This window comes from Pedosphaera parvula Ellin514, from assembly GCF_000172555.1.
Classification (GTDB): domain Bacteria; phylum Verrucomicrobiota; class Verrucomicrobiia; order Limisphaerales; family Pedosphaeraceae; genus Pedosphaera.
The window spans coordinates 57,672-106,380 of record NZ_ABOX02000023.1; the positions used below are offsets into that span (position 1 = coordinate 57,672).

The 48,709-nt window shown below is 51.4% G+C and carries 53 protein-coding genes and 2 tRNA genes (1 of these 55 running past the window's edge); 23 read left to right on the forward strand and 32 right to left on the reverse strand.

Features of this window, described 5'->3' with window-relative positions:
* Positions 1–87: the 5' portion of a Gfo/Idh/MocA family protein gene (locus CFLAV_RS17650; RefSeq protein WP_007416148.1), read on the reverse strand. The gene continues 1,185 nt to the left of window position 1, outside the view; only the first 87 of its 1,272 coding nucleotides appear in the window; the start codon lies at positions 85–87; its stop codon lies beyond the left edge, outside the window.
* A gap of 28 nt (positions 88–115) precedes the next feature.
* Positions 116–1,429 (reverse strand): 3-keto-disaccharide hydrolase, encoded by a 1,314-nt coding sequence (locus tag CFLAV_RS36150; RefSeq protein ID WP_202796914.1) that lies wholly within the window; start codon positions 1,427–1,429, stop codon positions 116–118.
* Between the two features lie 115 nt (positions 1,430–1,544).
* Between CFLAV_RS36150 and CFLAV_RS35560 the strand changes: the two genes are divergently transcribed.
* Positions 1,545–1,721: a hypothetical protein gene (locus CFLAV_RS35560; protein WP_007416150.1), complete on the forward strand. Its 177-nt coding sequence runs from the start codon at positions 1,545–1,547 to the stop codon at positions 1,719–1,721.
* Between the two features lie 49 nt (positions 1,722–1,770).
* Here the strand turns inward: CFLAV_RS35560 and CFLAV_RS35565 are convergent, their stop codons facing one another.
* Complete coding sequence (locus CFLAV_RS35565) at positions 1,771–1,944, reverse strand: hypothetical protein (protein WP_007416151.1); 174 nt, start codon at positions 1,942–1,944, stop codon at positions 1,771–1,773.
* A 173-nt stretch (positions 1,945–2,117) separates the two neighbouring features.
* On the opposite strand from CFLAV_RS35565, the gene CFLAV_RS17660 reads away from it, so the two are divergent.
* The 5 genes from CFLAV_RS17660 (at position 2,118) to CFLAV_RS35570 (ending at position 4,407) form a co-directional block, all read left to right on the forward strand.
* Positions 2,118–2,756 (forward strand): peptidylprolyl isomerase, encoded by a 639-nt coding sequence (locus CFLAV_RS17660; protein WP_007416152.1) that lies wholly within the window; start codon positions 2,118–2,120, stop codon positions 2,754–2,756.
* Between the two features lie 26 nt (positions 2,757–2,782).
* On the forward strand, positions 2,783–3,307 hold the full coding sequence (locus CFLAV_RS17665; RefSeq protein WP_007416153.1) for a peptidylprolyl isomerase: 525 nt from the start codon (positions 2,783–2,785) through the stop codon (positions 3,305–3,307).
* A 48-nt stretch (positions 3,308–3,355) separates the two neighbouring features.
* A complete protein-coding gene (locus CFLAV_RS17670) occupies positions 3,356–3,553 on the forward strand; it encodes a hypothetical protein (RefSeq protein ID WP_007416154.1) in 198 nt (65 codons plus the stop codon).
* Between the two features lie 4 nt (positions 3,554–3,557).
* Positions 3,558–4,118, forward strand: coding sequence for an NUDIX hydrolase (locus tag CFLAV_RS17675; protein WP_007416155.1), 561 nt, complete (start codon positions 3,558–3,560; stop codon positions 4,116–4,118).
* Positions 4,119–4,248: 130 nt separating this feature from the next.
* The gene (locus CFLAV_RS35570; RefSeq protein WP_007416156.1) at positions 4,249–4,407 is read left to right on the forward strand and encodes a hypothetical protein; all 159 of its coding nucleotides are present in this window, start codon (positions 4,249–4,251) and stop codon (positions 4,405–4,407) included.
* 53 nt (positions 4,408–4,460) lie between these two features.
* On the opposite strand, the gene CFLAV_RS17680 is transcribed toward CFLAV_RS35570, so the two are convergent.
* Positions 4,461–4,739 carry a hypothetical protein gene (locus CFLAV_RS17680; RefSeq protein ID WP_007416157.1) on the reverse strand — a complete coding sequence of 93 codons (279 nt, stop codon included), beginning with the start codon at positions 4,737–4,739 and terminating at the stop codon, positions 4,461–4,463.
* A 727-nt stretch (positions 4,740–5,466) separates the two neighbouring features.
* Between CFLAV_RS17680 and CFLAV_RS17690 the strand changes: the two genes are divergently transcribed.
* Together CFLAV_RS17690 and CFLAV_RS17695 are read left to right on the forward strand one after the other, a co-directional pair.
* Entirely contained in the window at positions 5,467–7,161 is a 1,695-nt protein-coding gene (locus tag CFLAV_RS17690) for a hypothetical protein (protein WP_007416158.1), read from the forward strand.
* The gene (locus CFLAV_RS17695) at positions 7,158–8,594 is read left to right on the forward strand and encodes a hypothetical protein (RefSeq protein ID WP_007416159.1); all 1,437 of its coding nucleotides are present in this window, start codon (positions 7,158–7,160) and stop codon (positions 8,592–8,594) included. The genes CFLAV_RS17690 and CFLAV_RS17695 overlap by 4 nt, the downstream gene beginning before the upstream one ends.
* Positions 8,595–9,141: 547 nt before the next feature.
* On the opposite strand, the gene CFLAV_RS17700 is transcribed toward CFLAV_RS17695, so the two are convergent.
* Positions 9,142–9,615 (reverse strand): tetratricopeptide repeat protein, encoded by a 474-nt coding sequence (locus CFLAV_RS17700; protein ID WP_007416160.1) that lies wholly within the window; start codon positions 9,613–9,615, stop codon positions 9,142–9,144.
* Positions 9,616–9,739: 124 nt separating this feature from the next.
* Between CFLAV_RS17700 and CFLAV_RS17705 the strand changes: the two genes are divergently transcribed.
* The 3 genes from CFLAV_RS17705 to CFLAV_RS17715 all read left to right on the forward strand — a co-directional run bounded on the left by CFLAV_RS17705 (position 9,740) and on the right by CFLAV_RS17715 (position 13,530).
* Entirely contained in the window at positions 9,740–10,537 is a 798-nt protein-coding gene (locus tag CFLAV_RS17705) for an HAD family hydrolase (RefSeq protein WP_007416161.1), read from the forward strand.
* Between the two features lie 226 nt (positions 10,538–10,763).
* Entirely contained in the window at positions 10,764–12,587 is a 1,824-nt protein-coding gene (locus tag CFLAV_RS17710; protein WP_007416162.1) for a 2-oxoacid:acceptor oxidoreductase subunit alpha, read from the forward strand.
* Positions 12,588–12,615: 28 nt separating this feature from the next.
* The gene (locus CFLAV_RS17715) at positions 12,616–13,530 is read left to right on the forward strand and encodes a thiamine pyrophosphate-dependent enzyme (RefSeq protein ID WP_007416163.1); all 915 of its coding nucleotides are present in this window, start codon (positions 12,616–12,618) and stop codon (positions 13,528–13,530) included.
* 101 nt (positions 13,531–13,631) lie between these two features.
* On the opposite strand, the gene CFLAV_RS17720 is transcribed toward CFLAV_RS17715, so the two are convergent.
* From CFLAV_RS17720 to CFLAV_RS17735, 4 genes are all read right to left on the reverse strand, one after another.
* Positions 13,632–13,961 carry a DUF5056 domain-containing protein gene (locus CFLAV_RS17720; RefSeq protein ID WP_007416164.1) on the reverse strand — a complete coding sequence of 110 codons (330 nt, stop codon included), beginning with the start codon at positions 13,959–13,961 and terminating at the stop codon, positions 13,632–13,634.
* Positions 13,948–14,502, reverse strand: coding sequence for an RNA polymerase sigma factor (locus CFLAV_RS17725; protein ID WP_007416165.1), 555 nt, complete (start codon positions 14,500–14,502; stop codon positions 13,948–13,950). Before CFLAV_RS17725 ends, CFLAV_RS17720 begins: the two co-directional genes overlap by 14 nt.
* 6 nt (positions 14,503–14,508) lie before the next feature.
* Positions 14,509–15,114 carry a DUF6249 domain-containing protein gene (locus CFLAV_RS17730; RefSeq protein ID WP_007416166.1) on the reverse strand — a complete coding sequence of 202 codons (606 nt, stop codon included), beginning with the start codon at positions 15,112–15,114 and terminating at the stop codon, positions 14,509–14,511.
* 72 nt (positions 15,115–15,186) lie between these two features.
* The gene (locus tag CFLAV_RS17735) at positions 15,187–15,639 is read right to left on the reverse strand and encodes a hypothetical protein (protein WP_007416167.1); all 453 of its coding nucleotides are present in this window, start codon (positions 15,637–15,639) and stop codon (positions 15,187–15,189) included.
* 195 nt (positions 15,640–15,834) lie between these two features.
* Here CFLAV_RS17735 and CFLAV_RS17740 point away from each other — a divergent pair, with 195 nt between their 5' ends.
* Complete coding sequence (locus CFLAV_RS17740; RefSeq protein ID WP_007416168.1) at positions 15,835–17,289, forward strand: MFS transporter; 1,455 nt, start codon at positions 15,835–15,837, stop codon at positions 17,287–17,289.
* 12 nt (positions 17,290–17,301) lie between these two features.
* Here CFLAV_RS17740 and CFLAV_RS17745 read toward each other — a convergent pair whose 3' ends face one another.
* Genes CFLAV_RS17745 through CFLAV_RS17760 form a run of 4 tightly spaced genes read right to left on the reverse strand, consistent with a single transcriptional unit; the run spans position 17,302 to position 19,030 of the window.
* A complete protein-coding gene (locus CFLAV_RS17745) occupies positions 17,302–17,790 on the reverse strand; it encodes a methylated-DNA--[protein]-cysteine S-methyltransferase (RefSeq protein ID WP_007416169.1) in 489 nt (162 codons plus the stop codon).
* A gap of 8 nt (positions 17,791–17,798) precedes the next feature.
* On the reverse strand, positions 17,799–18,335 hold the full coding sequence (locus CFLAV_RS17750; protein ID WP_007416170.1) for a hypothetical protein: 537 nt from the start codon (positions 18,333–18,335) through the stop codon (positions 17,799–17,801).
* A gap of 10 nt (positions 18,336–18,345) precedes the next feature.
* Complete coding sequence (locus tag CFLAV_RS17755; protein WP_040549278.1) at positions 18,346–18,567, reverse strand: hypothetical protein; 222 nt, start codon at positions 18,565–18,567, stop codon at positions 18,346–18,348.
* Between the two features lie 10 nt (positions 18,568–18,577).
* Positions 18,578–19,030 carry a hypothetical protein gene (locus CFLAV_RS17760; RefSeq protein WP_007416172.1) on the reverse strand — a complete coding sequence of 151 codons (453 nt, stop codon included), beginning with the start codon at positions 19,028–19,030 and terminating at the stop codon, positions 18,578–18,580.
* A 235-nt stretch (positions 19,031–19,265) separates the two neighbouring features.
* Here CFLAV_RS17760 and CFLAV_RS17765 point away from each other — a divergent pair, with 235 nt between their 5' ends.
* From CFLAV_RS17765 to CFLAV_RS17780, 4 genes are all read left to right on the forward strand, one after another.
* Entirely contained in the window at positions 19,266–19,949 is a 684-nt protein-coding gene (locus CFLAV_RS17765) for a glutathione S-transferase family protein (protein ID WP_007416173.1), read from the forward strand.
* On the forward strand, positions 19,930–21,243 hold the full coding sequence (locus CFLAV_RS17770) for a PhoH family protein (protein ID WP_007416174.1): 1,314 nt from the start codon (positions 19,930–19,932) through the stop codon (positions 21,241–21,243). Before CFLAV_RS17765 ends, CFLAV_RS17770 begins: the two co-directional genes overlap by 20 nt.
* Positions 21,244–21,337: 94 nt before the next feature.
* Positions 21,338–21,871, forward strand: coding sequence for a DUF4149 domain-containing protein (locus CFLAV_RS17775; RefSeq protein WP_150107474.1), 534 nt, complete (start codon positions 21,338–21,340; stop codon positions 21,869–21,871).
* A 69-nt stretch (positions 21,872–21,940) separates the two neighbouring features.
* Positions 21,941–22,252, forward strand: a complete 312-nt coding sequence (locus CFLAV_RS17780; protein WP_007416176.1) for a PUR family DNA/RNA-binding protein — start codon at positions 21,941–21,943, stop codon at positions 22,250–22,252.
* A 124-nt stretch (positions 22,253–22,376) separates the two neighbouring features.
* Here CFLAV_RS17780 and rsfS read toward each other — a convergent pair whose 3' ends face one another.
* Together rsfS and nadD are read right to left on the reverse strand one after the other, a co-directional pair.
* Complete coding sequence (gene rsfS, locus CFLAV_RS17785; RefSeq protein ID WP_007416177.1) at positions 22,377–22,754, reverse strand: ribosome silencing factor; 378 nt, start codon at positions 22,752–22,754, stop codon at positions 22,377–22,379.
* Between the two features lie 105 nt (positions 22,755–22,859).
* Positions 22,860–23,444: a nicotinate (nicotinamide) nucleotide adenylyltransferase gene (gene nadD / locus CFLAV_RS17790; RefSeq protein ID WP_007416178.1), complete on the reverse strand. Its 585-nt coding sequence runs from the start codon at positions 23,442–23,444 to the stop codon at positions 22,860–22,862.
* Between the two features lie 116 nt (positions 23,445–23,560).
* Here nadD and CFLAV_RS17795 point away from each other — a divergent pair, with 116 nt between their 5' ends.
* Positions 23,561–24,313 (forward strand): platelet-activating factor acetylhydrolase IB subunit, encoded by a 753-nt coding sequence (locus CFLAV_RS17795; RefSeq protein WP_007416179.1) that lies wholly within the window; start codon positions 23,561–23,563, stop codon positions 24,311–24,313.
* A gap of 48 nt (positions 24,314–24,361) precedes the next feature.
* Here the strand turns inward: CFLAV_RS17795 and CFLAV_RS17800 are convergent, their stop codons facing one another.
* Both CFLAV_RS17800 and CFLAV_RS17805 read right to left on the reverse strand, forming a co-directional pair.
* Positions 24,362–26,770: a carbon starvation CstA family protein gene (locus tag CFLAV_RS17800; protein ID WP_007416180.1), complete on the reverse strand. Its 2,409-nt coding sequence runs from the start codon at positions 26,768–26,770 to the stop codon at positions 24,362–24,364.
* A gap of 58 nt (positions 26,771–26,828) precedes the next feature.
* Entirely contained in the window at positions 26,829–27,281 is a 453-nt protein-coding gene (locus tag CFLAV_RS17805; RefSeq protein ID WP_007416181.1) for a GNAT family N-acetyltransferase, read from the reverse strand.
* Between the two features lie 79 nt (positions 27,282–27,360).
* Between CFLAV_RS17805 and CFLAV_RS17810 the strand changes: the two genes are divergently transcribed.
* Together CFLAV_RS17810 and CFLAV_RS32585 are read left to right on the forward strand one after the other, a co-directional pair.
* Positions 27,361–27,642: a Smr/MutS family protein gene (locus tag CFLAV_RS17810; protein ID WP_040549279.1), complete on the forward strand. Its 282-nt coding sequence runs from the start codon at positions 27,361–27,363 to the stop codon at positions 27,640–27,642.
* A 118-nt stretch (positions 27,643–27,760) separates the two neighbouring features.
* Positions 27,761–28,948 carry a CHRD domain-containing protein gene (locus CFLAV_RS32585; RefSeq protein ID WP_007416183.1) on the forward strand — a complete coding sequence of 396 codons (1,188 nt, stop codon included), beginning with the start codon at positions 27,761–27,763 and terminating at the stop codon, positions 28,946–28,948.
* Positions 28,949–29,019: 71 nt separating this feature from the next.
* Here the strand turns inward: CFLAV_RS32585 and CFLAV_RS17820 are convergent, their stop codons facing one another.
* Both CFLAV_RS17820 and CFLAV_RS17825 read right to left on the reverse strand, forming a co-directional pair.
* Positions 29,020–29,718: an O-methyltransferase gene (locus CFLAV_RS17820; protein WP_007416184.1), complete on the reverse strand. Its 699-nt coding sequence runs from the start codon at positions 29,716–29,718 to the stop codon at positions 29,020–29,022.
* 1 nt (position 29,719) lies between these two features.
* On the reverse strand, positions 29,720–30,280 hold the full coding sequence (locus tag CFLAV_RS17825) for a DNA-3-methyladenine glycosylase I (protein WP_040549280.1): 561 nt from the start codon (positions 30,278–30,280) through the stop codon (positions 29,720–29,722).
* Positions 30,281–30,385: 105 nt separating this feature from the next.
* Between CFLAV_RS17825 and CFLAV_RS17830 the strand changes: the two genes are divergently transcribed.
* Positions 30,386–32,062 carry an amidase gene (locus CFLAV_RS17830; protein WP_007416186.1) on the forward strand — a complete coding sequence of 559 codons (1,677 nt, stop codon included), beginning with the start codon at positions 30,386–30,388 and terminating at the stop codon, positions 32,060–32,062.
* On the opposite strand, the gene CFLAV_RS17835 is transcribed toward CFLAV_RS17830, so the two are convergent.
* From CFLAV_RS17835 to CFLAV_RS17850, 4 genes are all read right to left on the reverse strand, one after another.
* Positions 32,048–33,109, reverse strand: a complete 1,062-nt coding sequence (locus CFLAV_RS17835) for a PA0069 family radical SAM protein (RefSeq protein ID WP_007416187.1) — start codon at positions 33,107–33,109, stop codon at positions 32,048–32,050. The two genes, CFLAV_RS17830 and CFLAV_RS17835, sit on opposite strands and share 15 nt — an antisense overlap.
* 88 nt (positions 33,110–33,197) lie before the next feature.
* Positions 33,198–35,462: an ATP-binding protein gene (locus CFLAV_RS32590; RefSeq protein ID WP_007416188.1), complete on the reverse strand. Its 2,265-nt coding sequence runs from the start codon at positions 35,460–35,462 to the stop codon at positions 33,198–33,200.
* Between the two features lie 5 nt (positions 35,463–35,467).
* Positions 35,468–36,160: a carboxypeptidase regulatory-like domain-containing protein gene (locus tag CFLAV_RS32595; protein WP_007416189.1), complete on the reverse strand. Its 693-nt coding sequence runs from the start codon at positions 36,158–36,160 to the stop codon at positions 35,468–35,470.
* A 2-nt stretch (positions 36,161–36,162) separates the two neighbouring features.
* Positions 36,163–37,506, reverse strand: a complete 1,344-nt coding sequence (locus tag CFLAV_RS17850; RefSeq protein ID WP_007416190.1) for a hypothetical protein — start codon at positions 37,504–37,506, stop codon at positions 36,163–36,165.
* A gap of 385 nt (positions 37,507–37,891) precedes the next feature.
* On the opposite strand from CFLAV_RS17850, the gene CFLAV_RS17860 reads away from it, so the two are divergent.
* Together CFLAV_RS17860 and CFLAV_RS36970 are read left to right on the forward strand one after the other, a co-directional pair.
* Positions 37,892–38,278, forward strand: coding sequence for a Dabb family protein (locus CFLAV_RS17860; RefSeq protein ID WP_007416191.1), 387 nt, complete (start codon positions 37,892–37,894; stop codon positions 38,276–38,278).
* Positions 38,279–38,433: 155 nt separating this feature from the next.
* Positions 38,434–38,568, forward strand: coding sequence for a hypothetical protein (locus tag CFLAV_RS36970; RefSeq protein ID WP_272941486.1), 135 nt, complete (start codon positions 38,434–38,436; stop codon positions 38,566–38,568).
* 189 nt (positions 38,569–38,757) lie between these two features.
* On the opposite strand, the gene CFLAV_RS17865 is transcribed toward CFLAV_RS36970, so the two are convergent.
* The 5 genes from CFLAV_RS17865 to CFLAV_RS17885 form a co-directional block, all read right to left on the reverse strand.
* A tRNA-Leu gene (locus CFLAV_RS17865) sits at positions 38,758–38,841 on the reverse strand.
* A 163-nt stretch (positions 38,842–39,004) separates the two neighbouring features.
* Entirely contained in the window at positions 39,005–39,400 is a 396-nt protein-coding gene (locus tag CFLAV_RS32600; protein WP_007416192.1) for a type IV pilin protein, read from the reverse strand.
* A gap of 381 nt (positions 39,401–39,781) precedes the next feature.
* A complete protein-coding gene (locus CFLAV_RS17875) occupies positions 39,782–41,269 on the reverse strand; it encodes a sulfatase (protein WP_150107476.1) in 1,488 nt (495 codons plus the stop codon).
* Positions 41,270–41,280: 11 nt separating this feature from the next.
* Positions 41,281–42,747 carry a sulfatase family protein gene (locus tag CFLAV_RS17880; protein WP_237712416.1) on the reverse strand — a complete coding sequence of 489 codons (1,467 nt, stop codon included), beginning with the start codon at positions 42,745–42,747 and terminating at the stop codon, positions 41,281–41,283.
* A 501-nt stretch (positions 42,748–43,248) separates the two neighbouring features.
* Positions 43,249–43,323, reverse strand: a tRNA-Val gene (locus tag CFLAV_RS17885).
* A 113-nt stretch (positions 43,324–43,436) separates the two neighbouring features.
* On the opposite strand from CFLAV_RS17885, the gene purH reads away from it, so the two are divergent.
* Positions 43,437–44,990, forward strand: coding sequence for a bifunctional phosphoribosylaminoimidazolecarboxamide formyltransferase/IMP cyclohydrolase (gene purH, locus CFLAV_RS17890; RefSeq protein ID WP_007416195.1), 1,554 nt, complete (start codon positions 43,437–43,439; stop codon positions 44,988–44,990).
* Here the strand turns inward: purH and CFLAV_RS17895 are convergent.
* From CFLAV_RS17895 to CFLAV_RS17910, 4 genes are all read right to left on the reverse strand, one after another.
* Entirely contained in the window at positions 44,984–45,376 is a 393-nt protein-coding gene (locus CFLAV_RS17895; RefSeq protein ID WP_007416196.1) for an FHA domain-containing protein, read from the reverse strand. The genes purH and CFLAV_RS17895 overlap by 7 nt on opposite strands.
* Positions 45,376–46,026: a polysaccharide biosynthesis/export family protein gene (locus CFLAV_RS32605; protein WP_050785838.1), complete on the reverse strand. Its 651-nt coding sequence runs from the start codon at positions 46,024–46,026 to the stop codon at positions 45,376–45,378. Before CFLAV_RS32605 ends, CFLAV_RS17895 begins: the two co-directional genes overlap by 1 nt.
* A 32-nt stretch (positions 46,027–46,058) precedes the next feature.
* Positions 46,059–48,218: a GumC family protein gene (locus CFLAV_RS17905; protein WP_007416198.1), complete on the reverse strand. Its 2,160-nt coding sequence runs from the start codon at positions 48,216–48,218 to the stop codon at positions 46,059–46,061.
* 64 nt (positions 48,219–48,282) lie between these two features.
* Positions 48,283–48,709, reverse strand: a 427-nt coding sequence (locus CFLAV_RS17910) for an outer membrane beta-barrel protein (protein ID WP_007416199.1), incomplete at its 5' end; no start/stop codon positions are given.

Here is a 48,709-nt window from a genome sequence, read left to right on the forward strand (position 1 = left end):
AGAGGTTTTCGTCCCCAGCAACCATGCTCCGGCAGTGATGACGGCTGAACGCTTGATGAACTGCCTACGATCCATTATTTGCTTCATATCGTTTGTGAAGTTTTGAGACGAGGGTTTATTTCACCGGAATTTCCCGCACATAAACGTTTTTAAACCATAGCGGGCCGCCATGGTTCTGCAACTCAAGCTGCCCCATCGGATAGATCGGTTTGTCACGTTCCCAATAGTTTTCCAGCGTGGTGTCGCGCACCACCAACTCACCATTCAAAAATACATGAACCTTTTCCCCTACCATTACGATACGGAACCGGTTCCATTCGCCCACCGGCTTGTCAGCAAACTTCAACGGATGCCTGGGGTTCTTTTGATTGTTGTACAAACCGCCTGAGCCATCAACGGGATTAAACTGCCCCGGGCTGTGCGGTTCCCAGATTTGCACCTGTGGACTGCCGCGCAAATAAATGCCACTGTCGCCCTTTGCAGGAATCTTCCAGTCGACCAGCATTTCGAAATTTCCGTAATCCTTCTTCGTGCAAAGGCTGTCTCCCTTGCCATCAAACACGATTTCACCACCTTCCGCCTTCCAATGTGCACGCATGCGTTCATCCGCCTTTAACTGCCCAGCGGCCAGTTCTTCAGGAGACATTTTCGCGCGCTTGGGCGGATCACCCACCAGGCCTTTCCAACCGGTCATATCTTCTCCATTAAACAAGGCTACGAAACCTTTGGGCGCAGTATTTTCCTTCTCCTGGGAAGGCAGGTCCTTCACTTGGATATTTCGAAATTCAAACAGGCTGTGGTGACCAAGAAAACCCAGATGCCCCCGTTCACGAAACATGCCCGGATGCTGGCCGATGACTTCCGGATCGCTGACGTCGTTCAAATCGCCGTCTAGAATTACCCTGCCATTCAGCACCACTTTATAATGACGCCCGATGACCGAAAGTTCCTCCGTGTTCCACTCGTCGAGCTTGGCCTGGCTGTCATGCGAAGGAATCAACCCATACACCGATCCATTGTGTTGCCACGGCTTGATGTCCTTGTGAATGGGAGCACCATCATCCAGCAACTGTACCTCAACCCCGACATAGGTAAGGTTCTCATTTTCATTTGGCGCACGCACGGCCACGCCGTTGTTCCCGCCCGGATGCACCTTAAACTCGAACCTCATCACAAAGTCCGAGTATTCCTTTTCCGTGATTAAATTACCGCTGCTATGGGCTGGGCAGACATGGTTCCATCCTTCACACATATTCGCCGCCTTTCTCCCTATGTAGGTCCAGCCATTCAATGTCTGCCCGTCGAAGATGCTGGTAAAACCAGCTTCGGGCTCGGCCGCAAGACACGAGGTGACGAGGGATACAGCGGATGCCGCGGCAAGAATGCTTTTGCCCGAAAACGGCAGTCGCCCGAAGAGGCGGTCTTTCATAATCATATTCGAAATTTGATTTGCACCTGAGATTTTGAGATTTACTGTCTGCTGTCAAGCCGCTGGTTTAACTACGGTCTTACCCGGCTTCGGTAAAACACGGTGAATAGACGTCATGAAGCGCCTAAAAATTCTAATTGCACGGCTGCGCTTGAATATTTGGGTAATTCTACGCGGAAACACTCACAGCAAGGTAATCCTCCGCGATGCCAATGGAGAAGTGCTTTGCATCAAAACCGTCACCAAGGATGGTCGCGAGGCAAAAACATTTTACGCTCGCGATGCCGACTGAACTTTGAAAAACCGCCCCGGCGGATGAAACAGATGTGCTTTAGCCCTGCTTATTCAAGCTTATTCGCCGAGATCCCCTCCGTGCACCACGCGAGGAAAAACAGGACAAAGAAGGTCGCGCCGAGTGCACGACTAACTCCGGAGAGGGCGGGACTTCCGACATCAGCCAATCCCAAAACCAGCCCAACGATACAGAGCAACAACAGCATGGTAGATAATTTCATAGCATTTCCTCTGCTTGTGTGCCTGCGGTGGTTGAAATATTTATATCCGCCCCGCTCTCTGATAGCCAATTGATTCTGGGCCTATTTTTTCAGCCCGCGCCGGGCTCCCTGAAAATCCGCGCGTGACTTTGCCGGGATTTCATGGAAGGTTTTCCCCGAAATTACAAACAACTATGAAGAAATCACTTATTCTGACTTGTTTACTGACCTTGGCCATGGGCCTCGTGACCGCACGTGCGGAGGACGCCAAGGAATCCAAGAAGGACGAACCTAAAACAGAAGAAAAGAAAGAGGAGAAAAAATCGGCCGCAACCAATGAAGTTGCCGTCATCAAAACGACTGCGGGCGATATGGTGATTCAATTTTGGCCCGACGTCGCGCCAAAAACGGTCGAGAATTTTAAGAAACTTGCCAGGGAAGGTTTTTACGACGGCACCGCCTTCCATCGCGTCATCAAAGGTTTTATGATCCAGGGCGGCGATCCGCTTACCAAGGATGCCAGCAAGGAAGATGCCTGGGGCACCGGCGATCCCGGCTACAAAATCAAGGCTGAGTTCAACGACCGTCCCCATGAACGCGGTGTCATCTCCATGGCCCGCTCGGCCGATCCCGACTCCGCTGGCAGCCAGTTCTTCATCTGCCATGGCAGTCCTCGCTTCTTGGATCATCAATACACTGCCTTTGGCAAATTGATTAAAGGCGACGATGTCCTGGAAAAAATTGCCACCACTCCAACCCATCCTCCAGACCGCCCCGACAAGCGTCAAGGTATCATCAGCGTAAAAATTGTTCCGGCCGATTCTATAAAGTAGTTTAACCCTCAACCAACAAAGATATTGTGAGCAATACCAACGAAGTAGCCGTCATCAAAACCTCCGCTGGCGAATTGGTCGTGGAGTTTTGGCCGGATGTCGCGCCGAAAACGGTCGAGAATTTCAAGGCTCTCGCGAACAAAGGATTCTACGACGGCACCGCCTTTCACCGCATCGTCAAAGGCTTTATGATCCAGGGCGGCGACCCGCTCACCAAGGACGCGAGCAAGGAATCCATGTGGGGCACCGGCGGCCCGGGTCACAAAGTCCAGGCTGAATTCAACGAGCGCCCACACGTGCGTGGGGTTCTCTCGATGGCCCGCTCTTCGGACCCCAACTCAGCCGGCAGCCAATTCTTCGTCTGCCTCGCGGATGCCCGTTTCCTGGACCGCCAATACACTGCCTTCGGCAAGTTGCTCAAAGGTGATGATGTGCTCGGGAAAATTGGTGACACTCCCACCACCATGAGTAACGGCGGTGAACGCAGCAAACCGCTCTCCCGTGTCGGAGTCGAAAGCGTTAAAATCGTCCCTGCTGATTCCATTAAGTAATTCTTCCAAGGCGCGAACGGATTTAAACTCGTTCGCGCTTTTTTATTTATGGTCGACCTCAACCAACTCGCCGCCGCACTTGTAGGCCTCGGTTGTCCACAGGAGAAGTCGCTGGAAATGGCTTCGCAACTCGACAAACGAGCCAGGCAGTTGGCCGAACAAAAGGGCAAGACCTATGGGGAAGCCATGACCCATCTTCTGACTCTGATGAAGCAGGGTTGGGCCGCGAAGGAAAAAGGATTATAACTGCATGATCAAACCATGGGAAAAGATCGGCTCAAAACCGGTCGGCAACTTTCGCATTTTTAATGTTCGTTCAGATAAAAAAATCTCTCCAAGAACCGGAAGCGAACATGACTTCTACATCATCGATAGCGCCAATTGGGTAAATGTCATCGCCACCACGCCAGATCAGCAGCTGGTCATGGTGGAACAGTTTCGCCATGGCACCAACACGGTCGAACTGGAAATTCCCGGCGGTATTATCGATCCCAGGGATCCGTCACCCACTGCAGCGGGGCTTCGTGAACTCCGTGAAGAAACCGGCTACGAGGGTGAGCAACCGGAAATCCTCGGCAGCATCTATCCCAATCCTGCCATCATGAGCAACACCTGCTACACCGTTTATGTCCGCAATTGTGTTTGCAAACATGCTTGTGAGTGGGACCACGGCGAAGATATTCTCACCCGCCTCATTCCGCTGGCAGACATTCCAAAACTCGTAGCCTCCGGCGAAATCCGTCACTCCCTGGTGACCGTCGCCCTCTATCATTTCGATCTCTGGCAACGCGGAATCGGCCATAAGGCCTGACCTGCTCGTTTTTGTCACATTTCTGGACATCTGGCTTGGGTCAGCAATCTCGAGAGTTCCTGAAAGGTTCAAAACCCTCGGGATTTCAACCCATATTCAGACTGGTCTGAATTATGCTAAATCTGATTGCATGAAATCCCTCCGCGAAAGCGTCCAGTTCAGGCTGGCATCAGCATCGTTTCCCACCACTCATGCGCCCCACTCCAGGATGGAACCAGTGGGAATGATCTTCGCCGGTTTCCTGCTGGCAACCACCACCATGTTTATCTACCTGCTGTTGCGGCCATAAGTTAACGACACCGCAGAAACGAATTCCCGACTCGCCGGGCATCCCCTCCACGGTCATTGCCCCTGACGAATCTTCTCCTTCTTCTCCTCCCGTTCAGCTTCCAACGATTTGCGATTGCTCACCAACTGCCGTTCCAACTGCTGCATTGCTTCAAAATCCATTTTCTCCGCTGCTTTGTTCAACTCTTCCTTAACCAAAAGTTCACGTTCCGCAACCTTCGCCGCATAAATGGAATCGATTTCGGCCAATTGCTTCTTTTGCTCATTCGTCATCTTTTTGCTGGGCGCTGTCTTATTCAGCCGCTCCATCGCCAGTTCGTACGCAGATTTCATAATCAAATTGTTTTTCTCTAAATTATCAATTTATCAGCTCTCGTTTCTTAGCACAGCACTAACCATAACATCAACTCGTGCCACCGACCGAAGCGCGAATTTTTTTAACCGACGGTTACCGACCTTTCCTTTTCGCGGAGTCATTCCATTCGAAACTCAAAATTTGCATTCGCAATTTTTTCAGCCTTCATCCACGTTCCGAACCCATCAGCACAGCTCAAACGCCCAAGTTCTCATAACCAGTGACTCCTCTGAACTTAAAGCCATATCAAATGCAACCCTGATTGATTGCATTCAGATTAAAGACCTTCTTTGGATGCACTTTTATTTAAGCGAGGTATTTTGAGTATCTCACTATTACTTTGTCAATATACATTGCTTAATATGATAGTCTTTTATCTTCCTTTGCATTACCCAGCCTCCTTGGTCACCGCACTTCCGGATTCCTGCAATTTGCATGGTAAACCGCCTCCATTACTTGCAATTTTGCATGCCTGCAGGGCACGTCTCGATCGGCCATTTCCCAAATCTCCACTCTCACCCAAATGCATTTGCCCGTTTTTCACCATTAAAACCTTACCTCTTCCCAACTCAACTTGAACATCCCCTGCCTTACCACCGTCTATATCCCCATGCAATTTCTGGCATACTTTTTGCCTCTATCTGGCGGAAACGTGTCTCCTGGAGTGGCGAAATCTCCGGAAACATGTAGTGTAAGCGATCATTCATGATGAACCGTTGGCTGCTTTTTTTCTCATGTGCCATCCTGGGTTTGGTGATGCTTCTCTGCGGCCTGCTGGTGCCCATCCACCTGCGCGCCGTTGATGCAAGCGTCCTCCAAAGCGCCGGCAGGAAATCCCCGACTTTGGTGGATCAAGGCCTCACGTTCGCCGGCCAATATAAACTCGGTTCTGCTCAACTCCTCTTTCACGCGGCGCAAAACCAATCCCTCCCCAATCGCGAAAAACTCGGTTCTGCCATCGCCAATTTAACCACTCTGCAACCCAACCTCGCCGTCTGGGGTGCCTCCGAACCCCGACTCGAAAACCTGCTCCGTGCTGGTCCTGCATCGTTCACCGAAACCATCCTCCGCCTGGATAACCGCGAAAAGGCGCTTCAATTTCTCCAAGCCTCCCCGCGTCCTTCCGTCCAGGAATTGCTGCGCTGCCGCTCGTTGACCAACACAGTTATTTTCCCGGCCTCCACCTCCAGTGCCGGCCAGGCCTTCGATGCCGCCCTCACCATATGCGGCCTTCTATTGGAACAAGGTCAAATGAACAAGGGGTTGAGTGACACCATCCTCGCTGAGGCCTCCGCCGCAAACAGTGGCCAAAGCCCCCAGCCCCTGGAACAAAACCTCATGGATCTCATGTCCCTGGGTCAGCGCTTCAACTGGGGACAGTTCGCTTCCTTCGTCGGCCCCATCAGCGATGCCGAAACCCTCCATCTTCTTGCCAATCAGGTTCGCAATGCCAACAGCCAGTTGCCCACCCTCTTCTCAGCCGTGCAACTCTCCGGGAATCCTGCTGACGTTGCCAAATATCTGCTAAACTTTGGCCAAACAGGCCTTCAAGATCTCGGCGCCAGTCTGCGTTTTAATGCCAACGGTGTGAAGGAATTGCTCAAGCGCGATCAACGTCTTTACAATTCCAACCCGCTGCACCGCCTGGTGGAGTACGACCCCTTTGCCTCGTTCTTCTATTTTGCTGCCGATTACTGCTGGCTCATGCCCACCTTTTCGCTGGTAATGAAGTGGTGCTTCTATCTGTGCGGAGGATTCCTGCTCGCCATCGCTGTTCACTTCCTCAAGCCAGTTCCATCCGGCTTGGAAAAACCACTGCACGTTCGCGGCATTCATGTTGCGCGAGAAATTCTGTTCGCACTCGGTTTTCTGCTCGTGATCATCCTCCTGACGGAGCCGTTTCTCTCTCAGGAAAGCCAGAAGGCCGCCCCTCCCTTTAAACTCCACCTGCCCACCGTGGGCAGCGTGGCTGCTGCTGTAAAAACCCATGCCTACACTCCTATTATGAACCCAACCAGTCTGTTGACCCTCCTGCTGTTCTTCGTACTGCAGGGCCTCATCTACGTCGCCTGCCTCGTGAAGCTCGCGGAAATCCGCCGTCAGCAAGTGCCGCCACGCACCAAGCTGAAATTGCTCGAAAACGAGGAACACCTGTTCGACGCCGGCCTTTACCTCGGCTTTGCGGGCACCATCGTTTCGCTCATCCTTGTCTCGTTGGGCATCAGCAAGTTTAGTCTCATGGCCGCTTACTCATCCACGTCGTTCGGCATCGTCTTCGTCTCGATCTTCAAGATCTTCCACTTGCGTCACGCGCGCCGGACGCTGTTGCTGGAAGCTGAAGCCACACAGGTCGAACCCGTCCGCCAAACCGCTACCCCATCGCTGGTCGTGCCGTCATGAACCGGAGCATTCTCATCGTCATCTGCGACTTTTTGCTGGTCAGCCTGCTCGTCTTTTCCACGCCGGACATGAGCAAGGTGAATAGCGAGAATTCCGAGCAGAGCGCGCCGGTCACTCCGGCAACCACCCAGGTGGACAGCAAACAGGATCTTGGCATTGTCATGCGCCAGGCCCTCGATGAAGAACGCAAGAATCGCGATCTCCTGGTCCAGGAACTCAAGTCCACACGCGATACTGTGGCGCAAAAAGAAGCGTTGGTGAATGAGCGTGACCAGCAGGTAAAATCCTTCCAGCAATCGCTCCAGACCCGCGAGCAGGAGGCAAAACAGCTCCAGGATCAGCAGACAAAATTGCGGCAGCAATTTGCCACCGCACAATCGAATATCCAGACTCTCAACTCAAAACTGCAGTCCAATACGGTCGAAAATTTACTCTCAAAAGAAGCCCTGGCCGCCATGCAGGCAGATGCAAATAAGCAGATTCAGGACGCCGCCGCTCTCCAGGCTCAACTCGCGCAATTGCAAAAGAGCAACCAGATGGTCTTGACGGAAAAGCAACAGTTGGCCAATCAGCTTCAGGTGGCTGAAGCCGAGAAACGTTCCGCCACCCAACAGGTCGCCTTCATGCAGGATCAGGTAAAGGCCGAGCGTGAGGAGAAGGCTAAATTAGCCGATAACGTCAAGGTTCTCGCCAACAAATCAGTTGAGTTGGCCCACGAAATCCGCGATAACCGCCCCCTCGCCCCAAACACCATCTATAACCAGTTTGTCAGCAACCGGGTAACTGCTGCCTTCTACGCTTTCAAACCCGGTTTCATCGTCGACGCCAATCGACGCCGCGAAACCGACACGGTCCTGGTCACCAATGGCACCAACACTTATGCATTGTGTCATGTGCAGGATACCCCGCTCGTCTTTAGGGCTGACGCCACGGATTGGCAATCGCTCACTGGAACCTTTCTGCACAACGGCGCAGTTGCCCCGATCAGTTCCTTGTCCTTCTCCTTGGAAGATCCCCGCATCGTTTTGATACCCGTCAGGGATGCCGAAGCCCGGCAACTCGGCTGCAAGATTTATCACCTCTCCTCGGACCCATTTAAATTTCAGGACGCTGTCGTCGTCGGCACGCGTGACAATTATTATGGAGAATGCAAATTCCAAATGGACCTCTCCATGCCGGATTACGTCAAGATGGATCACAGCTCCCTAAAGGGACTCTTCGGCAAATTCAACCCGTCCCGCGGTGACTTGGTATTCAGCAAAAACGGTGAACTGTTGGGCGTCATGGCCAACAACACCTACTGTACGATGTTGAAGAGTTTCAGCCCGATCACCACGCTAGAGTTCAGCGAAAACATGAAGAGCCAACGAGTCGGCGACACCCTCGCCCGCCTCTACGGCCTAGTCCTCAATATGCCGCTGAAGTTGCAGTAAACACACGGGCATCCACTGGTCATATTGACGCACTCATTGCCAATGCATCAATCCGTGTGCGCCAGCCTCGTGGTAGGGCGGACCACTCCGCTGGGCGCCGCACTGACATAGCCAGCGACTTCACCCATTCCATTTGCTTCCCTCGCGTACGTGACCAACGATTCCAATCCTCCGCGCGAGCAATCAATTAATGGTGGAATGAGCAACGGTGTTAGTTTGCAAGAGTAAAATTTGGATTTTTAAGGAGGCGGTTCATGGGTAGTGTCCTAATTTGAGTGAAGAAGGTTGGGAACAAAATTGTGAATCTGAATTATACACGCCGCTAAAATTGCCACGACAATATATAGAACGAAAAGCCAAACCTTTAGCTGAGTTTTCTTTTCAAGTTTCATTTCTTCCCTTTCACCAAAAAGACATTCAAGTTTACCGCGTTTTCCTCTAGACCCATCATACTCTGATGACTCATTCCATCATTCCTTAATCCCCTTCCCATTCGTGCCTATTCGTGAAAATTCGTGGTTAAACCGCCTTTTTAGTGGAAGAAAAATCACTGCTTCTCCCCACCACCACCAATCGGCTTGTTCTTCTTCCACGGCATCTCAGGAAACTTCTCCCCCTCACCAATCTTCACCGGCGGCGCTTTCGGCTTGGCCAGTTCCAATTCCGGATCACCCGCTGGCGCTGTCGCTCCCGGAGCCGCCATGTTCCCTTTCCAGGAAGCAATGCGTGCCTGCAAACCATGATGTTCGGCAGTCTTTTTATCCCCCGATTTCATGTAGAAGAGCGACAAATTGGTATGCACCAACTGCTCATTCGGCTTCATTTTCTCCGCCTTGTGACCTTCTTCAATGGCTTTGGCATAGTCTTCCTTGCGATAATAAGCCATTCCCAATGAGAGCTGTGCGTCAAAAAAATTCGGGTCTTCAGCCAGTATCGCCTGAAACTTGGCAATCGCCCCGTCATAATCCGCCATGCTGAAATCATACATGGCATCGTCGTATCGCTCTTGGAGTACAGACATATTATTTTTTTGACCAAGTCACCCTATCGCAGCATTTTAGTCGCCGCAAGCGTTGTCCGTAACGCATGTTCCGTCCAGGTTTCCGGCACGCAACACGCAATACGCAACACGTTTTCGAATAATAATGAATTTACCGATTAAAATCATCTCCACCGACTTCGACGGAACCTTGTTCGCGGAATTTGAGAACCCGCCCATTCCGAAACACCTGCTAAAAATGATCGCCGACCTCCAGGCCCGGGGCGCAAAGTGGGTCATCAACACCGGTCGCGATATGTCCAGCCTGATGGAAGCTCTCGCCCGCTCGCACGTGGAGGAAAAGCCCGACTATCTGGTCCTGGTGGAACGTGAAATCCACTGCCACAAGGAAATGCAATATGTTGGCCTCGACGATTGGAATTCGACCTGCCACCGCGAACATGCCGAGCTTTTCGTGCGCGTTCGCCAGGATCTGCCACGCCTGGTAAGTTGGGTCGAATCCCAATACAAAGCCACTATTTACGAAGATCCCTACTCTCCGTTTTGCTTGATCGCGCAAAATAATGGTGATGCCGATGCGATCCACGCCTACATGGAGGATTACTGCAAGGAAGTCCCCAACCTTCAAGTTGTTCGGAATGACGTCTATGCTCGTTTTGCCCACACCAGCTACAACAAAGGCACTGCCCTCGCAGAACTCGGACGCCGCTTAGGCATTGCAGCGGAACACATTTTCGCGGCCGGCGATCATCTCAACGACATTCCCATGTTGCACCAACGTTATGCGCGTTATCTCACCGCACCCGCAAACGCGATACCAGTGGTCAAGGAACTCGTGCGTTCGCAAAACGGTTTTGTGAGCGAGCTCTTTCAAGGCCACGGAATCGCTGAAGGGTTGAAATTCCACCTCGAAAAAAGTGGGGTGAATCACTACCAATTTTAATACATAGGGCCAGAAAAATTAGCAGGCCTAATCATCAAATTTTTGTTACGAATGATGCATAAAGTTGGCTTTATGTAAACTACTGATAATAAGCCACATACTCATCCAATTTACCATTGCATGAGTGGGTGCTCGCTGGTAGTGTAATAGTGCATTGATGCCGCGTTGCTGCTAAGCCGCAGCGGCAATTTTGCCTAACACTTTAGACAATTTAATTGAACTTTTCATGAGCGAAGCAACTTTGCCGACCCAGTCTCAGGGCGGCGCACCCAAGGTCTCCAAGATATCCGAGGCGGTCATCCGCATCGCAGGCAATTCCCAGGACGGTATTCAAGCCATTGGCGGCTTCCTGGCCCGTCTCGCCGGTCGTAGCGAACAGGAAGTCATGACCTTCATGACCATTCCTGCAACAATCTCCGGCGGTCCTTCTATTTTCCAGGTCCGCATCGGCTCCGGCGAAGTGCTCAGCTCTGGTGATGACGCAGATGTGCTCCTCGCTTTCTACCAACACTCCTACGAAGGCCACATTGGTTCGCTCAAAAAAGGCGGTATCGTTCTTTACGATTCTGATCACGTGGAAGCCAAACCCGAACTTCAGGCGGACTATCACCACGTCGGCGTTCCCATCTCCGGTCTGACTGTTGAAGCCATCGGCGGCACTGCCAAGGACAAAGGTAAAAACATTTTCGCTCTCGGTTTGATCGCCAAGATGTTCGACCTGAATGTTCCCAAGCTCGAGAAACTGGTTGGCGAACGTTTCACCGGCAAGGACCCGAGCATTCTCAATAATGCTCTCGCCGCTTTCCACGCCGGCTATAGCCATTCTCTGGGCAATGTCATCGAGACTTTCAAGTTTGTTGACGCCGCCAAGAAAAATGGTCATCAGGTGGTCATGAACGGTAACGAAGCCATCGGCTTCGGCCTCATCGCCGCCGGTGTTCGCTTCGGCGCTGGTTATCCCATCACTCCCTGGTCCGACATCATGGAACTCCTGCGTCGCGAGTTGCCCAAATACGGCGGCACTTTCGTGCAGTGCGAAGATGAAATCGCCTCCATCTCAATGGCTATCGGCGGCAGTTATGGCGGCCGTGTCGCAGTCACTGGTTCCAGCGGTCCTGGCATCTCGCTTAAGACTGAAGCGCTCGGCTGGGCGGTCATGGCTGAAATTCCCTTGATTGTTGTCGATATCCAACGCGGCGGCCCTTCCACGGGCATGCCAACGAACGTCGAACAGTCCGACTTGAACATCGCCTGTTTCGGCGGTCACGGTGATTCTCCCCGCGTAGTCATCGCTCCGGCCAACGTTGAAGATTGTTTCTACATGGCAATCGAAGCCGTGAATATCGCCCGTAAATACAATGTTCCGGTCATCTTGATTTCGGATCAAGCCATCGCCACCCGTATCGAAGCTTTTGAAGAACCGAATCTCGAGAAGGTTTGCCAGGACATCACCCCTGATCTGACCCCGGTCGCCGATCATAAGCCTTACGATCTTTCAACTGCCGACGGCGTCACTGCTCGCGTAGTGCCTGGCACTCGCATCGAGAGTGGCAAATATCCCATCGCCACCGGTCTTGAGCACGACGAAATGGGCCATCCCACCGGTTCGCCCAAACTGCACACCCAGATGACGGCCAAGCGCCGCAAGAAACTCCAGGCTCTCGGTGCTTCACTGCCCATCCCGAAACTCCATGGCCCTTCGGAAGGCAATGTCCTCCTGGTTGGCTGGGGTTCCACCGAAGGTCCAATCAAGGAAGCCGTCGACCGCGCCCGCGCGGCCGGTGACAGCGTTTCTTCGATTCATATCCGCCACATCAATCCATTGCCTCCCGGCTTGGAAAACATCTTCGCCGGCTTCAATCACGTGCTCGTGGTCGAAATGAACGATGAAGGTCTCTACGGCTACGGTCAGCTCGGCGGTTTGCTCCGCGCCCGCTACGGTGATTCAAAGATTCGCGGCCTGAACAAGACCGACGGCTTGACCTTCAAGGTCAAGGAAATCGTTGAAAAGGCTCGCGCCACTGTCGCGACCGGTATGCGCAAAATGTAATTCAACCCATTTCAATATATTATTTAATATGAGTTCCACCATTTCTGCCGTTCCCGCTCCCGCAAGCGAAGAGCGTAAAGGCCTTACTAAAAAGGAAATCTCAGCCGATCATCCTACGTGGTGCCCCGGTTGCGGTGACTTCTCCGTCCTCGCTCTCTATTTCAAACTCATTGAAAAGCGCAAGCTCTGGCACGAAAAGATCACTACGGTAGCCGGCATCGGTTGCTCCAGCCGTTTCCCCTACTTCGTCCAGGCACATGGCGTCCATTACATTCATGGTCGCGCCCTTCCCTTCGCCAGCGGGATCTCGCTGAGCCGCCCTGATCTCCACCTATTTGTGTTTGGTGGCGACGGCGACGCGTTCTCCATCGGCGGCAACCATTTCAATCACACCGCTCGTAAGAACATCAAGCTGACTTACGTCGTTATGGACAACTGGGTTTACGGCCTGACCAAAAAGCAGACCTCGCCCACCTCGCCCATTGGCTTCAAGAGCAAGACCGACTTGACTGGTGCCTTGGATCAGCCGATTAACCCGATGAAGCAGGCCATCGCAGCCGGCGCCACCTTCGTCGCCCGCACGACTCACACCAACCCGAATCACGTGTTGCAGATGATGGAAGCCGCCATGGACCATGATGGCTTCAGCTTCATCGAATGCTTGAGCGAATGCGTGGAATTCTATGAAGGCGCTTTTGATTCCTCCAATCCGCGCAAGGGTGGTGTCTTCAACACCGTTCCTGCAGACCATGACGTGACCGACGAAATCGCTGCCTATAAGCTCGCTGGCGAACCATTCCCCGGCCACTTCGGCATTTTCTACAAGAATACCCGTCCGACCAAGAATGCGAACGAACAGAAGATCATCGCTGCCGCTCGCGAAAAGGTAAATGGCCTCAAGGATCACCAGATCCTGCAAAAGACTTTCGATCGCTTGAAATAAGTGATCCCCTGAAATGTCAAAGCCCCAACGCAAGTTGGGGCTTTTTTATTTTATAGCGACTATTACACACACTCTTATGACTGGGACCAGCAACTCGTAAATTATCCTTCCTCGTTAAACCCGCTCACAACCCCCCAGATGATTGCAATCGCTACCACCACCAACGGCAACAACCCAAGCAATGTGGTTAAAAGCGGGAATCCCGGACCCGATTGATCGCCAGTTAAAATCTCCGTCCCGCGCAGGAACCAGGCTGCCAAAACAAGTCCGAGCAATGCTGAACCGGAAAGCAAAATGACGCGAAACGTGAGGACGCGTTTGCGCTTCGGCAGGGACATCATCACCCGCGCAGTAAACCCGCAATCCTCGACGTAGGTCTCCTGCTCTTTGAGCAACAAATCCAATGGATCATCTGTATCAGGCGGATTCATAATTTTGATATTCCAACATCAGTCGCTTCCGCAGCTTTTCCTTTCCTCTCAGCACATTGGTTTTAACCGTTCCCAATGGACATTCCAAAACCTGCGCTGCCTCTTCATGCGTAAGACCGTTCTGACAACAAAGCACAACCGCAGCTCGCTCCGCCGAATTTAACAGCTTCATCGCCTCCGTCAAATCCATGCGCAGATTGCTGCTTCTGACTGAACTCTCCAGCATCGGCTCCATCGGCACGTCCGCCACCTCTTCCAAAGCCAGCTCTTTATTCCGCCGCGCCTCCATGCGGAACTCGTTATAGGCAATGCCAAACAACCACGTGGAAAAACGCGCGTCCCCACGAAAACCGCTCAACTTTTGCCACGCCTTCACAAATGCCTGCTGTGCCATGTCATCCGCCAGATGCGAATCACCCCTCGCCATGCGCGTGAGAAAGGCACGCACCGGCGATTGATAACGACGCACCAATTCGCCGAAGGCATTCTGATCCCCCAGCGAAATGGCGCGTGCAATAAGATCGGCGTCTGAAAAGGACACAAGGACCTATGACTCGATCGATTCCTTATTCTTCCGCTCCATCCTGGACACCATCAAAAAAGCTACCCCCAGAAAAAGAGGAACAAATCCCACCACACCCATTTCTGATGGCCCGTGATCGCCAAACATCGCCAGGCATATCAATCCAAACCCAACACCAATCAGTATCCATCCTTTTCGAAAGTCGTTTTGAATGCGCTGTGGCACTTTCCGTTCAGGTTTCGTCAACAATTCCGGCGGAATCGCAACTCCCTTCTCCACCATCATCCGTACGGTTTGATGGAGCATCTGATTCCGGCGATGCAGAAAGGAGAAAAAGATGGCGCAAACACCCACTATCGATGCAAAAACGACCGTCACGATTACAATTGGCACCAATATCAGCTTAAGTTCGTAGGTGATTAAGGGACGAACAACATAAGTCGGCCTGGTCTCATGAATCTGCCGGTCTTCCTGGGATCTGGGATTCTGGAGCGGTTGTGGCGCGGGCGGCACGACCACGGCGTTATTCGAGCTGTTCTCGTCTGAGTCATTGGTTTCGGCACATAACGGAACAACCGTTCCAGCCCAGATCAACAGCGCCATTGCCAGCATTTTTCCGATATATTTCATAGGTCTTGAGTTCTTGTTCATTTATCTCACAAGTTGGATGTGTTGAGCAGCATCTTTGGATTCAACTATCTATTAATTATTTGGCCGGGAGTGTGCGAAAACGCGCAAGACTCTTTCGTCCTGAAACTTGGTGTTCTGGGTGCTGACGTACCGTTCCGGGTGAATTTTTCGATCATTGGCAAATTTCGAGAACAAGTTTTCGGCCACAGCCCTCGTATCATCGTCCATTTCTCCGAGCAGTGAGTGAACCCTTATTATTTTGTCGTCGAAGCGCAACTGCAATACTTCTCGCAGTGAATTGATATCCCCCGTGTCAGCCCGGCATAACAGCGCATGGATTTGTTCTGCTTCCATGATATGGTTGAGCAGTTTTTCGTTGGTGGCGCGTTCAGCCACCAGTTCCATTTGTTCGCAGTAAGCTCGAAAGGCTATGGCTGCCATCGCACATACTGTCGACAGCATAACCACGAGCAAAATCTTCCGGATTGTTCCGCCCCAACACCTGAGGTCTGTTTTGTTTTTCATATATTCCATTTCCTTTGTGCAGATGAGATGCCGCCAATCCCGGAAATGGATTCAAAAAATTAGTTTCAGTCAGAATTGATAATGCTCTCGACTCTGGACTCGTAGAACAATGGAGAATCCCTTTGACGCCATAATAGCCTCTGCCTACCATGTAAAGATTAGCAGACCGCTTACTGCATTGATTAGAAGTAATTCATGAACCCAACTGCCGCCGGCGCCACCAGCATCAACTATCCTCCAGGTTTCCGTGCGCGCCGCGGTTTGAACTGGGGATTTCTTGGCCTGCTCTATACCTCTTTCTACATGTGCCGTTACAATCTATCGATTGCCAACGGCTCGATCAGCAAGGAATTCGGTTTCACCAAAGGCGAGTTTGGCCTCATAATTACCACTGCTCTCCTTGCCTATGCCTTCGGCCAGATTATCAACGGTTTATTGACCGATCGCATCGGCGGAAAACGCGCCATGATTATCGGTGCATCTGGCACCATTGTGATGAACATTCTTTTCGGCGCTGCCTCCTTCGCTGGAGTGTTGCATCCGGAACTCAGCGACGCCGCTCATCCAAATGGCCAATGGATGGCGCATTTCAATCTCTTCCACACCGAAATATTTTTTCGCCTTTTAATGCTTTTCGTGGCGATTCGCGGCATCGACGGCTATATGCAGGCATATGGCGCACCGGGAATGATCAAGATCAACACTGCATGGTTCAGCCGTCTCGAACGAGGCAGATTTGCCGGCATATTCGGCTTCATGATTAATCTGGGCCGCTTCGGCATCTTCAATCTTGGTCCTGCTTTGTTGGCCGGCTTCACCTTTCTCGGAATGTGGCAGGTGCATCCCTTGCACTGGCGCTGGCTGTTTTGGATCCCTTCAGCCATGTGCGCAATCGTCGCCATCGGCATGGCTCTGACGGTCAAGGAAACCCCGGAAGCTGCCGGCTTTCATGACACTCACGCAGCCGAGCCAGCCCCAACCGCGGCGGAAGCAAATCTCCGCTTTGGGCAGGTTCTCCTGAAAATCGTCAGCAACCCGACCATCTGGATTGTAGCTCTGGCCTATGCCTGCACCGGAGCAGTTCGCCAGGCCGTCGATCAATGGTTTCCCCGCTACATGCAGGATATGTATCAAATGGATCTAAAATCGGCCTCCTTCCAATGGCTTGGCTTTCTCATCCCCTTTGTCGCCTCGGCCGGGTCGCTGAGCTCAGGATATATTTCAGATGTTCTGTTCAAAGGCCACCGTGCTCCCGTGGCAGCCGGACTCTATTTTCTCGAGACGACGATCATTTTGCTGGCCGCCCAGTTCCACTCCGCAAATGCAGCGGTGGTTTTCCTCGTGCTGATTTCCCTTACCGCCAACTCCACTCATTCCATCCTCGGAACGGCTGCCGCCATGGATATCGGTGGCAGAAAAATGGCAGGCTTCGCCTCAGGTGTAATCGACTCCTTTCAATATTTCGGTGGCAGTCTGGCAGGAATCGCCCTGGGCAGGTTGCTGGATAACAGCCTTGGAAATTATTTTTACTTCATGGCTCCCTTCGGAGTTATTGGTGGACTCCTCATGATCTTTGCCTGGGGTAAAATGACTCCTAAAGCTACAACTAAACCAACTCCCTCACCGCTGCCAGTAGCCACGGCCAAGTAAAATACTTTCGTTCTATTGAAAGTATTGCGCCCGCTCGCGCCCCAACAATCTGCGCTTCCAATCCATCCCCCCGGAGAAACCTCCGATCCTGTGATGGGCAGCCAGCACTCTATGGCATGGGATAAGGACGGGTATCGGATTCGCTCCACAAGCTCCACCTACTGCGCGCACAGCTTTGGGTCTCCCGATTATGGCGGCAATTTCTCCATAGCTCCTGGTCTGGCCTGTTTTGATTTGCCGCATCGCTTGCCAGACACTCTGTTGAAATTCTGTTCCCACAGCCAGGTCCATGGGAGGCAATTTTTCTGGCACCCTTCCGTGTAAGACCTCCTTCAAGGCTTTCGCTGTAATATCATGCCACTCGCTCACCCGCACGGCAGATGCCGCCTCTGAAACAAACTGTTCCCTCGACGTTTCAGGAAAATTTAATCGAGCCAATCCCTGCTCGGAATAAGTCGCAACAAAGTCCCCATCTTCGGTATGAATCACCAGGCTTTCCATGAACCGCCTCAATGATTCTTCACAAACATGACGATAATTCCCAGCAGACCGAGGAACAGCAGGATAAAAAAGAATAGAAACCGATTCCGCGCCACGCGCTTCTCATACCGCATCGGCCTCAATCCTTGAATGCTGCCTGCGGCCAGATAGCTGACCAGCTTGGGATTGGCTGTCGATGGTCCGCGAAAGTGATTCTTTATCCGCCGCAGTAGCGCTGCGAGATCATACTTGCGAACCCCCAGCTCATTATAATGTTCGGATGTGGTTTCCGGCTCCCCTTGGGACTTGAGCCGGTTTTGATTCACCTCTTCAAACACCGGTTCACCGGGTGTTGGCTGAGGGGCTCCGGGTTTGGCAATCGAAGCGGATGATTGATCTGCGGGTCCGGCAGCAGAACGGGTTTTCGAAGTTGATTCTTCCAGCTCTTCACTTTTCTCCACGTGGGTGCTGAGCCGCTTGATTTGAGATTCAAGGGCAGCAATCTGCTCATTCAGCGCCCGTGCGCGTTCATTGATGGGATCAGCTTTTTTCTTGAACCATCCCATGGGGAAAATCTTAATGATGTTGTGACAAAATCACCAGCAGAGCGGCGAACGCCAGGGAAGCCACAAGGGCCAGTGGCCAGGTAAGCGCCAATCCCAACTTGCAAAGTTGAACAAAACTTTGATTGGCAAATAATGATTTCGCCTGACTCCGTCCACCGCCGGATTCAGCGCCTTCTTCCATCGCCTTGCCTGAAAGGATGGAAAACTTTAACCGTGCAGCGTTCCACTCCATGCGGGCATTTTCAATGGTTGTCAGCGCCCGGGTCAGTTCCACACTGAAGTTCTCCTTGTTCCAGGTTTCTTCGTGGAGAAACTCTACTTTCAGCAACGCATCCTTCAGGTCGGCCCAGGGTCTTGGACATTTGCTCGGCATCACGTCTGGCATTGAATTCAGCCTCTTCCAACAGGCCCACGCCACGGGTCAGGTTTTGAACCATTTCTTCCCGGCCATTCTGGTATTCCGACTGGCGTCGGCGCGTTTCCTCCAAAGCCGCCCGCTCGCGTTCGAGCTGCTCCTGGACTCGCTTGAGCTCCGCCAGTTTCTGCTGGGTTTCCCCGACTTTGGAATCCACTTCCTCACGCGTAGGAGGACGATTTGCCCCACCCCAGGCACCGGCACCCGCATTCTGCGGAGTCTGGGGCCCGGATTGGTAATCGTTATCCACAAAATCTGTCGCATCAAAGTCCGAGGACATGACGCAACTTTAGACTTTGACATCCAGACTGTAAAGCAGTCTATTCTCCGAAACGGCCCGCATTTCGGCGCTTTTTATCGGATTCCCTGATCATGCAAAAAACCGGGTGAAAAAATACTTTTTCCAGCCCGGGAATTCCACTTGTCAGCCACTTTGGCTGGATTTAACCTAATCTCGTGCCCGTTAAATCGCCCTGCTCTAATGACCCCTCAAGCCAGATTGGAAATCATTTACCATGGTTGAATTAATTCAGTTTCCCTGGAGCCCTTTTTGCATAGTCCAAAGGCGAATCCTGGAATATTCTGGAGTCTCTTTCAAAATCACCAATATCCCCAGTTCAGACCGCTCAATGGTTTGGCGTTTGACCAGGGAGCGCTACTACGGTGTTCCTGTCATTCGCGATGGTCGCAATATCGTTTTCGAAACCGACAATAATTCCCAGGTCATTGGCAAGTATTTGGATGACCGGTTCAGACTCGGCCTTTTCCCGCATGAATTGGAGGGACTGCAATACCTCATTTGGCGCAATATTGAAGATGAGATCGAAGATTTGACTTTCCGGCTCAACGACATCTACTGGAAGGAGATGGTGCCAGCGAAGGAACAGGTTGCGTTTTTACGTCATAAGGAACGCAAGTTTGGTCGTGGCTGTATCGACCAGTGGCATTCCCAGCAGAAGGCATTCATAGCCGAGCTGACTCATCGACTGCTTCCCTATGACCAGATGCTCATGGACAAGCCATTCCTGCTGGGTGAGCAACCTCGCTTCGTCGACTTTGACCTTTACGGCATGCTGGGCAATTTTCTTTATTCGGGACACTACCGACTGCCGGCATGTCATGCCCGTCTAAAGAAATGGTACCAGCGCATTGAAAACATTAAATTCGAAAAATCCTCACGTGAAAAATTACGTTCTTGATACCAATGTCCTTCTCCATGATCCAAACAGCCTGCTAAACTTCGAGGATAACAATGTCCTCATTCCCATCGAAGTCATTGAGGAAATTGATCGCTTCAAACGTGAATCTTCCGAGTTAGGTCAAAACGCCCGCACAGTCTCGCGTTCCCTCGACAGCTTGCGCGAACAGGGCAGCCTGAACGAAGGAGTTGAACTCGAAAATGGCGGATGCCTTCGCATCATATTTCAAAAGAAGCTAAAGAGCGACACCACCCAGGCTATCTTCACAGACAACACGGTCGACAATCGCATTTTAAGCCAGGCCCTGGCTATTCAGAAAGCTCATCCCAAATCCCACACGATCCTGGTCAGCAAAGACATCAATCTTCGCATCAAGGCAGATGCTTTGGGCCTTCAGGCTGAGGATTACGAAACCGATCGCATCCAGATCAAAGACCTTTACACCGGGATGTTGGAGATGATGGTCAGCGCAGAAAAAATGGCCGCGTTTCGCACCAACGGAGAATTGGAATTGAATGGTGGCAACACCTACTTCCCCAATGAGTATTGCACGCTCATGGAGGAAACAAATCCCAAACGCACGGCTTTGACCAAGGTGGATCCAACGGGCAAAAAACTCGTTCCCATCATCGACAACCGTGAAGGAGTCTGGGGCATCAAACCGCGCAATCGCGAACAGCATTTTGCTTTTGACGCTCTGCTGGATGATCGCATCAAATTGGTCACCTTGATGGGTAAGGCAGGCACGGGCAAAACTCTTATGGCCATGGCTGCCGGTTTGAAAAAAACCGTATTGGATCGTGAGTTTCGCCGGCTGGTGGTTGCCCGCCCCACCATTTCTATGGGCAAGGAACTTGGATTTTTGCCAGGCTCGTTGGAGGAAAAATTGGCGCCTTGGATGCAGCCAATTCATGATGCCCTGGAGATGCTCAGTGACTTGAACATGGGCCAGGAAAGCCGTCGCAGCAATGATCTCATGCGCTCCGGCAGCATCGTGGTGGAAGCCTTAAGCTACATCCGGGGCCGCAGCATCGCCCACCAGTTCATGGTCATTGATGAAGCCCAAAACCTGACTCCGCTTGAAGTGAAGACCATCATCACCCGCGTCGGGCACGGAACAAAGATTATCTTTACCGGCGATCCTTATCAGATCGATAACCCTTACGTGGACTCCTCCTCGAACGGGTTCAACTATATCATCAGTAAGTTCCGCTCTCAGGCGATAGCTGCCCATATCGAACTACAAAAGGGCGAACGCTCGGAATTGGCTGAATTGGCCGCCAATCTCTTGTAACTGTCCTCAATCAGGCAAATCCAGCGCCGTTTCAACTAAATCTTGTGTTGAAACGGCGCTTGGCAGAAGCCCTAATGTTCTCTATACTGTTTAAGTGACTGGCTTCTTGAGAGTTATGGGAGTCGTGAACGCCGCGATCTGGTTTGGCGCGGCAATCTTCTTCACCGCAGTGATCGGACCCGCAGTTTTTTCCCAGGAAACGCACAAACTTTTTGGAGAAACCGCCTTTCCTTACTATGCGGGCGGAATTGCCATGATCATGATCCGGCGCTATTTCCTGCTCCAAATAATCTGTGCCGCAGTTGCTCTTTTGCATTTCCTCCTCGAGAAGATTTCGTTTCAAAGGAAGTTGACCCGATTCACCCTCATTCTGCTCCTAAGTCTTTTCGGACTTGGCTTGATCGGTAGATTTGGATTTTACCCCAAAATGGAGGCTCTGCGGCAAACAATGTATTTCGGCCAGACGGCCGAACAGAAAGAGAAAGCCCGCTCCACTTTTGGTGCCTGGCACGGCTTTTCCCAGGTCGTGAACCTGGTCATGATCGGCGGGCTCTTCATCTATCTCATACAGCTCAATAAACCAGTGGAATCGGTTCGTTACGGCGGGGTTACAAAGTTCCGAGGTTGACAAATCCGGAACGTGTCCGACCTTGTAAAGGAGAGGAATGCCCTGGGTGGGCATCTAAAGAAAAAGCGTATGATTTCAAATGACCGTCCGTCACCTTACGGGAATCGTTCTTACGGGTCTTTTCCGCCAAAGCCACCTGTTAACGAGGAGACAATCAAGACGGATAAAATTCAAATTGAGCGCAAAACATTTGTGTTTACGCTGAAGGAGAATCCACGCGGCCGTTTTCTCCGCATTACTGAAGATGTTGGCGGCAGACGCGATACGATCATTATTCCAGCTCCAGGTCTGGAGGACTTCAAGAGGCTGCTCGATGATATGGTAAAGGCTTCAGGCGATAGTCCACCCAAAGCTGAAGAGGAAGGAACTCAACCAGAATAATGGATTGAGTTCTTTGCAGGCATCTACACCAAAAAGCAAATAATCGATAAGGTTCACCGCTTTTTCAAAAAAGCGTCAGTCAGCCGTTATTTTTAAATGCGTCTGGACGTAAAACTTGGTCACACTAACCAGCTTCAGACACTGCCGCCTTGGCCTTACGACGGGGCTTAATTTTTGGCGCATCGCCCCAGAGTCCTTCGAGATTATATTTTTCTCGAACGTCTGACTTCATGACATGCACGATCACGTCAAAATAATCCAATACAACCCATGCCGTTTGCAGCGTGCCATCCACGGCTCTTGGCCTCAGATTGTGTTCTGTATGTAGCCTTTCCGTGATTTCATCCATGATCGCACGCAAATGCGGCTCACTGGTTCCCGAAGCCACTACGAAATAGTCCGTGACCGTGGAAAGCGCCCGCACATCCATGATCACAATGTTCTCCGCTTTACGGTTATCAGCCAATTCCCGGCAAAGTAATGCCAACTTTTTCGAATCCATCTAACGGAACAATGGCTCATCTTGGCGGAGAAGTCATCTCATAAATAGTTGCCAATCGACAGCCGGTAATAAGGGATGCTTTTACGCCGCCTCTGCCCAAGGCGCTCACAGATAAAGCTTATAATTGCGTATGGCCTCCGCCACAGCCGGAGCGACAAGATTATCTATCGACAAGCCCATTCTCACCCGTTCACGGATCTGGGAGGCCGATACGCCCAAAGGAAAACCTTGTAACGAATGTCCCCGAAACTCTCCGGGGAACACTGCTTCAGGTTGGCCAGGCCGTGGAATGACAATGAACTTCAGTAACCGCGCCAGTTCCTCCGACTCTCTCCATTTATGCAACGAAGACACGTGATCGGCTCCAATGAGGTAATACAACTCCGCATCCCCAAACCGCCCGACATAATTCCTGACCGTATCAATCGTGTAGGAAACTCCACCCCGCGCGATCTCCTGCTCATCTATTTCGTAGTTGCTTTTGCCAGCCAACGCCAGACGCAGCAAGCGGAGTCGTTCAGCGGCTGGCGTAGGTGCCATGCCCGGCTTGAACGGGGATTGCGCAGCGGGAATAAAAAACAACCGTTCCAACCCCATCTCTTCACAGGCAGCCTGCGCCACCAGCAGATGGCCTAGGTGCACCGGATCAAAAGACCCGCCGTAAAGACCTATTTTCTTCTTCGTGCTCACACCGAAGCAAGGTTCAAAGCCCGAACGCCATCGGTCAAGCTCAACTTCATCTGAATAAAATCCTCAGTTTAAAAGAAATCCTTGCCACAATTCACTTTTCCTCTTTTTCTTAAATCATGAAATTTCGCACAATTCTTTATTCCCTCCTCCTTTGTTCAGCCACAACCATCTCCTTCGCCCAAACGTCCACTAACAAGCCGGACGCTAAACCTTCAGTTGCCGCCGAATCACCAATTATCCCCGTACCTCGCGAGGGCAAACCCTTTCAGCGCTATCAGGCCTTAAACGAGCGCGTGAAAACAAACCAGGGCGACCTGGACGTGCTCTTCGTCGGCGATTCCATCACCCAAGGATGGGAAGGTAACGGCAAAACAGTCTGGCAGAAATATTACGGCTCCCATAAAGCGGTGAACATCGGCATCGGTGGTGACCGCACCGAGCACGTCCTCTGGCGCCTGGAACATGGCAATGCCGATGGCATGAAGCCAAAAGTCACCGTGTTGATGATCGGTACCAACAACTCCGGCAAAGGACGCAACACTCCTTCAGAAATTGTTGAAGGCGTTACCGCGGTGGTTCACAAACTCCAGGAAAAATTTCCAGAAACTAAAATTCTGTTGCTTGGCATTTTCCCTCGTGGAAAAGACTTTAATGAACAACGCGGAGACATCAACCAGGTAAATCAGGCCATCCACAAACTTGAAGACAACCAAAAGGTGTTCTTCCTCGACTTCGGCCAGGTCTTCATCAATGCCGATGGCTCCATCTCCAAGGACATCATGCCCGACTACCTTCACCCCAACCAAAAAGGTTACGAACTCTGGGCCGAAGCCATGGAGCCAAAGCTGAAGGAACTTCTGGCGAAATAAATCCGTTCAGGCTTGTTCCACTACCGCTTGCTGCTGTTCCCAGCTCGATCAGCAGCAGCGGTTGATCCCATCAAAACGCTTCTCGGTGACTTCCACGTAAAGTTGCTCCGGTGTCTTCTGGCCGCAAATCTCAGTTCCTCCCGCGAGCAAATCCACCCGCACCTTGCCTTCTCTAGGCGACACGCAATTACAGGCTGCCGCCTGTTTCTGAGCGCGTTCTAAATGCGCCTCACCTGACAACTCCTTCAGCAAGGCAAAGCCCAAAGTAATCAGTCCAACAAGGTGCAACGGCTTCGCTTCTACAATTGAATAATCCGGCAACCAGACGGGCTCGCTCTCTCGCAAAGTCGCCAGCTTCTTTCGCGCCAGTAGCAACACCCATTCGCGCACGCTTAACACCACAATCAAAGTGACCAGTAACAGAAATATCGCCACCACCACTGTATCGACAATCTGGTTCACCCGCTCGATCCGATTATTCCGCACGGCCTGCTCCGCCTTCTTGATTGCCTCAGCATCTCCGCTGTTCTGCAACGCACTGGCCGCCGCCTGTAACGCCGGCAACTTCCCGTCCAGCTCAGTCGCAATCTGCAAAAATCCTATGCGCGGAAAATTCGGGCGATCCTCGTGATGCAATATCTTCTGATAACCCGCCGTCATCGTCACTGCCAGCAACCAGATTAATGGCACCAATGTCGCCAGCGCCAAAACCGGCCTGCCAGCGTCGGAGGTTAAACCTTCACCGCTGGACTTGGTTGCTGGTTGCAATTGCATCTTCAGAATAATCGTTGTCGCCAGGCATAGCGCTATCGCGGCCAGTAGCTGGTTCGCGATCCCGAACAATGGCCATAACGCCTTCACGCCACCGTTCGGATCCAACACTCCCTGAATCAGAAAATAGCCCCAGCCCGCAACCATCAAAATACTCGCCACTACATTGGCAGCCACGCTCTTCGTATCGCCCAAAGGTTTCCACAAGCCCCCCAACATGTCCTGCAATAAGTAACGTCCCACTCGCGTTCCGGCATCAAGGGTTGTCAAAATAAACAACGCTTCAAACATCACCGCGAAGTGATACCAAAGATCCAGCCACCTGCCGTGCGTCACTTTCGAAAGTATCTGCGACATCCCCACCGCCAGCGTCGAGGCTCCGCCCGTGCGACCAAACAGCGTCTTCTCCCCGCTCTGAACGGCTAGTTCCTGCATGTGATCCACTGTAACTGGAAAACCCCACGCACTTACTTTTGCCACCGTGGCTTCAGCGGGTCCTGGCACATTCATGCTCAGGTAAACGCCAGGATCCAGTGTGCATGCCGCCACCAGCGCCATGATCGCCACCAGCGATTCCAGACACATTGCGCCATAACCAATCGGCCGTGCATAACCTTCCCGCGTGATGATTTTCGGCGTGGTCCCACTCGCGATCAATGTATGGAAACCACTGATCGCCCCACAGGCAATCGTAATGAAACAAAATGGAAAAATCTTGCCAGGCACCACTGGTCCTGACCCATCCACAAAGTGCGTAAGCGCCGGCATATGCAATTTGGGCAACACCAAAAAAATTCCCACCACCAACGCAAAAATCGTCCCCAACTTCATGAACGTGCTTAAATAATCGCGCGGCGCCAACAGCAGCCAGACGGGCAACACACTCGCCGCCAGACCATAAATAAGAATCGTCCACGCCAGATTCATGGCGCTCATGGTAAACACCGAACTCCAATACGCATCTCCGTGCACAAACCGTCCACCCCAAACCGCCAGCAAAAGCAAAGCGACACCAAACACTGATGCCTCCATCACCTTCCCCACCCGCACGAAGCGCATGTATCCGCCCATGAACATTGCAATTGGAATGGTGGCTCCCACCGTGAATACACCCCACGGACTTTCCGCCAGCGTCCTCACCACCACCAATGCCAGCACGGCCAGCAAAATAATCATGATTGCCAGAATCGCGATCATCGCGACGTATCCCGCCGCGGAGTTCAACTCCTCCTTCACCATTTGTCCAAGCGATTTCCCATTGCGCCGCATGGAACTGAACAGAATAACGAAATCCTGCACCGCCCCTCCCAGCACGACACCAATCAAAATCCACAATGTCCCGGGCAGATACCCGAACTGCGCTGCCAATACCGGCCCGACCAATGGCCCCGGTCCAGAGATCGCCGCAAAATGATGGCCAAAGACAATCCACTTGTTGGTCTTCACGAAATCCTTGCCGTCATCATGCACCTCACAAGGCGTTGCCCGCCGGTCATTCAACATCAAAACACTCGCCGCGATCCATTTGGAATAAAACCGGTAACCAATCGCATAAGTGCAAACCGCAGCAATGAGGATGTAAATCGAATTGAGCGCTTCCCCGCGATGGAACGCCAAAGTCGCATAGGCCCATCCTCCAGCAATCGCCAGGATGAGCCAAAACAATGTAGTGGCCAGTTTCTTCATCGATCAAATGTGTAGCATTAGACTTTTAACCAGAATCAGGGCCTCCCGACTAGGGAATTTAGCGAATCGCCTTCTCAAAAATTCGATAGTGCGTCTCCTCCATCCCGAGCTTGGAGTACGCCCGGTGCGCCCTGCTGTTCTCCTTTTCCACATACAACCGCAACGAACACACCTCTCCTGATTCCTTCGCCAACCGCTCCACGTGCTCAAATAGCGCTTTGAACACTCCCTGGCCCCGAAACTCTTCCTTCACGAAAACACTCTGTATCCACCAGATATTTCCATTGCGCCAATCGCTCCATTCGTAAGTGACCAATGTTTGCCCAACGACTCCCGCTCCCGTCTCTTCGGCAACGAAGTAAACCCCTTTGGCCGCAGCTTTCAGCAACGCCCCCACCCCTTTCCGCACGGTCTCCGGTGCGAGCTTCAGGTGCTCAGATTCCCATGCCAGCCGCAGGTTAAAATCAGCAACCACCTCTGCATCACTCAAATTGGCTGTGCGAATGTTCATAGCCATATTTTGATGATTTAATGGAAACGTTTAAAGCACGAAAACTTGTTTAGTCCCCAGCCATTCACCATATTTGATCATGGACGAAAACGAACCTGTCCAACTGCCGATCGACGGAGTTTTGGATCTGCACACCTTTCGACCGCGCGAGATCAAAGACCTTGTTCTTGACTACCTCGCCGCCTGTCAGGAGCGTGGCATTCTGCAAGTCCGCATCATTCATGGCAAAGGCAGCGGCAACCTCCGTCGCACGGTTCACTCCATTCTTGGCAAACATCCTGAAGTCATTTCCTATTCGCTCGATCATCCACAATTTGGTGGCTGGGGAGCAACCATCCTGACGCTACGAAAAAAAGCCTGAGACGTTTGGAGCCGGTTTTCCACGTTTTAAGTACGTAGGTATTCACCCCATACTGGAAATGCCCGGTTTATGGAAACACTTTGCCGTCGTTGAAAACCCTAACTAAAACGTACGGATTATGAAACAAGCGGCTACTCTGCTCCTACTCACCTCCTCGGTACTCATCTCTCATGCCGATATCGTAAAATTCACTTTGGGACCAAACGGCCTGAATCCTTCTAATGCAGTTCCAGCAGTAACCAACAGCACGGGTGCCGGGGACAAAATCTCTGGAGGCATCTGCTTTGATACCACAGCCGCCACTCTGAAATTTAATTTCGGCTATGGTTCCGCTGCGGGATTCAGTGATCTTACTGGCCCGGCTTCCTCCGTCCACATTCATGGACCTGCTTCCGCATTTGAAAACGCCGGTGTTCAATTTGACCTGACGCCCTTTTTGTTCCCGTCTATAGATCCTTCCAAAGGCGGCACAGTTTACGGCTCCTTGGGTATGAACTCCGAACAATCGTCCAATCTTCTCGCGGGACTTGATTATATCGAGATTCATACCACGGCAAATCCTGACGGAGAACTCCGTGCTCAGTTGATACCAGCCTTGGTCAGCAACACAGCCCCTGTGCTGCTCTGTCCCGGGGATGCCACGGTCGAATGCAACGGCCAACCGATCAACCTGACAGCTCATGTATCCGACGCTGAGGGAGATGCTTTGCAGGTGATTTGGAGCCTGAATGGTTCGCCCGTTCAAACCAACAACATCGCGGCCGGTGGCACGACCAATGGAGTCGACGTAGTCCTGGCAGCCAGCTTCGATCTGGGCACCAACATGGTTGGAATTGCCGTCTCCGATACTGCCGGTAATTCCACCTCCTGCTCCAGCACTATTGTAGTGCAGGATACCACACCTCCTGTAATCAGTGGATGCACCGTGAGTCCCAAGGTGCTCTGGCCGCCCAATCACAAGCTGATCCCTATCGACATCAAGATCCGTGCGCTCGATACCTGCGGCTCCGCCACTTGGAAAATCATTTCTGTCGAGAGCAATGAACCAGTGGGAAGCGGCAATGATGATACAAAAAAGAACGATCCGAAGGGCAAAGACAATGGCAAGGGCGGCAATGGCAGCGGCAATACCGCGCCGGACTGGATCATCACCGGTGATCATTGCGTTCAATTGCGTGCGGAACGCTCTGGAAAAGGCAAGGGCCGGATATACTCAGTTACCGTCCAGGCAACCGATGCAGCCGGTAATACTTCGGCCCCAAAAGTGTTGACGGTAACCGTGCCTCACTCGCAGAATGGCAAGTAATCAATCTCAGTAGTCGGAATCCATAACGAACGAGGGACCTGCAAAGGTCCCTTTTTCCTGTACCGACTTCGCTAACCCAATACGCGGCACATATGCACGCCGTCCCCAATGGAAAGCAGCACTGATTGCACTCGTTTGTCTTTGGCCAGCTTGCGGTTCAACTTATCAATCGCCTTCCCGTTCGGATGTTTGATGCGTCGCTTGGTCCCCAGCCTTCCGCCCCAGAGCATGTTATCAAATAATATCAACCCGCCGGAACGCATTCTGGGAAGCACTAATTCGTAATAAGTGTCATAACCCGGCTTGTCTGCATCGAAGAAAGCGAAGTCGAATTTGATCCCCGGCTCTAATTTCTTTAACGAATCAGCCCCAGGTCCCAGTCTCAGTTCAATTTTTTTATCCACGCCGGCTTTCTTCCAATACTTGCGGGCAACATTGGTCCACTCCTCGCTGGCATCCAGGCAGAGCAATTTGCCGCGCTCCGGCAAACCGCGCGCAATGCAGATGGAGCTGTAACCTGTGAAGGTCCCTATCTCGATGGCGTGTTTGGCGCCAATCGCGGCCACCAACATGGTCATGAAACTTCCCTGATCTCGTCCAATGGACATATGGGAATCTGCCTCAAATTTCTTTTGCGTTTCCGCCCGCAATGCATTCAACACGGCGTCCCCCTCCCGACTGCGCGCGTCAATCAGGTAGGTATAAAGCTTCTCGTTGAGCGGAACGTACTTCAATCCTTTGGTCCTACGATGCTTAAGGTGTGGCTTCATGTTATTTGCGCTTCTTGAATTTAAAACAATCTGTCGTGTGATCATTCACCATCCCGGTCGCCTGCATAAAGGCATAACAAATGGTGGACCCGACGAATTTAAACCCTCGCTTCAGCAAATCCTTGCTCATCGCGTCCGATTCCGCCGTTCGGGCTGGAATCTCCTTCGTTGTGGGCCACGCGTTGAGTATCGGTTTGCCTCCCACGAATTGCCAGATGTACTTATCAAAGGAGCCAAATTCCTTTTGCACGGCGAGAAATGCCTTTGCATTGGTGATGGTGGACGCAATTTTCAGCCGGTTACGAACAATGCCCGGATCAGCCAAAAGCTGCTCTACCTTTCGTTCCTCATACTTTGCAACCAATAGAGGATCGAACTGATCGAAGACTTTTCGATAATGCTCACGCTTCTGTAAAATAGTGTTCCAACTGAGACCCGCCTGCGCCCCTTCCAGCACGATGAACTCAAATAATTTCCTGTCATCATGCTCCGGCACGCCCCATTCCTCGTCATGATAGCAGACCATCAATTCACTTTTTGCCCAAGCACATCTCGTTTTCATCAATCTCGGCAGGATTGCACCACGAACGAATTAAATTGGGAACACTTTAATTTGAGCAAATTTCCCATTGCCAGTTTCACCCCCGTTTGTCCCAATAGCAGCCATATGCGTCAACTGATGCCACTCATCCTCCTAAGTATCCTCTGCGGCGCGACTTCGTCATTCGCCGATGCAGATACCAACTCCATTACCGTGGAAACCGTTACTCAGGCGGCCAGGTTGACTGGCTTGCAGTTCTCAGATGCCAAATATCGACTCATGCTTCCCGGACTCCGGGACCAGGTTGCCTCGTATGAGGTGCTGCGAAAATTTCCCCTCTCCAACGCCGTTCCTTCGGCAATGTTGTTCAACCCAATTCCAGTCGGCGCAAAATTTGATGTGCACCGCAAAAAATTCAAGCCAGCCTCGCCGGGAAAGGTGCAGCTGCCGAAAAACATGGATGAACTGGCTTATTATTCCATTGGTGAACTGGGTGCATTGATTAAATCCCGCCAGATAACCTCTGTTCAACTCACGAGCTTCTTCCTGGAGCGATTGAAACGCTACGGCCCCAAGCTGGAATGCATCGTCACGCTTACCGAAAGCCTGGCCCTGCAGCAAGCGCGGCAGGCTGACAAGGAAATTGCCGCCGGAAAATACCGCGGTCCGCTCCATGGCATTCCGTTCGGGGTAAAAGACCTGCTCACGACCAAAGGTATTCCCACCACGTGGGGAACTGCTCCATATAAGAACCAAATTATCGACGAGGACGCCACCGTTGTAAAACGACTTCAGGACGCCGGTGCCATTCTCGTCGCCAAACTCAGCATGGGTGAACTCGCGTGGGGTGAAGTTTGGTATGGCGGCATGACACGCAACCCTTGGAATCTTAAAGACGGCTCCAGCGGTTCCTCTGCTGGTCCGGCAGCCGCCACCTCCGCCGGTCTTGTTCCCTTCGCCATCGGTTCTGAAACGCATGGCTCCATCATCTCTCCTTGTGACCGTTGCGGCATCACAGGCCTGCGCCCCTCTTATGGTCGAATCAGCCGCACTGGGGCGATGGCCTTGACCTGGTCGATGGATAAACTTGGTCCCATTTGCCGCACAGTCGAAGATTGCGCCATTGTATTCAACACTATCTACGGCCCGGACGGCATCGACCAGACTCTGTGCGATCTTCCCTTCAATTATGAAGCCAAAGCCCGGTGGCAGAAACTTCGCATCGCCTACTTGAAGAAGGATTTTGAAAATGAAAAAGGCGAGCGTAAAGAAAATGATGCCGCGACTCTCGCGAAGCTTCGTTCGCTCGGGGCGACCCTCGTTCCTATCGAACTTCCAAAACTTCCGATTCACGACATCTCATTCGTCATCTCTGTGGAAGGGGCCGCCGCTTTTGATGATCTCACCATCAGCGGTCGCGATGATCTCATGAAACGTCAGGGTCAACATACATGGCCCAATGCTTTTCGTGAGGCACGTCTCTTCCCGGCAGTAGAGTACATCCAGGCTACTCGTGTCCGCTACCTCCTGATTCAGGAAACCGCTCGCGTTCTGAAGGACGTCGATGTTTTCGTTGCGCCTTCACTTGCCGGCGACAGCGAATTGCTCACCAATCTCACCGGTCATCCATGCGTCGTCGTGCCCAATGGCTTCTCCAAGGCTGGCACTCCTACGAGCATTTGTTTTATTGGCAATCTGTTCAAAGAAGCTGAAATTCTCGAAATTGCCAAAGCTTATCAGGATTCCACAGACTTCCATAAAAAACATCCCGACCTCGATAAGGAGCGTTTAGTCAAAGAGTGACAACTGATCCTTCTCGACGCGCCGAAACGCGGCCGTGGAAAGATCAGGTTGATTTCCTTCAATCCCCGCCTTGCGCCGCGCCACCGTGAAGAGCGCTTCAATCTGGTCGGCAAATAATCCCTCACCACGCATGCGTGACCCAAATTGCGAGTCATTGAGCTTACCCCCACGTAGGGCACGTATTCGATTCAAAACCTTTTCTTTGCGATCTGGAAAGTGGCGTTCCAGCCATTCTTCAAACAACGGTGCTACCGCCAGAGGCAGACGCAGGGTTACATAACCTGCAAATTTTGCCCCCACCTTGACCGCCGCGGAAATGATCGCAGGAATCTCGTGGTCGGTGAGTCCAGGAATGATGGGTGAAACCAGAATACCCGTGGGAATTCCCGCCTTGCTCAACGCCTCGATCGCAGCCAGCCTGCTGGCCGGAGGCGAGGTGCGTGGCTCCATCACTTTTCTGAGTTCTGTGTCTAATGATGTCACCGAGATAAAAACCACCGCCGCCTGATAACGTGCCATTTCCGATAACAAATCAATGTCGCGTGTCACCAAATGATTCTTGGTAATAATCGCCACCGGGTTGCGAAAATCCCGCAAGACCTCCAAACACTGGCGGGTTAGTTTCAAGCGACGCTCCACCGGTTGATAACAATCGGTCACACCGCTCATGGCCAATACTTTGGGCTGCCATTTTGGAGCAGCCAGTTCCGCCCTCAGCAGTTTGGCCGCATCCAGTTTCACCATGATGCGGGTTTCAAAATCAAGGCCGGCTGAAAACCCCAAATACTCATGCGTGGGCCGGGCATAACAATAAATGCACCCGTGCTCGCAACCACGATAAGCGTTCACGCTCGCTTCGAACCCCACATCCGGACTGTCGTTATTGGTAATGATCGTGCTGGAGGTATCCTTCAAAAACTGGGTTCTGGGTAAGGCATCCTCCTCCGGATTCCAATCTGCATCCCGTTCCAAATGGATTTTTTCAAACCGGTTGGCTGGATTACCGGCGGTGCCTCGGGAGGGTTTTGAATTGATGCTGCTATGCATTTCGGAAGAATCATAGCCTATCTTCCACTAAATGGAATCCGCCAACATTATTGTCCCAGGTTACCGACCTGTGCGCCTGAACAATGAATTATGCAGCCGTCAAGACCCTGGTGATGGCCGCGCGGAATTCCGCCAGGGTAAACGGCTTGGAAAGACATATTTTATCCCGGGATTTCAGGTATTCCTGGGCTTTCTCGTTTACCACATCACCGGTGATAAAAATCAATCTGCGAGACATCTCTGGATTCTTTTCGCGCAACTTTTCGTAAACCTCCTGGCCGTTCAACCCGGGCATTTTCCAGTCGCATAACGCCAGGTCGTAGCGGCAGTTGGCCATGCAAGACAAAGCCGTTTCGCCATCACGTGCCACATCCACCTGGTAACCATTGAGTGTCAATGCCTCTTTAATCATTTGCAAAATTGAATCCTCGTCATCAACAACCAGCACCCGCTTGCCTAAACCTTCCTTGGTTGGCTGCGTCTGTGGCAGAACCGCCACTGCTTCGGGCTTGGCCGCGAAATCCCGCGTAATGGGCAAATCAATGGTAAAGCTTGCGCCTTCACCGTGTTTGCTCTGCGGCGTGATGGTGCCTCCATGCTCCGTCACAATGCCATAGCAGATGCTTAAGCCCAGCCCTGTTCCCTTGCCAACCTCCTTGGTCGTAAAAAACGGAACAAACAGCTTCTTCAAATTGTCAGCGGAAATGCCCGGACCATTGTCTTGAAAGATAACTCGCACACGATCATCCACCACCTGGCTGGTGATGCAAATCCGGCCCCTGGTCTGACGCACCTCCATCGCCTGGCGCGCATTATTTATTATATTTAAAAATACTTGTTGCATCTGATGTTGATCTACGAGGGTTGGCGGGAGGTTCGGGTCCAATGCGGTGATCACCTCAATATTGCTGGTGCGCAGTTGATACTGCACAATCTCAATGGCCGATTCCAAAACCGTATTAACGCTCAACACCTTCCGCTCCGGCAGATGTTTACGGGCAAAGCTTAACAAACCGGCCACAATCTTTTGACAGCGCTTGGCGCTCTTGAAAATCATGTCGAGAAAGCGTCGATGCTGCTCCGGCAACTCGGATTGTTGAAGAATCTCGGCAAAACCCATCACCGACGTAAGCGGGTTATTCAGCTCGTGCGCCACACCCGCCACAAATTCGCCGATGCCTGAAAGCTTCTCACTTTGGATCAACTGGTTCTGAGTGGCTTTAAGGGTTTCCACGGTTTTTTCCAATTGTTCGCGTGATGTCTTCACGTTCTCAATCATTTGATTGAATACCGCAGCCAGTTCGCCATATTCATCCTTGGAAGTGACTTCCACGTGTTTTGAAAAATCTCCACGGCCCACCGCTTCAGCACTCGCACGCAACTGACGAAGGGGTTTCGTAACGGTCCGAATGCAGAGCCAAACCGCAAGGATTCCCACCAAAATGCCGACCAGACTGACAAACATCAGCAGGCTTTGCGTCGACTGAAGCGTTGCCAAAGATTGCTCGTAGGAAGAAAGCAGAATGTATCCAAGCTTCCCTCCTCCATTAATTGAACCGAAATGTCCGACTCTGCACAGGTAATGCTCATTATTTATGGCAATTTCCTTGGCCGATGATCCGGCCTCATCTGTGTCGTTGGACAATTGTTTAAATTTTGCAACCATGGATGGACTCAACTCCGATTTTGTGAGGCTGGAGGCGACGATCTGATCCTCCGCCAGAAAGACGATCTTGCTGCCGGTTAATTGCTCGACTTGAAGGGCCAGAGTATTCCCAATTTCAATGCCAAAGGTAATCGCGCCCACAGCATCACCTGCCCCTTTGGCTGGAATCGATACCACATCAAAGAAAGTTCCCCCGACACGGATCGTCTCCACAGCCGCCCCGCCGTCCAACGCCCGTTGTATGACCGCTCTGCTTGCAGCTTCGAATTCAGACAGGCCCAGTTTGGGATAGACGCTCGCCCCGCCATATCTTTTGCCGTCCTGAGTAGTACAAATGGCTATCTTCGCGTCCCCATCCTCCCGGATCAGATCATCCAATAAAACATTCAAGGTCTTGAGCGCCGCAGAGTCCTGGGAACTGATTCTGGCAACCACCGCCTTTACCCGTGGTTCTTTGACTACGTTGCGATAACGAGACAACAGGTTCGTAGCCAGAATGACCTGGGTATTGGTAAAGACTTTGCCGGCCGTGTCCAACTGCATGGCTGTTTGCGTGTGCAGTTGTGTTGTGATGTGGTGGTTGACAATCCACGTGGTGATGGCAATCAGCAGCACCATCACGGTAACCACCGGCACCAAAACTTTTGCCTGAAAACTGATTTGCGCCTTTAGCGACGGTATGCTCATGACTGCTAATACTTGGGTAAATTTTTAATTCCTAGGGTGAAGTCCAGCTTCACCTCTCCATTTTCGGGGACAGTGATCGTCTTATATTCCTTGGGCATGCGTTCATGCCAGGCAACCAGCTTATAGGTTCCAGCAGGGACATCGGTGATTCTATACGTCCCTTTTTCACTGGTTGCGAAGTAGGGATTTTCCAACACCAGCACCACACAACTCATGCTGGAATGGATGGAGCAGAACACATCCACCTGACCAACCGTGTCGAACAACACGTGCTTGCTCTCTCCCTTGCCATACAGATCAAGATCAAACGGCTTCGCCTCGGAATAGGAGAAGACATTATGCAGAATATCATCATTGTTGGGCCATTCCACGGTGGTATTCTTCACGATTGGAAGAACATGCGGCGCAAAGGTGGCCCCCTTCTGTGACACCCTCTTTTGAGTAACCACTTGCACCGGCTTGGAAGGGGCAGCTTGATTGGTGCCTACCAGCCCTTCAATGTAGATCACGAAATCTCTCATTCCCGCGTAATCAACTTTTTCAGCATGTTTCAAAGCGTGGCTGTCGTATTTGCCCCCTTGCATGCTTTGCCCGGCTTCCGCTCTCCCTTCAGCGTGCACGGTGCCGACGATTGTGCCTGCCTTCAAAGTCCCGGCCACAAATTCGCCAATTAAAAGAAAAAGGATAAAACGTTTCATGGTTAGAATCTGAATGCGGCCTCCAATGCGAAAACGTTTTCATGAGTTCGTTTCTCCCCGTCCAATTCCTTGCCTTGATTAAAGGAATATTCTCCTTTCGCTAAAAGGTTTGGACTAAAGTGATAACCCAACCCCAGGCTCAAACGCCAGTAATCCGTCGTCAGGCGCCCGAACATGAAGGTGCCCACGTCGCCATTGCCCACAATTGGAAATCCGCCGGTTGCAAACATCTGGCTGAAGCGAGCCGCACCGTAGAATTTGCGAGTGATGTCCTTAACACCCTCAACATAGTAGTAGTAAACATCACGATGATTTCGGCCGGCAGGATCATTGTCTGCATAGTTGAGGTAGCCTCCGGCCCCTCTGAGTTGAAGTCCTGAAAAGGTCATCACCACATCTCCCTCCGCCAGATTTGCATGGAAGCGCGTCGTTTGGGTTGAGCCAATCGACCGAATCCACCCATTGCCAAACCACATTTCTGAGAGCGAATCCTTGTTGGCGTCCAGATCACCGGTCCGCATGCCGCTCACGCTCACGTGCAGCCACCTGGCGGGATCGTATCCAAAGCGTCCAACCACGGCTTTGTCCGCATTGAAGTCACGGGTAGTTGCGATTCCTCCGTTCTGTACCGCGGCCACATAGCTGAACTTCCCCAAGCTCCCGTAAAGTTCCACCCCTTCATCCACCCCCCAAATGTCACTCAAGGAATGTGAAATGAGGGGATTATCAATGGCGTATCGATAAAGGTATTCCTCGCCAAAGGGAATGTAGAACCGCCCCAGTCTCAAATTGACCTGACGGTCCTGCCCCCAGATTTGGGACAAATTCTCCCAATCGAGATAAAGTTCTCCCACGCGCACATCCAGATCGTTCTCATCGCGGGCGGCAAGATTCAGCTCACCAAAGAAATAAACGTTGTTCCAAATGGGAGCGTCTACAAACAGTTTTGCTTCATCGATACGAAACTCGGCATTGGGAGTGGATCCATGGCTTTCCGAATGAAAAAAGGCCACCCCGCCTTCGCCCCCTATTTGCACTTTGCCAAAGTGAATGGACCCGCCGGATTGTGCAGGCGTATCACTTCCCTCTTTTTCTTTTAAATCAGTGATTTGACGATCGTGGGTCGCATTAACCTCCTGAATCTCCGCCACCTTGTGAGTGAGGGAATCAATCAATTGCTGCTGCTTGCGTAACTGCTCCTGTAAAGCCTCATTTTGCCTTTGTAACTGCAAAATCTGATCGCTTGTAACCGGTGCGTCGGCAGCTCCAATGCCCGTCCCCGAAACAAGAAAAAAACCTGTCATGCATCCCCAAAGGGCTGTTCGCATTCCAAGTTTTTCGGTCATGGAACAGCTCTAAAGCAACAAACGTGCCTGCTTGTTCTTTGACATCCCGGAATTCGAAAAAAATGCAACCACCCGCGGGCTCGCTGAAAATCTTGCACAAGCTGTCCAGCATTTGTCCACTCTCGTAGAGACCTACGACAGGATTCCGCGCTTCACAATGCTGAATACCCTGCTTGCCCAAAACTGGGACACTGCTCTCAACCTCAAAATTTGCATTACTGATAATTAATGAGTGCACAGTTTTTTTGCATGTCTCTTCAAAATGACATTGCCGAAGCACTCTTCAGTTCTCGATCTCGCATCCATTTCCAACCCGGGGTCGCCATCATCGAGCTTGCGCCGAGTCCCCGGAGGGAATATTTTCGGTCCGCCCTTGTTTCCAACTATGAATATTTTTACTCTCTGCTCTGTTGCCTTCCTCGGACTTGCCTTGACCGCGTTCGCCGCCGACGCTGCGCCACAAAAGGAAAAACTGCGCCACGTGGTTTCTTTCAAGTTCAAGGACACAACCACGAAGGAACAGATCAAACAAGTGGAGGATGCTTTTCGCGACTTGAAGAAAAAGATTCCTCACGTCCAATCAATCGAATGGGGCACCAATGTCAGTCCCGAAAAATTGGACAAAGGTTTTACTCATTGCTTTCTGGTCACCTTTGGCAGCGAAAAGGATCGCGACGCCTACCTCGTTCATCCTGAGCACAAAAAATTCGTCGAGTTTGCACTTCCGTTGATTGGCGATGCCTTCGTCCTGGACTTCTGGGCTAAGGACTAGCTTTCATTGCATCTGCCGCCTGTCTGAATGCTGCTTCCTTAGCTTCGGTGTTTTGATGCACTGGTTGATTACTCAACCCCATATCTCCTGCTCACAGGCAACATCGCCCGCAAAACAGATTCGGACGTTTTGGAAGGCGATTGTTTCTATACCGAATGCCGAAAGAAATTTCCGAATGGCAGGAGGGATTTTGGTTTGAGGCAAGGCGGAGGCCGCAGGCGCTATCCGTAGATAGCGACCAGGCCGACAACGCCGCCTCAAGCCAAAAGCACCCTGCTCTCAAGGACTAATGAATTTTCTCCTCCCCAAGGCCCTGGCTTTTTCAGTCTCCACTTTCATCAGGCTTATTGCCTCCTTTCATTCCGGTTCTTTTCCCCCATTCCGGAAATTAATTTTGGCATTCGGTATATCAGGTCATTCTCCCGCCTTGGAAGGATGGACCTGGCAGGTTAATGTTGAATTCTTTGGGCAGAAATTAATGGTGCGCGAGAGAGGACTTGAACCTCCACCCCTTACGGGACCAGATCCTAAGTCTGGCGTGTCTGCCATTTCACCACTCGCGCATCCTGCCGCAAAGATGCCAACTCCTTATCCACTCGGCAAGTCCAAGCTGCGGGTTCTTAACCGTTAATGCCTCTTATCTCGTATCTCTTATCTCACGCTTAAAAACAAAGGCTTGGGAATTTACTCCCAAGCCTTTGAACCCAAACCGCTGAAAGGAAAAGCCTATTGGATATTGTGACCGGTGCCGTCGCCCGGGCTGCCGGGCAGGATCTTGCAGGCCGGCGGGGTCTGCAGGTCGTTAAGCTCGTAGCTGGTGGCAAAGCTGTTGCCCGAGTCCGAAGGGCAAACCGGGGCCGTGCTGGCGGTGCCGCGTCCCAGGTAGGCCTGCACATTGGCCAGGTTCGGCGTGGCGTTGCCGGCCGCCTTGTTCTCCAAGGCCCACTGTTGCTTGGCGCCATCAATCTGCTTGAGATTGCTGATGCAGCTGGTTTGTTGCGCCTTCAGGCGGGCGCGCACAAAGTTGGGAATGGCAATGGTGGCCAGCAGCCCGATAATGGCCACCACAATCATGATCTCCACCAGCGTAAAACCGGAGGAACGAGAAATTTTTATCTTCATATTACGTTAGTTACAGTGTTTGCCACCGAGTGAACAAATACCTGATAATGGACACCTCGTAAGAGGAACTGTTCACAAAATCATGGTGAATTCGTGGTAGGAATGTAACAGAGCAGGCCTCAAAAGCAAATCGGCTTCATTACGGAGATTTAGGCCGTAAAATTACGGAGAATGGCTTTTAAATTAATGCACCACAATGGGTTCAAACCGATCATTCAAAACCTTCCAAATTCGCATAATTCTTGCGGAACTCAGATCATCAGACAATAGGTCACATAACCATGTTCCTGGGTATTCAAGCTTACGCAAGAGACTGCAAAAAGAAATTTGAGAAACCTCGAGCAGTAAAGAATATGTCAAACTTTGTGGTTAAGAATTCACCTATTTACCCGTGAGGATTTTGCGTTTGAATGGCCCATCCGCTTTGGGGTCAAAGTTTGGATTTGGCAATGGCATATCAGCTTTTACGCTCGCGCGCCAGGCTTGCAACTCGCTTTTAAGCTCCTCACGTTTCAATGCAGAAGTTGATGCCAGGTCGTTTTTCTCTCCCACATCCAGGCGGAGGTTAAAAAGCTCTATTCGATTCTCCTCATACCACTCAATCAGCTTCCAGTCACCTTTCCTAATGGAACTGCTCGGAGCCCCGCCCTGATTGCTGTAGTGTGGATAATGCCAGAACAGCGGGCGCTCACCCATTTCCTTTCCTCTCAACGCGGGAGTGAAACTTATCCCGTCCAGATGTTGTTCGGGACGGGCAGGCAACCCCGCTATTTCCAGCAACGTTGGATAATAATCCGTGCTCATTACCTGGTGATCGCTAACACTGGCTGCTTTTGTGACACCCGGCCATTTTACCACCAAAGGTTCGCGAACGCCGCCTTCATATGGCCAGCCTTTCCCCGCGCGCAACGGCATATTTGACGTGGGAGCTCCTTCTGCAGTCGAAAGGCCTCCATTGTCAGAAGTGAATATAATCACCGTGTTCTTATCCAAACCCAGCTCTTTCAATTTATCCAAAACTCGCCCCACACTTTCATCCAGGCTTTGCATCATCGCGGCATAAATCGGCTGGTTCTGCACTTGCCGCGCGTTGGTATTTCCTTCAGTAACGAACTCAGGCCCTTTCGTTGGCGGCAATTGCATCACCTTCTTCTGGTATTTTTCAATCAACCCTTTCTTTGCCTGTAGCGGAGTATGCACCGAATAATGTGACAAATAGAGCAAAAAAGGTGTGCCCTTCGTGTTCTCAATAAATTTCACCGCTTCGTCTGTCAATCGATCGGCAAGGTATTCGCCAACGGGTCCATCTTTGAGTGTTGGATTTTTATAAGGGCTGAAATAAGAACTGGGATGCCCCATCCCGCATCCGCCAATATTAATATCGAAACCAGCTTGTTCCGGCCAATGTCCCAGCCCGCCGAGATGCCACTTTCCGATGAATGCCGTTTTATATCCCCCTTCCTGCAACGCTTTCGCCAAAGTGATTTCAGCGGCTGGCAGCTCTGTTATAATTTTAGGATGCTTCAAGATTTGATCGGGCTTGTCCGGCCGGCCCGGCAGCCAGTCTGTCAGATGCAATCTTGCAGGGTATTTGCCAGTCATGATGCTGGCTCGTGTCGGAGAACAAACTGAACAAGCGGCATAGGCATCCGTGAACCGCATCCCTTCCCGTGCAAGCCGGTCCAGATTGGGGGTTTCGTAAAAAGTACTCCCATTGAAGCCGACATCCTTCCAGCCCAGATCATCGGCGAGAATAAAGACAAAATTTGGCCTGTCCGCTGCATGAACCCGCGTGGCACAAAGGCTGGTCAGGAGTAACGCCCAAACCAAATTACCTCCGAAAACAATGCGCTCTACGGCTGTTTTCATTATTTTCATTCTCATGGGCGGCTTCTCCCCTCCTTCCGCAATTTTTCAAGTTCTGCCTGGTACTGTTTTGCCTTTTCAGATACCTGAATCGACAAATTGTTTGTTTCACCGATGTCGTCTGTTAAATCATAAAATAATCCATCCGGATCAATTCCTGTTTCCGTTGCAGTGGGCTTGGAGAATTTAGGTCCTTTGCCAGGCTCAATAAACTTTTGATTACCCTTCCGCAAGGCCAGTACGAATGCATGCTCAACCACGTAGTCGCGGCCCATCTTTGAATCTCCCACGAAAGCTGGCAAAATATTCAAGCTATCCGGGCCATCTGCTTGATTTAAACGACAGCCGGTCAATTGTGCAAACGACGCGAGGAAATCAATCTGGCAAATTAAGGCATCGGAGACGCCAGATTTTACGTGGCCAGGCCAGCTCAATATGAACGGCACTCGTGTGCCACCTTCAAACGCGCTATACTTTCCGCCGCGTAATGGCCCCGCCGGACGATGTCCGTTCAGTTTTTCACGGGCTTGATCCTGATAGCCATCATCCACCACGGGACCATTGTCGCTTGTGACAATCAATATGGTGTTATCCTCGAGCTTTAGCTGCCTGAGCGTTTTGACAATTTCACCAACTGTCCAGTCAAACTGCAAAATCACGTCGCCGCGAGGTCCCATTCCACTCTTCCCGGCAAACCTGGCATTTGGAACGCGGGGAACGTGAATGTCATGCGTGGCGAAGTACAAAAAGAAAGGGCCATCTTTATTTTTTTCAATAAAACCCACGGCCTGCTTCGTCAGGGTTTGCGCCAGTTCCTCGTCGACCCAGCGCGCCGATTTGCCACCACTCATATAACCAATGCGGCTGATACCATTCACAATGGTCATGTCATGCCCATGACTCGGTCGCATCTTCAACAGTTCAGGGTGTTCCTGGCCTGTGGGATCCGATCCAACCTTTTCCTTGAAACTGACTTGAATCGGGTCTTTGGCATCCAGATCCACGACGCGATGATTTTCCACAAATACGCAAGGCACCCGGTCGGCCGTTGCCGGCATAATAAAAGAGTAGTCAAAACCTATCTCCAATGGGCCCGGCTTGATTTCCGTGTTCCAGTCGATTTCGCCATCGCCCAAACCCAGGTGCCACTTGCCCACTGCGCCGGTTTTATAACCACCTTTGCGAAGCATTTCGGGCAGTGTGGTCGAACCCGGCTTGATGATTAAATTCGCGTCCCCAGGTAATATGCCGGTTCCCTTTTTGCGCCATGGGTATTCTCCCGTCAGCAAGGCATAGCGCGAAGGCGTACAGGTCGCCGATGACGAATGGGCGTCCAGGAAACGGAGCCCGCTCTCGGCCACTTTGTCGATGTTCGGGGTTTGAACTTTCGTGGCCCCATAGCAACTGACATCTCCATACCCCAAATCATCAGCCAAAATCAGGACGATATTTGGCCTCTCTGCTGCTCGGCTTCTGCCCATTACCCCAAAAAATATTCCTGCGGCTGCAAGGCCGAGGAAAAGTTTATTTAAAATCCGAAGTAAAAGATCCTGGGAAGTCATCGTATAACAGCATTTTATTTTTTATAATTTTCAAAGTTCACTGGGAGATAAAAAGATTAGCCGCATTATGCCCCCGCACATCAACCTACTGCAATTGAATTGATTACTTTTGGACGGCGGCCAACTTGGGTTGGTTACAGAGTAGACGTCGCCAAGTGCACAGGCCTTCCCCGTGAAGTCCCACCTGGATTTATATTCCTCCCGAAATTTTTGCTGGTTGAAAAAGAGATCAGGCACCGCGTCAACCGGCTCTCAAATCAGACTGGACAGTTATTCCAACTATTTTCAATGGTGGTGTTCTTTGGATTTTAGGTCGGGGAAACCGATGTGAGTGAAATCGAGATGTGCCGGCAAGAGTTTTCCTCGAGGTCGCCTCGATGGAATTCCTGGTCGGAACTAAAAACCCGGGAGGACTTAAAATGGTGCGCGGTAGAGGTTTCGAACCTCTGACCCCTACCGTGTCAAGGTAATGCTCTACCACTGAGCTAACCGCGCATCCCAAGCGGGCGGATAATCTGACAAATCCAAAGGTATATTGGCAAGCTCGAATTCGCCAGTGGATTTGTCGGTTGACTCCACCCCTTGATTTGGAAGATTTTAACCACTCTATGGCAAAAATTCAACGTGCGCTGCTTTCAGTTTCAGATAAAACCGGACTGCTTCCCCTGGCTCAAGCCCTGGCGCAGGCTGGTGTTCAACTTATTTCAACTGGCGGCACAGCCAAATCCTTACGCGATTCCGGGCTTCAGGTAACCGATTTGAGCACCTACACCGGTTTTCCTGAAATGATGGATGGGCGTGTCAAAACACTGCACCCTAAAATTCATGGCGGATTACTTTACATCCGCGGCAATGCCACGCACGAAGCTGCCGCCCAGACACACCAAATCCCGCCGATCGATTTGGTGGTGGTCAATCTTTATCCTTTCGAGCAAACGGTGGCTAAACCGGACGTCTCTCTCCATGAAGCCATCGAGAACATTGATATCGGCGGGCCATCAATGCTCCGTAGCGCGGCCAAAAACCACGAAAGCGTGACAGTCATCGTGGATCCTGCGGATTATGAAGTGGTAGCCAGCCAAATTACCGAAGCGGGAAACACCACATTAGAACTGCGCCGAAAACTTGCAGCCAAGGTGTTTGCCCGCACCGCAGCCTATGACGGGGCTATTGCGGCTCACCTGGCGAAGGCTTTTGAAACTTCGAACCGCCCTGCCCTGCCAGCTTCACTCAATATCCAGTCACCGTTGGCTCAACCGTTGCGCTATGGCGAAAACCCTCACCAAACCGCAGCGCTTTATGGGGATTTTAACAAGTATTTCCAGCAATTGCATGGCAAGGAATTGTCCTATAACAACATTCTCGATTTAACCGCTGCTGCCAGTCTGATTACTGAGTTTAACGGAGACAAACCCACCCTGGCCATCCTCAAGCATACCAATCCTTGTGGTATGGGACAGGGAGCAAATTTGCGGGAAGCTTGGGAGAAGGCTTATGCGACAGATAAACAGGCCCCGTTCGGTGGAATTATCGCCGTCAACCAACCACTTGATCTTCTCTGTGCCGAAGCAATTGTGGAGATTTTCAGCGAGGTAATTATCGCACCTGACTTTCATCCGGACGCCTTGGCTCTGTTACAGAAAAAGAAAAACCTGCGTTTATTGAAAGTGCTTAAAAATGTGCTTTCTGCAAAACCCTGGGACATTCGTAGCGTGGGAGCAGACTCGTTCCTGCTTCAGGAACGTGATCTGAAAATAACCACCGCTGCCGATTTGAAAGTAGTCACGAAGCGTCAACCTACCGAAGCAGAACTTCAGGCAATGCTGTTTGGCTGGCGCGTGGTCAAGCATGTAAAGTCCAACGCCATCGTGTACGTTGCTGCCGATCGCACGCTGGGCATTGGTGCCGGCCAAATGAGCCGCGTCGATTCCAGTCGCATCGCGGTCTGGAAAGCTGGTGAAGCCGGGTTATCGCTGAAAGGAAGCATCATCTGCAGCGATGCCTTCTTTCCATTTGCTGACGGCTTGATTGCTGCTGCTGAAGCCGGTGCCACGGCTGCCATCCAACCTGGAGGATCCGTGCGGGATGCTGAGGTGATTGCTGCCGCCGACCAACGAAATCTTGCCATGGCATTTACCGGCACCAGGCATTTTCGTCACTGATTTATCAACAGATAAATGAGCGCGATCTGGAGGGCTGTGATCAGTGCGATTCCGGCCCAGGTCAGCCATTCGCGCCAGCCCAGGCTCTTCTGACGCGTGTTGCTCAACCAAAAGCGAATTTTGATCGCTCCAATTTCAATCAGGTCGCCATTGCGCAGCAGGACGCTTTCGAAGGGTTGGCCGTTCACAGAGGCAAGGGCTTTCGGTCTGGCAGCCAGTGTAAAACCAGTCGATGGATCGAAACTGAGTTCCAGATGCTGATCCCAAACCCCATCCTCCTCCACCTGAAGGTCCGCACTCGCCGACCGACCGATATTAAAAGGAAAATGACGGGCAACCTTTTCGCTGCCCGCCATCCTGCCGGAAAGGACTTTGAACTGGACCATTAAAAGATACTTTTGGGGACGTACACTTGGTCACCGGGAAAGACCTCCGGATTCTTTTTGGGATCCTCCAGGGCTTTCTTATAGTTCACAGTGATTTGCTTCCCGTTCGCGCGGGTCAGGCGAATTCTGCTTTTCCATGCGAAATCGGTAAACCCGCCAGCGGTATCGATGGCTCCAGTTACGGTTATCCGGCCACTGTAAACCTGACGATTGGGGCTCTTGACTTCACCACCCACGGAAAAGAAACGCTCCTCAATGGCAATATTTGCGGTAAGGTTTACGTAATATGCCGGCACATAGCGATCGTGAATTTCCTTTTCAATATCGCTAATAGTCCGCCCGGCAGCCTGGAACTTTTGGTTATACATCAAGGTGATGGATCCATCATCCTTCACCGGCTGTGTGATGGGTTGAACCGCATTGATAATGTCCGAGAAGGACACCGTAACCTTGTCCCCCACATGCAAGACACCCGCCTTGGGATCTTCAATTACTTCCTGCCCGGCGCTGGCTGATTTTGTCGCCGTTGCCGGGTGAACATTATCAGTCAATGGATTGAACTTGTAATCACTCGACTTACATCCAATCAACAACATGCCAGCCACCAGAATTGCAGCCCCAAATAAACAACGCCCTGAATTTTTAATCATTTGCTTTCTAGCTTTTAAAACCATCACTTTGCTTAATATTTCGGCTTGATATCCGTGCGAGCTTTGCCTTCACCGGCGTCAGTCGCAGTTTCGGATTCATCTTCATTCTTCGAGTAATAATCGTGGTAGTAACCGCTGTAATAGTAGTAGCTCTCGTCCTGGGACATGTTGATGTTGTTCAACACAATACCAATCAGATTGCCACCGACTTTTTCGATCAATTGTTTTGCACGAATATTCATCGGCTGCGGGTAACGGCGGTACTGGATCACCTGTAGAGTCATATCCACTTCGCTCGCCAGGATGGAAGCATCGCTGACACCCATGATTGGAGGCGAATCGAAGAACACGTAATCATAGCGTTGCTTCAATTCAGTGATGAGATCTTTCATCTGCGCCGAGCTGAGAATGCCCAATGAACTGCTCGGCAACTTGCCACTCGCCATGAAGTCGAGATTAGGCAAACGAGTGGTTTGAATCACTTCCTCCAGTGTGTTCTGCTTGAGCAGATAATTGGTCAAACCGATCGTGTTGGAAACATTCACGAGCTTGTGCAAGGTGGGACGGCGAAGATCTGAATCAACCATTACCACACGGTGACCGCTCTGAGCGAACACAGTCGCCATGTTATAGACCGTGGTGGATTTACCTTCACCCGCACCTGCGCTGACCACAGCCATCGTGTTAAGCTTGTCATCCTTTCGGGAGAACATGAGGTTGGTGCGCAACACGCGGTAAGCCTCGGCATGAGGACTCTCAGCGCCCTCATCGAGCAGGAGCCCGACATTCTGAGGAATGACCCCAAGCACGGGAGCTTGAAGCGTGCGCTCCACGTCGTCGATCGTTTTCACACTGGTATCCAAATACTCGATGAAAAACGCCAGCCCGACACCCACCACCAAACCGATAATAATTCCCAGTGCAATGTTGAGCGCCTTGTTCGGGCGAACAGGCTTGTCGATCTCTTCCGCCGTATCAACGATTTGCACCATGGTAGTTTTTGGCAGAGCCCGGTCTACCTGCTCCTGTGCGGCGCGGAATTCCAGAATCTCGCGAAATTTCTTCAGATGATCCAGCTGGGACTTCTCGATGAAGTAAGGCCGGCTGGATTCAGCAAGCACAAGATCATTGGACTTTGCTTCGTTGACCTTGTCTTCCGAATTCTTAACCACTGCCAGTAATGAAGCCACGCGTGCATCCATGCCAACCATGATTCCCTTCACCCGGTCATCAATCTTCGCGTTTAGTTCATTCACCAGTTTCTGCGTGCGCAGAACCTCAGGATGTTTGTCGCCATAATCAGCGAGAAGCGTGACCAGCTTGGTTTCGGCCCCGATAAGATCCTGCAGCAATTGGATCAGAATGGCATCTGGTGCAGCAGTGGGAATAGCCTGTTTCAACTCATCTGACTTCAGTTGTTTCAACTGACTCAGTAATTTTTCCTCCTTGATGTATTGCGTCTCTGCATCAATTCTTAAAGTATTGTAATGCATGACGTTCATCGGCTCCAAGGTCTGCTGAGGACCCGTGGCACTTTCGCCGCCGAGGTCGGTAACCTTCAAATCCTTCCGAAGCTTATCCACTTTAGCTTCCTGCTTGGCGATAAGATCATCCTGCTCCTGTACCTGTTGTTTGAAAACTTTTATTCCTGCGCCCGTAATATCCAGCTTCTGGTCCAGTCGATATTTTTGATAGACGATGGCCACTTCGTTGGCGATCGCGGCTGCTTCCTTTTTGTCGTTACTGTATATCTTGATTTCGATCAAACTGGTATTGCGATCCGGATGCAGTTCCATCATCCGCTTCAACTGAGCGCGGCTCTGAGAAGTTTTAAGCTTCTGACCATTATTATACTGTTTCCAAGCTTCATTGAGGTTCAGCCCTTCGATAACCCGGTCGAGAATGACTTCAGATTGAATCACCTCAAATTCTGTCTGGATGAAATAGGGATCGTAATGCCCGGAATAGTTCGGTGTCTGTGTTATGCCAGGCACATCGGTGGTATCACCTTCAACCTTGATGCGGGCTGTACTGGAGAATTGCTCCGGCAAAATAAAGGTAACAATCGTTGCCGTGATAACGACCAGCAGAAATACCGCCAGGATCACCGTCTTGCGAATACGAATAATGCGCCAGTAATCAAGAAAGTGGAGCTTGGCTTCCGGCGGCGCTGATGTCTTTAAAGGATCCATACGTCAAAAAAACGGGGGCTAGATCTTTAGCCCAGCCCCCCAATCTATCTATATTGGTTAACGGTTAATAGCTGGCAGTCACGCCCAGATATACCCTATTCCGATCGAAACCTCGGGATGGAATATCTGAAGAGAGCTGATCGTAGTTATACCCCACTTCTGCTGACAGATAGTGAGTGAACTGATAGGCCAAATTCAACCCGAGCAAATAAAAGGTATCTGATTGACCATTAAATGGCCCGCCAAAGAAGGTTGAATTCTGATATTGGCCTGACAATGTACCAGTTAATTTAGGCGTTATCTTCTGACTGATGGTTCCGTACAAAGTGGAGGACTCTTGATCTTGAGTTATGCCTGAACCCGGGCTAAACGCACCAACATCGGTCGCGTTACGTGAATTACGAAATCCCAAGGTAACACTTCCACCATCCATATAGGTGTAGACGACACTCAGGTCTGCGTAAGGGTTCCAAGCGTTGCTGGAGGTGCCG

Bases quoted from the DNA above. Each gene is read 5' to 3' on its own strand.
- CFLAV_RS17695 (WP_007416159.1), top strand. From the start codon at position 7,158: ATGAACCGGAGCATTCTCATCGTCATCTGCGACTTTTTGCTGGTCAGC.
- CFLAV_RS17800 (WP_007416180.1), bottom strand. From the start codon at position 26,770: ATGAAGAAACTGGCCACTACATTGTTTTGGCTCATCCTGGCGATTGCT.
- CFLAV_RS17730 (WP_007416166.1), bottom strand. From the start codon at position 15,114: ATGAAATATATCGGAAAAATGCTGGCAATGGCGCTGTTGATCTGGGCT.
- CFLAV_RS17810 (WP_040549279.1), top strand. From the start codon at position 27,361: ATGGACGAAAACGAACCTGTCCAACTGCCGATCGACGGAGTTTTGGAT.
- CFLAV_RS17745 (WP_007416169.1), bottom strand. From the start codon at position 17,790: ATGGAAAGCCTGGTGATTCATACCGAAGATGGGGACTTTGTTGCGACT.
- CFLAV_RS17680 (WP_007416157.1), bottom strand. From the start codon at position 4,739: ATGAAATCTGCGTACGAACTGGCGATGGAGCGGCTGAATAAGACAGCG.
- CFLAV_RS17820 (WP_007416184.1), bottom strand. From the start codon at position 29,718: ATGAAGCCACACCTTAAGCATCGTAGGACCAAAGGATTGAAGTACGTT.
- CFLAV_RS32605 (WP_050785838.1), bottom strand. From the start codon at position 46,026: ATGATTAAAAATTCAGGGCGTTGTTTATTTGGGGCTGCAATTCTGGTG.
- CFLAV_RS17895 (WP_007416196.1), bottom strand. From the start codon at position 45,376: ATGGTCCAGTTCAAAGTCCTTTCCGGCAGGATGGCGGGCAGCGAAAAG.
- CFLAV_RS36970 (WP_272941486.1), top strand. From the start codon at position 38,434: ATGCCGAAAGAAATTTCCGAATGGCAGGAGGGATTTTGGTTTGAGGCA.
- CFLAV_RS35570 (WP_007416156.1), top strand. From the start codon at position 4,249: ATGAAATCCCTCCGCGAAAGCGTCCAGTTCAGGCTGGCATCAGCATCG.
- CFLAV_RS17675 (WP_007416155.1), top strand. From the start codon at position 3,558: ATGATCAAACCATGGGAAAAGATCGGCTCAAAACCGGTCGGCAACTTT.
- CFLAV_RS17875 (WP_150107476.1), bottom strand. From the start codon at position 41,269: ATGAAAACAGCCGTAGAGCGCATTGTTTTCGGAGGTAATTTGGTTTGG.
- CFLAV_RS17760 (WP_007416172.1), bottom strand. From the start codon at position 19,030: ATGTCCTCGGACTTTGATGCGACAGATTTTGTGGATAACGATTACCAA.
- purH (WP_007416195.1), top strand. From the start codon at position 43,437: ATGGCAAAAATTCAACGTGCGCTGCTTTCAGTTTCAGATAAAACCGGA.
- CFLAV_RS17780 (WP_007416176.1), top strand. From the start codon at position 21,941: ATGATTTCAAATGACCGTCCGTCACCTTACGGGAATCGTTCTTACGGG.
- CFLAV_RS36150 (WP_202796914.1), bottom strand. From the start codon at position 1,429: ATGAAAGACCGCCTCTTCGGGCGACTGCCGTTTTCGGGCAAAAGCATT.
- CFLAV_RS17805 (WP_007416181.1), bottom strand. From the start codon at position 27,281: ATGAACATTCGCACAGCCAATTTGAGTGATGCAGAGGTGGTTGCTGAT.
- CFLAV_RS17660 (WP_007416152.1), top strand. From the start codon at position 2,118: ATGAAGAAATCACTTATTCTGACTTGTTTACTGACCTTGGCCATGGGC.
- CFLAV_RS17755 (WP_040549278.1), bottom strand. From the start codon at position 18,567: ATGGAGTGGAACGCTGCACGGTTAAAGTTTTCCATCCTTTCAGGCAAG.
- CFLAV_RS17715 (WP_007416163.1), top strand. From the start codon at position 12,616: ATGAGTTCCACCATTTCTGCCGTTCCCGCTCCCGCAAGCGAAGAGCGT.
- CFLAV_RS35560 (WP_007416150.1), top strand. From the start codon at position 1,545: ATGAAGCGCCTAAAAATTCTAATTGCACGGCTGCGCTTGAATATTTGG.
- CFLAV_RS35565 (WP_007416151.1), bottom strand. From the start codon at position 1,944: ATGAAATTATCTACCATGCTGTTGTTGCTCTGTATCGTTGGGCTGGTT.
- CFLAV_RS17880 (WP_237712416.1), bottom strand. From the start codon at position 42,747: ATGGGCAGAAGCCGAGCAGCAGAGAGGCCAAATATCGTCCTGATTTTG.
- CFLAV_RS17795 (WP_007416179.1), top strand. From the start codon at position 23,561: ATGAAATTTCGCACAATTCTTTATTCCCTCCTCCTTTGTTCAGCCACA.
- CFLAV_RS17860 (WP_007416191.1), top strand. From the start codon at position 37,892: ATGAATATTTTTACTCTCTGCTCTGTTGCCTTCCTCGGACTTGCCTTG.
- CFLAV_RS17850 (WP_007416190.1), bottom strand. From the start codon at position 37,506: ATGACCGAAAAACTTGGAATGCGAACAGCCCTTTGGGGATGCATGACA.
- CFLAV_RS32590 (WP_007416188.1), bottom strand. From the start codon at position 35,462: ATGAGCATACCGTCGCTAAAGGCGCAAATCAGTTTTCAGGCAAAAGTT.
- CFLAV_RS17825 (WP_040549280.1), bottom strand. From the start codon at position 30,280: ATGAAAACGAGATGTGCTTGGGCAAAAAGTGAATTGATGGTCTGCTAT.
- CFLAV_RS17700 (WP_007416160.1), bottom strand. From the start codon at position 9,615: ATGTCTGTACTCCAAGAGCGATACGACGATGCCATGTATGATTTCAGC.
- CFLAV_RS17830 (WP_007416186.1), top strand. From the start codon at position 30,386: ATGCGTCAACTGATGCCACTCATCCTCCTAAGTATCCTCTGCGGCGCG.
- CFLAV_RS17735 (WP_007416167.1), bottom strand. From the start codon at position 15,639: ATGAAAAACAAAACAGACCTCAGGTGTTGGGGCGGAACAATCCGGAAG.
- CFLAV_RS17710 (WP_007416162.1), top strand. From the start codon at position 10,764: ATGAGCGAAGCAACTTTGCCGACCCAGTCTCAGGGCGGCGCACCCAAG.
- CFLAV_RS17670 (WP_007416154.1), top strand. From the start codon at position 3,356: ATGGTCGACCTCAACCAACTCGCCGCCGCACTTGTAGGCCTCGGTTGT.
- CFLAV_RS32600 (WP_007416192.1), bottom strand. From the start codon at position 39,400: ATGAAGATAAAAATTTCTCGTTCCTCCGGTTTTACGCTGGTGGAGATC.
- CFLAV_RS32595 (WP_007416189.1), bottom strand. From the start codon at position 36,160: ATGAAACGTTTTATCCTTTTTCTTTTAATTGGCGAATTTGTGGCCGGG.
- CFLAV_RS17740 (WP_007416168.1), top strand. From the start codon at position 15,835: ATGAACCCAACTGCCGCCGGCGCCACCAGCATCAACTATCCTCCAGGT.
- CFLAV_RS17720 (WP_007416164.1), bottom strand. From the start codon at position 13,961: ATGAATCCGCCTGATACAGATGATCCATTGGATTTGTTGCTCAAAGAG.
- CFLAV_RS17905 (WP_007416198.1), bottom strand. From the start codon at position 48,218: ATGGATCCTTTAAAGACATCAGCGCCGCCGGAAGCCAAGCTCCACTTT.
- rsfS (WP_007416177.1), bottom strand. From the start codon at position 22,754: ATGGATTCGAAAAAGTTGGCATTACTTTGCCGGGAATTGGCTGATAAC.
- CFLAV_RS17765 (WP_007416173.1), top strand. From the start codon at position 19,266: ATGGTTGAATTAATTCAGTTTCCCTGGAGCCCTTTTTGCATAGTCCAA.
- CFLAV_RS17750 (WP_007416170.1), bottom strand. From the start codon at position 18,335: ATGGGATGGTTCAAGAAAAAAGCTGATCCCATCAATGAACGCGCACGG.
- CFLAV_RS17835 (WP_007416187.1), bottom strand. From the start codon at position 33,109: ATGCATAGCAGCATCAATTCAAAACCCTCCCGAGGCACCGCCGGTAAT.
- CFLAV_RS17705 (WP_007416161.1), top strand. From the start codon at position 9,740: ATGAATTTACCGATTAAAATCATCTCCACCGACTTCGACGGAACCTTG.
- CFLAV_RS17690 (WP_007416158.1), top strand. From the start codon at position 5,467: ATGATGAACCGTTGGCTGCTTTTTTTCTCATGTGCCATCCTGGGTTTG.
- CFLAV_RS32585 (WP_007416183.1), top strand. From the start codon at position 27,761: ATGAAACAAGCGGCTACTCTGCTCCTACTCACCTCCTCGGTACTCATC.